The sequence below is a fragment of the Chitinophaga solisilvae genome (genome assembly GCF_009928525.1).
GTDB lineage: Bacteria > Bacteroidota > Bacteroidia > Chitinophagales > Chitinophagaceae > Chitinophaga > Chitinophaga solisilvae.
Genome location: NZ_JAABOK010000010.1, coordinates 57,672 through 115,342 on the forward strand (window position 1 = coordinate 57,672; position 57,671 = coordinate 115,342).

The following is a 57,671-nucleotide window of genomic DNA, read 5'->3' on the forward strand; positions in this document are numbered from 1 at the left end:
TAAAGAGAAATTTGTGGAGCAGGTCTGCCGCCTTTCCTTCCATTTTATTCTTCGCATTGATCATCTGCGAGAGAAGAATATAGGAGCCGGCTCCTATACAAGGAGGTTCGCCGTTGGTAAAATTCCAGCCTTCACTGGTAAAGGGCCAGTATACCAATTCATCACTCAGGTCTTCTACAATCCAGTCTACAAAAGCATCCCACTCGCTAAAAATGCCTTTGCTGATAACAGATCCTCTGATAATCAGCGCAACCAGTTTTTGCGTATCATTTTTTGCAACATAGAAGAAATTGGGATCGCTGGCATCTCCGTTGCGCCATATCATTTCCCACGGGCCATCCAGTTTTTTGATGTTACTTACAGGGTCCTGGCTGGATGCTATGTAGCATAACGGTAATACAAATGGCGCTAAATCCCCTAAAGCGATGTTGTTTTCGGAATTCATAGTGATGGTATTTTGAGGTTTAAAAATAAATTGAGGGACATCTGTCTGTATGACATCTATCTGTGTGACTGCTTGTTAGCATTGTTATTGTTAAAGTAAGAAAATAATTTGGATTCCATACAAAATAAAATACGGGAAAAATACGGTTGGATTTTCCGGGATATATGATGGTGCTATTCTTCCTGCGATTTTTTGAATACAGTCATGCGCAGATAAAAATGCGGTACCAGATACTTTAATTAATCTGCATTGCTTCCTGTTACAAACAGGATATTATCCGGAGCTGCCAACTATTTTTTTTGGAAGATGGATTGGATCTGATGGCAGTATTTCAGCCTGCATGGAGCTGATTTACCAGCGGGCTGCGAGGCGGGAGGAAGGTTGCCCTGTTACATGCTGTGGGTATTCCTGTGTTCCGGTGTCCGGAAGAGATATTCCCTGCAGGAAGATTTATTGAAACGGTTATGGCTGTTTGTCTTTTTTAGTATATTTATCCCAAGTTATCAACCTCAATTCCTATACTATATGAAATTACATGTACTCTCTTTCATTTTTGTCACATTATTTATTTCTTTAAACTGTTTTGCTCAGCTCGGTAACTATGATCCTGTCACGAAAGCATACAGGAAAAAAGTTACTGCAGGATCTTCGCAGACTGTCACTGAAAAAAACACTTTAAGCAGCAATCTGATTGCTACAGGATTATCTAAATCCACGGAAGTGGATAAATTCAGGTACCTGGATTCATTAATTAACCTGGATAGTACTTCGGTAAAGAATCTGGAGGCAATCTATAAGGTGGTTGTTGCCACCAATGATATAACAGTCTTATCTGCAGCGGAACGGGATATGCTCTTGAAAAAGGTATACCATCTGACTTTAAAAGCGAAACAGCAACCGGTTCAGCTGAATTATACCTCGCTGAATATTGTCAATATTGAGTTAAAGCGAAATCAGCTATTACTGCAAAGGGAAATAGACATCATAGAAACAAACAAAAAGTATATTGAAGCGCTGGACGATTTAAAAGATAAAGATATTTTAAATGGTAAGGCAGATAGTCTTATTAAAATAATTAACGAGGCAGATCAGCGAAAAGCTGCTTACGAGGATAGAATTAATAATCTGCAGGATGAAATCAAAGCATTCAACAGATACGCCATTACTCTATGCAACCGCAATGCCAGCCTTTCAAACAGAGAAATCTGGAATGATATCCTGGGTAAAGGCGGTGAATTTTTCCGGAGCATCGGCGTTCAGGGGAATCTTGACAGAGGCGTGGTGTACTCTGAGCTGGCCTCCGGCGCAGTAGGGGATCTGTTGAGACTGAGCTTCGGTACAGCCATGGCCACCGCAAATGATGATTCTACCGGTGTTGAAAAGAGCCAGGCAAAACTACTGGCCGGTGGCGGTAATGCGATTGTAGATGCAATTATGCCGTTGATTTATACCAAATCGCCTTCGGTTACTTTTTTCAGTAATCTCGGTTTGAAAGGAACCGGAGATCTGCCGGTAGCTACCAATAAAACCGGCATAGAGGCGGCAGGAAGCGGGAGTCTGCACCTGGATTTATATGCAGACGTATCTACTTCCAATAAGAAAATAAAGGCGTTCCTTTTCAGTACTACCGGTTATTATGCCGGTTCCGGCGGATTCTATGATAATCTTAAACTGGAGCATAAAGCATTTTTACATAGCCAGGTAACAGCTGGTTTTGTAATTAACCAGTCGTTTATTATCTCTGCGCTGATACCGACTTTCGGAACGTATGGTTCTCTGTTGAGGAATCCGATTATGGTGGGGATACAACTGGTGAATTTGTGATGAGGATGGTGTAAGAATTTTTCAGAATTCTTGTCACAGAAAATCACGAGGAATAGCATATCAAAATAAAAAGGAGAATACGCATCAGCGTTATTCTCCTTTTTATTTTAAGTATATATCGGGTTTGGTTCAAAGTATTATAGGCGTCTGAAAGCAGCCGGGAATAGGTAATTAATCTAGTTGTAAGTTTTACTTTGTTTATTTTAAATATTAATTACCTTAGTTGAGAGCGGTTACAAGCCGTAATATATTAACCCGAACAGACTGGTATGGCTACTACAGCACCATACCCTCCCTTGGTCATATAGAACATACACGCGCCGGAAGTTTAACCTGAAAAATAAAGCCTTATGCAAAAAAGAGTTCAATCCTTCTTCATCAGTGATCTGAAAGAGAACAACGATGGTACAATCAGTGGCGGATTTGCTGCCATAGCTACCAGCGTAAAGCAAATGGAATCCTTTAACAACAACCTTTGCCAGAACGGTTTCTGCAATGGTACGGTGAATGGAAGCTGCACAAATACCATCTCCTGCGCAGGCTCCACTAACTTTGGTTTCTGTCGCTAGTTTGTTTTTCTTTTCACACAGTTAAATGATGCCTTACCCCCGGTTGGCAGCGGATCTGCCATGTAGGTAATAACCCTGTCCAACCGGGCAGGTAATGCATGTTGATTGCCTGAAATGCAGATCCCGTAATGGATTGCCGTCTTCTGCAAAAATGCTTTGTTGACACACTTAAAAACGAATTTATGAAAGCCAGTCGCTATAACATTTTCTTCGACCGTGAAGGACAAAGAATTGGATTTAACAGTTACAGTAAGGAGTATATTGTGCTGGATCAGATGCTGTATCTGATGTATGAAACAGCTGAGAGGCAATCCGATTTCAATGAACTACATAAGGTACATCCGGCATTCTTTCAGTTTCTGACTGAAAAGAATTTTTTAGTACCGGAAGACAGAGATGAAGTAGCGCTGGTAAAAGAGCTGGTGAATAGTATAGATAATGATGACTCCCGCTTTGAACTGCATATTAATCCTACCATGAACTGCAATTTCAAATGCTGGTACTGCTATGAAACACACATAAAGGATTCTAAAATGGATGAACGGACAACCGCGAATACCATGAAATTTATGCAGTCGCTGTTTGAGCAACGTACCTCCATTCGGGAGTTTAAGCTTTCCTGGTTTGGTGGAGAACCATTGCTGTATTATAAAAAATTAATACGGCCGATGATGGCGAAGGCGTACCAGCTGTGCGAAGCAAATAATATTCAATTCTCTTCGTCAATCACAACAAACGGATTACTGATTGATCAGGACGTGATAGACAGCGCGAAACAGTTCAATTTATCATTCTTCCAGATCACGCTGGACGGCGACCGGGAACAGCATAATAAAGTGCGTTTTATCTCTGAAGGCCGGGGATCATACGACCAGATCGTTACAAATATTAAACAGCTGGTAAAACACCAACTGTTTGTACTTGTCAGGATTAATTGCTCCGGAGATACATTACCCGGTGTGAAAAATATTATCAGTGATTTTGAAGACCTGACAGCAGCAGATAAACCTTATATCTCTTTTGATATCCATAAAGTATGGCAGGAACATTATAACATTGATAATGATACACTCACCGCATTGCGCTGGTATTACCGGGAGAAAGGATTTGATGTGGCCACCGGCTACTACGATACCGTTGCTACTTCCTGTTATGCAGACCGCCGGAATCAGGCGCTTATCAATTACAACGGTGAAATATTTAAATGCACCGCCAGAGATTTTACCACCGCCAATAGTGAAGGTGTCTTATCTGATGACGGCGCCATTGTCTGGAATGCGGGGTATGAAAAGCGTATGAACAGTAAGTTCAATAATAAGCCTTGTCTGGAGTGCGCCATTATGCCCATGTGCAATGGCGGCTGCTCACAACAGGCTATTGAACATGAAGGAAAAGATTATTGCGTGTATGATTTTGATGAAGGAAAGAAAAGACAGGCAGTTATGGAGAAGTTTAATGAATTTCTGCTGGCACAGTAGCAGCTTTAAACTGCTGAAAATTTTTTGAGCTGTGATTAGCAGGATGTATTGAAAGGCATATAGTGGCCTGTTGGGAAGTTTTTCTTGGCTGTCTATGATTGCATGACAGATAACCTATCGCTGGACAAAGGCCAGAAGCAATTCCTGAAGTTCAATACTTTCTTCGGCAATGAAATTGTAGCAAGTACCCGATGCCTCGCATTAATGAACCTGTTTCTTCATAATATCGGTGATATTGACAGCGATCAGGTAATGGTATCTCCAAATGATTCATTGATATCTGCACCGGATACCCGTTATGAAGGCTTTGCTGCGGTGGTATTACCAGATAACGTTTCATTTTAAGGTGGTGCGGGGGAAACGATCAGAAAAAAATTATTGGAGACAACTGACCTGCATACCATACTGCGATTACCAACAGGTATTTTTTATGCTAATGGCGTAAAAGCAAATGTATTGTTCTTTGATGGAAAGACCGCCAGTAAAGATCCATGGACTAAAGAAGGTTGGGTGTATGATTATAGAACAAATGTGCATCACACATTAAAAAAGAATCCGCTTAAACTGGAGGATTTAAATGATTTTATCACCTGTTACAATCCTTTGAACCGCGACAAACGAAAAGAAACATTCAGTGAAACAAATCCTGAGGGTAAATGGCGGAAATTTTCTTATGATGAAATTATAGCAAGAGATAAAACCAGTTTGGATAACATATTTGTACTCCAAATGGCAATGCAAACTATTCAAAAATTAGCCTGGAACCGCCATCAATTAACCCTTTACTCAGCATTTCCAAAAAAGGCAATGCTTTGCTGTAATCTAATTCATCATACTCAAGCCCCAGGAGCCTGATATTCCGGTAATATTCCTGATGATGCATGTAATAGTACTTCTCAGATTGAAGAAACCAGGCCTTAGGGCCCAGGTGTTGTGCCAGAAACCATTTTTCCAGCAGTCTGCCACTTCTTCCATTTCCATCGTTCCAGGGATGGATTTTTACAAATACCAGGTGAATCATACTGGCAAAAAAGAAAGCTGATGTAGTATCAAGCTTTCTTTGCAAGAGCGTAGAAATATCGTTGTATAGTTTATCCATTTCCTCATTTACAACAAATGGAGATGCGGCTACGTATTCGATCCTGCCGTCGTCAGTCGTGACGAACATATTCTGATTTCTAAAGCGCCCCTGCCAGTTTTTAGAAACAATGTGTTTGGCCAATATGCCATGCACTTTTGGAATGTTTTCCTTATCAGGAATATGATCTTTTGCAAATTGATAGGCAAGATATAGGTCGTCTATTTTCCTGGTGTAATCTGGTAGAAATTCAACACCAAACCTTTTATGCTTAATATAGGAGTCTAATTCAATATGCTCTCCTTCAATTTTACTTGAATAAACCGAGGCAACGGAAGTATAAAAGCTAAAATCAGCGGTTGATAATTCGGCATCTGTCAACTGTGAAAAAGCTTCTGAAAGGATCTTTGCATCAACTTTATCCCTGAAGCTCTCTAATAAGTTATCTTTCACTATTTGAAGCTGATAAGTATTCATACGATGCAAGAAAGGTTAAGTAAACTAAGACCTACGTTAATAGAAATATAGTAATTCTATCACAAACAAAAAAGGCACCGCTTCCGCGATGCCTTTTAGCTTTTTAAGGACGCCAGTCCCATATGTACCCCGGAACGGAGTTGAACCGTCACTCGCATTGCTGCGAACGGGATTTTAAGTCCCGCGTGTCTACCAATTCCACCACCAGGGTATCAAGGTGTAAAACCTGGAGCGGAAGACCGGGCTCGAACCGGCCACCCCGACCTTGGCAAGGTCGTGCTCTACCAAATGAGCTACTTCCGCTTGTGTAAGAACTTCAACGCCTTTTTTCGTTGGGATTGCAAAGATAGGAATCTTTTTGAAGCTGCAAAATTTTTTTCGCCCTGAATTAAAATATTTTATGCATCGCATAAATTTTAACTGCAAGGAAACTGCCGTGAAACTACGCTTTCTGCCCGCTCCTGATTACCAGATCCCCTGCCAGCAAGCTTTTCAGAGCTATGGATTTAATTCATACCCGTAGCGTACCATCCCCAGCAACTCCTTTCCCTTACCATAACACGTTTCTTTAGCAGGCAGCCCGTTCGGCTGGTACTCATACTGCCAGATCGTATAAGTCGATGTCTGGGCATTTACGGTAGTCATCTTCGTCAATTGACCCTTATCATTATACTCAAAGATATAATCCGGTAGCATCCGCTTTTTGGATACCTGATAACGATATACATCTGTCAGCCGGCCTGCCTTGTCATAGTTGTAATACGTACGCCGCGCCGGTACCCCTTTGCGCTGCTCCATTTCCTCCGTCACATGCCCGCTGCTGTCCGTCTTAAACACTACCACGGCGGAATCCCCGTTCTTCAGCTGTAACAGCCGCTGCAGCCGCCCCAGCGTATCATAACTGTAGGTACGCGTTTCTTCAAAACGCATACGGCTGTCACGCGCAGTGGAATTACTGCTGACAGACTGTAGCCGCCCCGCCCCGTCATACCGGTAAAACGTTACGGTAATACTCGCCCCCGAACTATCGGTGGTCTTCGTCAGCAACCCCTTCGATGAAAAAGAAGAGGTCATTGCGGAATAACCGGTGGAACTGGATTGCGTCTGCGCACGCATCTGATGATACGTCGGACTGAGATTCCGCTCACACCTGAAATCCCTGTCCAGCTCCATATTGGCGTCCAGCGTCTGTACCATCTGCGTCTTCACCCTGTTCTCTTTCAGCAGCGCCATATTGGCTATGGCCTGCTGCGTATTGTAAATATCCTGGAAGTAATATTGACTGAATACCTTTCCCGTAAACGCCATCAGGCTTAGTGACAGTATGATCGCTTTCTTCATGAATGTAAAAATCGCTGATTTTATAACAGTTGTGTAAATGTAAAACGTAAAATTCAATTTAAAATTTTTCAGATGTATGTTTTTGCCGGACAGTTTTTTATCTTAGCTCCGCCTTAACCTTTGCACTTGGAAAAACATTCACTCCGTTCAGAAAAAAACTGTCTCAACTGCGGCGCCGAAGTACCAGAAAGATTCTGTTCTCACTGCGGCCAGGAAAATAAAGTCCCGCACGAAACTTTTAGTCACCTTTTCAAACATTTTGTCGCGGACATTTTTCACTACGACTCACAGTTCTTCAATACGCTGAAATACCTGGTATTCAGACCCGGATTCCTTTCACGCGAATACTCCGCCGGCAAAAGGGTAAAATACGTGAATCCCATAAAACTCTACGTATTTATATCTTTTGTCTGCTTCTTCGGCATCTTTGCCCTGCAGCCGCATGCTAAACACGACGGCCATAAGAACACCATAACAATAGGGCAGGATACAACTGAACAGCATGCTGTTGCGGAAGAGGAGGAGCTAAAGGAGATGGTCGTTACAGATACGCTCTCCGGCGATACCACCAGCCGTTACAGATATCATCCTGCCATCGCTGCGACAGACACGGCACATACTGATACTGCCGCCGTGAAAAGGAAACACGCCACCGGCAATGAATCCGGTGTATCCATCAGGGAAGCACTGGACTCTGTAGATGTTATCTCCAATCCGGCAAAGTTCGGCAAGGATGTCTATAAGGAAATTGTCAGCAACCCGAAATCGGCAAAATCAAAACAGATTGTTTCTGTAGATAAAGCCGTGTCCACCTACAGTACAGTGGAGGAATATGAGGAAGCACAGGCTAAACTTCCTGATTCCCTCCGCGATGAAGCCGGTACCCGCCTGTTTTCACGCAGGATACTGGAACTGAAGGAAAAATATGGCAAGGATGGGGCAGATATACAGGAATCATTCCTGGAAGTATTCAAACATAACATCCCGAAATTCATGTTCGTGATGCTGCCACTGTTTGCCATGTTCATGACCTGGCTGTACCGCCGCGGACAATGGCTTTACAGCGATCACGCCATCTTTACCATTCACTTCCATGCGTTCGTGTATATCCTGTCATTGCTGGTGGTGGCGCTGCAACGGATATTCCATTCGGATAACCTGATAGGATGGGGCCTGCTGCTCTCGTTTATCTACCTCGTACTGGCCCTGAAAAACAACTATAAGCAGTCTGTCAGGAAAACCATTTTTAAATCTTTCCTGCTGATGACCACCTACACGGTGGCCATGTTTACCATGTTCGTGATTGTATGTATGTTGCTGGTCGCCGTATTTATATAAAATTATTTCCCGCATGATCCAAAGGTCATGCGGGAATTTTTCCCGCTTGCATATAGCCGGAATTCTTTGCTATCTTTAGCCCCGTTAATACATATCAATTGAAAACCTGATTACTACGCTCCCCAAAGTATGGTCTGCACTATACCTGTGCGCGGGCAGGAATCGGTTTTATTTTTATGGCAGATATGACTTTGTTTTAATTCTGTAACTTTAATGATGCAACCGGAATTCATTATCATACACCAGCAGGTGGCGCCCTATGTAGCCCACATCCAGTTAAACAGACCTAAAGAATTGAATGCCCTGAACCTGCAACTGATGGGGGAGTTGCGCGATGCGCTTAAACTCCTTGATGCGGACGATCAGGTGCGCGCAATTGTGCTGAGCGGCAACGATAAAGCCTTTGCCGCCGGTGCTGATATTAAGCAGATGGCGGAGAAATCAGCTATCGATATGTTCAACACCGACCAGTTCAGTACCTGGGATGCCATCAAAAAAACAAAGAAGCCCATCATCGCTGCTGTCAGCGGTTTCGCGCTCGGCGGTGGCTGCGAACTTTCCATGCTCTGTGATATGATTGTAGCGAGTGAAACAGCCCGTTTCGGACAACCGGAAATTAAACTGGGCGTAATGCCCGGCGCCGGCGGTACCCAACGCCTCACCCGCGCGGTAGGTAAAGCCCGCGCAATGGAAATGGTACTTACCGGCCGCTTCATCACCGCGGAAGAAGCAATGCAGGCTGGCCTCATCAATCGTGTGGTGCCTGTAGATCTTTTCCTGCAGGAAGCCGTTAAGCTGGCCTCAGAAGTGGCTGCTATGGCCCCGCTGGCGGTTAAAATGGCGAAAGAAGCAGTATTGAAGGCTTTCGACAGCACCCTGGAAGAAGGACTGCAATTTGAACGTAAAAACTTTTACCTGCTCTTCGCCTCCGAAGATCAGAAAGAAGGCATGAAAGCCTTTACGGAAAAAAGAACACCGGACTTCACCGGAAGATAATGCTGAAAAACCATTAAACATTTCTGTTATTTGATTTGTTAACCCACTAAAGGAAATAAAAACATGCTTAACGCTGTTCAGCAGGCTAGTGGTACCTGTCAGCGCAGGAAACCCTTTTCTATGAAAACAAAAAATTTAACCATGACCGTGAAGTGGCTGCCTGTCACCTCTTTCCTCATCGGCTTTTACAGCATGGCCTGTAATGGCCCGGCTCAGGAAGTAAGAGCTATTGTGCTGGCAGATGAGGTACGCCTGCCTCCAACAGACACCATGATTGCCGGCGGAGATACCATCCATACGGACCTGGTAGCCTCCTGGAACGCATTTACGGCCTTCGATGGCCGCTATGCCATGGAGGCAAATCTCCTCGACGCAGAGCCGCTGAAATCACGCTTTAACAGCCTGCTGGGAAAAGCCAGACGCACTTTCATGGAAAGATTCGATGTAACACCCCCCATCGAAGTAGAAAACCAGATCCTCTTCAACGAAGGGTACATGCCCGGAAAATCAGGCTTCGACGAAGCCGCCATCGCCATAGATATGGACCGGGACATCCTCTACATCGGCTGCACCATCAACGGTAACCTCATGCTCTTCAGCGAAAAGGGAGATACGGACTACCCGGAGAAATTCCTGCTGTGGATGCAGAAATTCGATAAGTGATTTTGGAATTTTGAGATGTTGGAATTTTGAGATTTAAAAAAAATGCAGCGGAAATCATTATAGATCTCCGCTGCATTTTTTTTAAATCTCAAAATTCCAAAATTCCAAAATCCGAAAATTATTTATCGAATTTATTCTTTAATGCTGCCAGCTTCGCCTGGAAATCATTCATAGGCGCTTCTTTGGCAGGTTTATCTTTTTTGTCTTTGCGCGGGCCGGATGACTGCTGCTGACCACCGCCGCCGCCTTTCGGAGCATGCTCTTTCATGGACAGTGATATACGCTTGCGCGCCGCATCTACTTCCAGTACCGTTACCTGTACCTTCTGGTTCAGCTTCACCGCTTCATTCGGATTGCTGATGAATTTGTTGGACATATGAGAGATATGCACCAGGCCGTCCTGTTTTACGCCTATATCCACAAAGGCGCCGAATGCGGTGATGTTGGTAACTACGCCAGGAAGTACCATGCCGGGTTTCACGTCTTCTATCTTGTGAATGCCTTCTGCATATTCAAAGATGGAGATCTCATCGCGCGGATCGCGGCTCGGCTTCGCCAGCTCCTTCAGGATGTCTTCAATGGTCAGCAGACCGGCATCTTCGCGGGTAAACTCTTTCGCGTTGATTTTCTTACGCAGGTCTTCCTGGCCCATCAGCTCCTGAATAGAACAGTTTTGTTTGCCGGCAATTTCTTCCACAATGGCGTAACGCTCCGGATGCACGGCAGAATTGTCCAGCGGATTGTCGCCGTTTTCTATGCGGAGGAAGCCTGCGCACTGCTCAAATGCTTTTTCACCCAGACGATGTACTTTCTTCAGCTGCATACGGTTGCTGAAAGCACCGTTTTCCTTGCGGTATTTTACTATATTTTCCGCCAGGGCAGGGCCTAAGCCGGAGATATATGCCAGCAGGTGCTTGGAGGCTGTATTGAGGTTCACCCCCACGTTGTTCACGCAGCTTACCACTACGCGGTCCAGGCTCTGCTTCAGGGACGACTGGTTTACATCGTGCTGGTACTGCCCTACACCGATGGATTTAGGATCTATCTTCACCAGCTCGGCCAGCGGATCTATCAGCCTGCGGCCGATGGATACGGCGCCGCGCACGGTCACATCCTGGTCAGGGAACTCTTCACGCGCTACTTCTGATGCGGAATATACGGAAGCGCCGCTTTCGTTCACCATGAATACGTTGATCTTTTTGCCGAAGTCAATTTTCTTCACAAATTCTTCTGTCTCACGGCCTGCCGTACCGTTACCCACGGCAATGGCAGCAGTATCGTAGCGGTCTGCCCACTTCTTCAGCAAGGCTTCTGCATCATCTCTCTTATAATTTTTTTCCAGCGGGAAAATAACATCATTATCCAGCATGTTGCCCTGGTTATCCAGTGCTACTATTTTACAACCTGTTCTGTAACCCGGATCTATCGCAATCACTGCTTTAGGCCCCAGCGGAGCCGCCAGCAGCAGCTGACGCAGATTTTCTGCAAATACATCGATCGCTTCTGTATCAGCTTTATCCTTCGCTACCGCCCTGAATTCATTTTCGAGGGACGGACGCAGCAGGCGCTTGTAGGAGTCTGCTGCCGCTTTTCCTACCTGTTCTGCCGCAGCGCCTCTGCCGGTGACGAACTGTTTGCTGATTACCTCCATGGCATCTTCTTCCAGCGGTGCAATGGTGCTGAACAGAATACCTTCGGTTTCTGCCCGCAGAATCGCCAGCACGCGGTGTGAGGGTACTTCGCGCAGGTCTTCTGAAAAATCAAAGTAATCCTTGTATTTATTGCCTTCTTCTTCTTTTCCTTCTGCTACTTTGGATGTCATTTTACCGGTGTTGGTAAACAGCTTGCGCAGTTTATCACGGCACTCGGCATTTTCATTGATCCATTCCGCAATGATATCGCGCGCGCCTTTCAGGGCTTCCTCTGAAGAGGCTACCTGCTCATTGAGGAATGTTTCAGCAGCGGAAATATCCCCGTCCTGCGCATCAAACAGCAGCCTGGCAAGCGGTTCCAGCCCTTTCTCGATAGCCACGGTAGCACGGGTTTTGCGCTTGGGCTTGTAAGGCAGATACATGTCTTCCAGCTCAGCCAGCACCCACGTAGCTTCCAGCTTTTCCAGCAGCTCAGGCGTCATTTTTTCCTGCTCCGTAATGGTTTTGATGATAAACTCTCGACGTTCATCCACCTCCTTGTAACGCTTCTGCAGGTCTTCAATACGACCAATCTGTACTTCATCCAGACTACCCGTCACCTCTTTACGGTAACGGCTGATAAAAGGTACCGTTGATCCTTCAGACAACAGGTTCATGGTATTCTCTGCCTGCCTGGCGGAAATACCTAATTCCGATGAAATAAGCGTAATGTGTTTCGGATTCATATCAATACATTTTGGGATTTTTCACCCGGATGGCTGAAAAGCCTGTCATTAATCAGCCTGCAGCTATCCGGATCATTAAATCGCTACTTTTTTACAGCTCGCAAATGTAATTAAAAAGCCATTTAAATAAGGGGTAATTTTTTTGGCAGAAAGGTTCCCCCGATGCAGGCGGATGAAGATGCGGAACATTGCGCAAATTGACAAAATCTCTCGTATTTTTACGGCTATGGAAAATACAGCTACTTTCGACAGATTACTGAAGATAATGGACGATTTGAGGGAAAAATGCCCCTGGGACCGCAAGCAGTCCATCCAAACACTGCGGCAGCTGACCATCGAGGAAACCTACGAACTGGCAGACGCCATTACGGAGGAAGACTGGAAATCCATCAGGGAAGAACTGGGTGATATACTGCTGCACATCGTTTTCTATGCGAAAATAGGATCTGAACAACAGCAGTTTGATATCAATGATGTCATCAACGGCGTATGCGATAAACTCATCGCCCGCCATCCGCATATCTACAGCGATGTTATTGCGGAAGATGAGGAAACCGTGAAACTCAACTGGGAAAAACTGAAACTGAAAGAAGGCAAAAAATCAGTACTCAGCGGCGTCCCCGTTTCCCTGCCCGCCCTCGTAAAAGCCATGCGCCTGCAGGAAAAAGCTAAACAAACCGGTTTTGAATGGGATAACACGGAACAGGTGTGGGATAAAGTACAGGAAGAAATGAAAGAACTGCAGGAAGCCACCCATACCGCTAGCCAGGATGAAATAGAAGCGGAATTCGGAGATGTCATGTTCTCCCTGGTAAACTATTCCCGCTTCCTCAATATAGATGCGGAAAATGCACTGGAACGCACCAACAAAAAATTCCAGCGCCGCTTCCAGCAAATGGAAGCACTCGCCCTCGAAGAAGGCCGCCGCCTCAATGACATGAGCTTAACGGAAATGGATATACTCTGGAATAAAGTAAAGGAAACTGAACATTGATTGATATCAAAGAAATACGGCTCTTCTTTCTGCGTCACGGGTATTTACTGATCATTGCGGCATGGCTCTTCACCTTCGCCTTCCTGTTCAGTAACTACTGGTCGTACTACTCTTCCCCCCAGGGCGTGAAACGCAGCCTGGAGAAAAGCCTTCATCAACGCGAACAGTCTTTCAGCAAGCTCGTGAAAGATACGGCTGCCCTCTACAGCCTCTTTCAGCGCAGCTATTCGGAACAGACACTGAAACGCCTCATTAAACGCGACTACTTCGTATTTGCCTACGACTCCGGCAGCGCCGGCACCTGGCTGACCTTCTGGAGCACCAGCCAGGTACAGCCGGATGAACTGGACAATACCCTGCAGGAAGGCGCTAAATTCATGAAGCTGAAAAACGGCTACTATGAAGTAATCACCCGCAAGGTGAAACCCTCCGCAGGCCATCAGCGCTTTGTGGTGGCAGCCCTGCCGGTGCATATGGAATATGCCATCAACAACAGCTTCCTCATTAATCACTTTTTTGATAAAAAAGAACTCGGACAGGAATACTCCGTTCACATGGATCTGCCGGCACTCATCATGCCGGATCATACCATCCTGCCGGTAAAAAACGGGGAAGACAAAACCCTCTTTTATCTTGATTATAACCGCAGCATTCACGCGCATATCCCCAACACCCTCAGCGTTGTACTGCGGGTACTGGGATGTATCTGCGTACTGATATTCTTCAACCTCTTTGCCACCCTGCTGGCTAAAACCACGAATCCGCTGTACGGCTTCCTGTTCCTGTTCCTGGTGGTGGCAGGGCTGCGTGTGCTCAGCTACGTATACCCGTTCCCGTTCAACCTGCGCGCGCTGAATATCTTTGACCCGGCCATCTATGCCAGGGATGAAATATTCTACTCGCTTGGCGACCTGCTGCTCAACGTGCTCCTCGCTTTCTGGATGATCCTGTTTTTCCGGGAACACGTGAAAACCATCAACCTGCCCGTTCTCCGTAAAAACTGGCTGCAGAGCATCGTTATTATCTTCGCCAGCCTGTTGCTATACATGGTGGAACAGTTTCTCGCTGATCTCATCCAGAGCCTCGTAATAGACTCTAAAATATCCTTCGATGTAACCAACCCTTTCAGTCTCACCGAATACAGCGTGATCGGCTTTGTAGTGCTTGGTTTCATCTCATTCAGCTTCCTCTTCTTCTCCCAGATCATCAACTACCTGCTCAACGAACTGACTAACTTCCAGTACAGAACCAAATACATCTGGCTCGCAGCGGTAGGCATCATCTGGCTGCTGTTCCGGATCCATAACCCGGACCTGCCTTTCTCCATCACCATGGTAATCTGGCTGCTGCTCTATATCGTGCTGCTGGACTTCCTGGCAGACCGCTTCGAGAGCAGCGTGGCCACCGTCCCGTTCCTCTTCTGGCTGTTCCTGCTCACCATCACCACTTCCGGCGCACTGGTGTATTACAACGATCAGAAGGAATTGTCCGCCAGGGAAAAACTGGCCGCAGACCTGTCCAAACAAAAGGACCCATACCTCGAAATGCTGCTGAATGATATCGGGAGAAAAATAGAACATGATGAATACATGCAGTACTTCTTCCTGGACAAAGGCAGCAAGCAATCCAGGGCGAAAATGGAGGAAGTGCTCATGCAGAACTACTTCCAGGGATACCTGAGCCGCTTCGACGTGCAGTTCTATCCGTTCGATGAAAACGGTAAACCTATCTACGCCGATGATACCACGAGCCTGATATCTTTTAACCGCCGCATGTTCTTCGACTCGGAAGCCTCCCCCACAGATGTAAGCGGCAACGATCTTTATTACTATGAACGGAGCTTCAACGATTACAGCTATATCGGCAAAAAGGAATTTCATAACCCGGCGGACCACAGCGGTACCGGCTGGCTGGTATATGAACTGAAACCAAAAACATTCAGCACCGAACGGCTCTATCCTGAACTGCTGGTGGAAGGAGATCTGTACGACCGTAGCCGCGAAATATCTGCCAACTACTCGTATGCCATCTATGATAAAGGCATGCTGGTAAGCCACTACAGCGATTATCCGTTCCCGATAAGAATTTATCAGCATGATATTCCGCAGGGAGAAGTAACGGTAAGAAATATAGACGGCTTATCACAGATGATCTACCGCGCCTCGGCAGACAAAGTAGTTTTTGTCGTGAAACACAGCCGCACTTTTGTGGAGTTCATCACGCTCTTCGCGTATATGTTCTGTCTCTTCCTGCTGATTATAGTCGTATATAAACTGTTTGACCTGCTGATCAAAGCGCGCATGCGCCTGAGCAACCTGCGTTCGCTGATTAATATCAGCATCCGCAGGAAAGTGCATGGCACCATCATCTTTGTGGTCGTATTTTCCTTTGTCATCCTGGGTATCACTACCATCACCTTCTTCTACTGGCGCTCGGAAGCCCAGAACAGGGAAAGGCTGAGCAAGACAATGGGGGAGGTGGCCAACGATGTGGAGAAGATATTTCTGATGCAGCGGGAGATGGATGAAATTGAAAACATGTACGATCCCATGTTCAAGGAGAAGCTCTCCGGCGCCCTGGGAGATATTGCCAATGAACGTGGCCTGGATATCAACGTATATGACGGCGACGGTAACCTGCAGCTTACCACGCAGCCCCTCATGACGGAGAAAGGACTTACCTCCGGCAAAATGGATCCGCAGGCCTACTACGCCCTTTACCGGGAACAGCATATTCAGTTCATACAAACTGAACGGATAGGGAAGATGCCTTTCCTGTCAGGCTATATGCCACTCCGCAACCGCACCGGCGAAGTGATGGCCTATCTCAACGTTCCCTACTTTGCTACGCAGACAGAGCTGAACCAGCAGATCTCCAACTTCCTGCTGGCCCTCATCAACTTCAACGCTTTCATCTTCCTCATAGCAGGGATGGTAGCGTTGCTGATTACCAATTCCATCACCCGTTCCTTCTCCCTTGTGACAGAAAAGCTGCGCCATGTGAACCTCGGACAGCGCAACGATGAAATTGAGTGGGATAAGGATGATGAAATCGGGGCGCTGGTGAAAGAATACAATAAAATGGTGCGCAAGCTGGAAGTAAGTGCTGCCCGTCTGGCCAAAAGCGAGCGTGAAGGGGCGTGGCGTGAAATGGCCCGTCAGGTGGCCCATGAAATCAAGAATCCGCTGACGCCGATGAAGCTCAGCATACAATACCTGCAGCGCGCCATTGCCGGCGACTCCCCGAATGTAAAGGAGCTATCCCGTAATGTTGCCGGCACTCTGGTAGAACAGATAGAGCATTTATCCAATATAGCATCAGACTTCTCCGCCTTTGCCCGCATCGGTGAGCCGAACAACGAGGTCGTATTGCTGAATGAACTGGTGCACTCGCTGGTAGGCCTCTATCAGGGCCATGAAAACGTGATCCTCTCCTACGTGGACCCGGTACGCCGTTATTTTGTGTATGCCGACAAAACCCAGATGAACCGTCTCTTTACCAACCTGTTGCTCAACGCCATACAGGCTATCCCGGAAGGGAAGGAGGGACGTATCTCCGTACAGATGCAGGCTACCACCGACAACTACGTTATCATCAGCGTAGCCGATAATGGCAGTGGTATCTCCCCGGAAGTACAATCCAGGATTTTCGTACCCAACTTCACCACCAAATCCTCCGGTACGGGCCTGGGCCTCGCCATGTGTAAAAACATCGCCGAACAGACCCGTGGAGAAATCTGGTTCGAAACCAAACTCAATGAAGGAACGACGTTTTATGTGAAGCTGCCGATTTATATGGAATAATTACGAATTACGAATTGCGAATTACGAATGTAGAAGCGAAGAGCTAAACGTAGATTAAAGGTGATAACTATTGTATATCACCTTTAATCTACGTTTAGCTCTTCGCTTCTACATTCGTAATTCGCAATTCGTAATTCGTAATTAAAATAAAAGAAAGCTTTGTAAAAGCATAAAAAAAGCCGCTCTTCAAGAGCGGCTTTTTTTATGCTTTTACAAAGCTTTCTTTTATTTTCTCAAGTAGTTTACTGTCGATCATTTGTTTCGCCAGCACGATCATATTTTTAAAGGCTGTTCCCTTGGATATTCCATGTCCGATGATAACCGGTTTGGAAACGCCGAGTACGGGAGTACCGCCATATGATTCGAAATCGAATTTCTGCATATAATCATCCTTGATATTGCGTCTGAGGGCGATATCGTGGAATGATTCTGCCATTTTCAGGATTACGTTGCCGGTGAAGCCTTCACAAACGATAACATCGGCTTTTTCGCTGAAGATGTCTCTTCCTTCGATGTTGCCAATGAAATTGATTTGTTTGTTTTCTTTCAGCAGCGGATAGGTCGCCTGAGCAAGCAGATTGCCTTTACCTTCTTCTTCGCCGATATTGAGCAAGCCTACTTTCGGATCGTCGATCTTTAAGATATGCTTGGAATAAAGGGAGCCGAGGATGGCAAATTGCGACAGGTTTTCAGGTTTACAGTCAGCGTTGATACCAACATCCAGTAGCAGTCCGTACGTACCGTTTTCACGGGGAACGAGAGTAGAAATAGTTGGGCGTTGCACTCCCTCAATGGCCTTAATGGAATAATAGGTGCCTACCATCATGGCGCCGGTGTTACCTGCACTGATGAAAGCATCTATTTTTTCATTTTTCAGTAAATAAAAGCCGGTAGAGATGGAAGATTCCGGCTTTTCTTTCAGTGCCTTGGTAGGATGTTCATTCATCCCGATTACCTGGGATGAATGAACAACTGAATATTTTGATTGGTCCAGCTGAGCATCTGCAAGTAAAGGGGCCAACTGTTGTTCGTCCCCTATCAGTACCAGATGCGCATCAGATGCAACGGTATCAAAAAATAATTTTACTCCTTTTACTGCTTCTGCGGGGGCAAAGTCGCCGCCCATCATATCAAGCCCGATTCTCATGTAACTCAAGTTTGTTCTTGTTAGCTCGGGTAAAATTAGTAAAATAAATTATTTGGCGCTACTCTGTTTTTCCAATACTACTTTTCCTTTGTAGTACAGTTTGTTTTCTACCCAATGAGCACGATGTCTCAGGTGCACTTCTCCGGTTGCGCTGTCTGTGCTTAATGTATCCGCTACCGCCTTATAATGCGTTCTTCTCTTTGCTGATCTTTGCTGAGAATGTCTGCGTTTAGGATTTGGCATTTTATTTAATTTTTAATTGTCCTTAAATTTATCCAATCCTTTCCAGATTGGGTTATCGTTTTCTTTTGCCTGCCGGTTCATTTGTTCCAGCATTTCAATCACCTTTGGATTACATCCGCTCTTGCCATCGGCAGTGTCCGGATGAATGTGCTGCATCGGAATGCTCAGCTGAATGAATTCATATATCCAGTCTGCTACGTTCAGGTGGCTTTCTGTTTTAGAGATATATGCTACATCCGGATCTTCCTCGTCGCGTGCCAGTTCTTCCGGATTGTCCACTAACTTGACAATCGGGTTGAACTCATCCCACAACTGCATCTCGAAGGGCTCTCCGCAACGGTCGCAGGTAACGGTTACCGTACCTCCGATCTCAAATTTCAGCAGAAAGAAGTTACTCTTTTTGTCCAGGCTCAGGTTTACCGTCGCCTTACAGTTGCTGAAATCCTTCGGCTCTTCGTAGTTTTCAAAGAAACTATCTCCGATCTCATACTGAAATGAATGCACCCCTGGTTTTAATCCAACAAAGGCTATATCAAATTCGCGGAGTGGTTTCATATCAATGTCCTCACTTTTAGAGGGATGCAAAGGTAATTAAATATTTGCAATTGCAAAAATTTCCTAAATTTGTTCACTATCGATATTCAAATTATATATATTTATATAATAAAATATCATCCGTATTGCTGTTGTTCCGGCAACAGGCGTGAATCGCAAAGGTAGTTCATTTTACCCTTATCTCATACCTGTTTTTTGCCATGCAACTGAAAATTGAAAACCTGTGTCCCCTGGCCATCAAAATAACGAATGACATCCATAGGAAAGAATGCTAGGAAAGCCCTGTCTCCTGCTGTAAACGGCAAGCTCCCCAAAAGCAGGCCGGATATACTCTCATTGCCTATCACTGCCTGGCTGAACAATACCAGCGCCGGCGTACTGGTTATGGATGAAAAATACCGCTGCCGCTGGGTAAATGAAGTATTTCTCCGGAATCTGGCCCTCCCGTTCCCCATAGGCATGTCTTTCCGGGATATTATCAGCTATTTCAAACCACTGGTAACAGAGCCGGAAGCTTTTGAAGCTACCCTGAAAAAACTCCGGAAGGAAAAAAAGCCCCGTTTCGGCTGGGAAGTGGCCTTCAACGGAGGCAGCATCCGCGAGGTGACCTATCAGCCCGTATTTGCCGGAAATGAGTTCACAGGCAGCATCTGGCATATGGTGGATATTACCCGCCGTTACAATGTGCAGGAGGAAATCAAAAGAAACGAAGAAAAATTCCGCGTCATCCTCAATAACCTGAACGCGGCCATGTGCGAAACCGATACCAAAGGCAATATCACCTGTGTGTATGAGAGCTTCTGCCGCCTCTCCGGCTACGCGGAAGAAGAGCTGCTGGGCAGGAATATCACGGAAGTATTTGTGCCGGAAGAAAACCGCAAATATGCCCATGCACTGCGTAAACACCGCATGGAAGATAATGTGCCCCTCGTGTACGATATGGAAATCATGCTGAAAGACGGTACCCGGAGATGGGTGCTCGCCAGCTCGGCCAACGTATTCGACCGCAACGGCAAAATCATTGGCGGCGCCGGTATTCATATGGACATTACCGGGCAGAAACGCCTGCAGCAGGAGCTGGAAGAGGCCCGCCGCCTGGCAGAGGAAGCCCGCCACGCCCAAAAGGATTTCCTCGCCAGCATGAGCCACGAAATCCGGACGCCCCTCAATGCCATCATCGGTATGGCACACCTGCTGGAAGAAACCCAGCTGGACCAGCAGCAGCGGGAGTATGTCAATATCCTCAAACACTCATCCGGCATCCTGCTGGGCATCGTCAGCGATATCCTCGATATTTCCCGCATCGAAGCAGGAGAACTGCAGGTCAACCAGCGGGAGTTTAACCTGCGGGAACTGATCCAGTCCCTGCGGCAGACCTTTGAACTGAAACTGGGCCGCCGCCCGGTGAAAATCACGGCTGAACTGGATGCTAACCTGAACACCTGGCTTATCGGCGACGACCGGCTGCTAAACCAAATACTGCTGAATTTGTTAGGTAATGCGGAAAAGTTCACGAAAGAAGGGGAGATAGCCATCCGCGCAACTCAGGAAAGCTGGCTGGACAATAAAGTCTGGATCAGCTTCCGTATCTGCGATACCGGCATCGGTATAAAAAAAGATAAACTGGAACTCATTTTCCATAACTATAAACAGGCAGAGGGCGATATCCGTGAAAACTATGGTGGCAGCGGCCTGGGACTGGCCATCGTCAAACAGCTCGTAGAACTCCTGGGGGGTACTGTAGCAGTGGATGACTGCCCCGGATTTACGACCTGCTTCACCCTCCAGCTGCCATTCATGGACAGCCGGAAGCCATTGTCTGCCACCGGAAGTAAACCTTCCCGCAAATTAAAACAACGTACTTTTGATGAAGCCAGGGTACTCGTAGTGGAAGATAATCCGATGAATCTCCGCTATATGATGAGCCTGCTGGAAAAGTACCGGATTGACTATCAGCTCGCTACCAACGGCCCTGACGCCAACTGGTTCCTCAATGCCCGCCAATACGATCTTATCCTGATGGATATCCGTATTCCCGGCATGAACGGACTGGAACTGGCACAAAAAATAAGAGCAGACGAAAACCAGCCCAACGCGGCAACGCCTATCATTGCTACCACCGCCGTAGCCATGGAAAGCACCGCTGCCACCGTCAGGGCTGCCGGCATTACCGACATTCTGATTAAACCATATACGCCCGATCAGCTTTTACAAATCTTTAATAAATATCTCAACGAAGAAGAAACAGAACTAATAATGGAAGAAGTGCAGAATATCAGTGGATTTGAGTTTCATGAAGAGTTGGATGTAAAATACCTTACAGCGCTCTACGAGAATAATATCTCCTATGCGGCGGACCTGTTTGAAATTTTTATCAAAACAATCAAAGACGAACTGGAAAAATTAAGGGTAATGGTGGAAGAGGAAGACTGGGAAAAGGTGAAATTCCAGGTGCATAAACTCAAGCCCAACTTCGCCATGGTTGGTCTTACCTGGATCACCAGTAAAATGCAGCGCCTGGAAAACGACCTGCGCACCGGTGATCCCGGCCAGTGGGAGGGCGCTTCGGCCCTCTTCGATGAAATAAAGGAAGATGTAAGTAAATTTTATCCGATAGTAGACGATGAATATAAAAAGATGCGGGAATTTGTAGATGCCGGCAATCACTAATAAGACTGCAATATCTCTTTCACATTGTTATAATAATTTCCTCCGAACAATACCAGGTGCACCAGCAGCGGATATAACTGACAGACGCCTATACGCTGCTGCCAGCCCGGTAACAGCGGCCAGGCGGCCTGGTAGGCATAGTAAAACTTAGTGTCGAAACCGCCGAAAAGCCTGGTCATCGCCAGGTCCATCTCCCGGTTACCATAATAAACTGCAGGATCAAACACACAGGCCCTTCCCTGCGCACCTACCATAAAATTGCCCGACCACAGATCGCCATGCAGCAATGCCGGCGCCTCCTGGGGAAATATCTGCGGTAACAGCCTGCATAAACGCTCTACCTGCTGCACCATATCCTTGTCTATAATATGCTGGTCGTAAGCCATCCTGGCCAGCGGCATCAGCCTGTTGAAAGCATAGAAAACAGACCAGCTGCTGTAAGGCGTATTAAACTGGCGGATGCTGCCCAGGTAATTGGCCGCCGGAAAACCAAAATGCGGCTGCGTTTTACGATGCTGCCGCGCCAGCCCGGTAGCAAAATCCTCCCAGAAATCATGTACGGCGCTGCCTTTAATGACCAGCTCTGTTATCAGGTAAGACTTTCCGCTCACGATGCCGTGCGCCAGCGGCTGCGGCACATGCAGCGCCTGCGCGCCACGCAGGGTTTCCAGCCCGGCAAATTCCCTGGCAAACATATCCGGATACTTTTTCGCATCATTCATCTTCAGAAAAAAATATCCTTCGTTGGTGGCTATACGGAATGTTTCGTTAATATCTCCGCCATGCACACTTTTTGCCTCATTAATATGTATTTTCACTTTTAGTTGTTCCGAAAGTGCCGCGCTCAGTTGTTTTTGTAAAATTTCATCTATCATGTTTTGCCGCTTATATGGAAATAAAGGACAGAATTAAAAGGAAGATTATCCGTATTGTACTAACACTTACGGCTATACTGTTGTTAAAAGGATTATTCACATGGAGTCACCGCTTTAGCGATTTCTACTTCCACAGGTGGTATGATTGGGTGAGTGGAACGTTCCGTCAGGTAACAGGTATAGTGCCATTCAGTGTTGGCGACGTAATATATACTGCCTGGATTGTAACAGGTATATTTTTTCTGTTAAAACTATGTTATAAACTGATCCGCCTGCTGTGGGCAGAAGCAGGATTACTGTTTCTCAGAGGCATTCACACCCTGCTGAAGCTGTATCTCGCCTTCCTCATACTCTGGGGATTAAATTATGACCGCAATACCCTTTTGCGCGATACCGGTATTGTTACCGGTAAATACGATACGCAGCAGCTTTATCAGCTTTCCGATACCCTGCTGCGGCTGGTAAACAGAGAGAAGGCCAACCTCGGCGATACCCTGCATGCTGCCGCTGTCAATATCTCCGGTCCGGCTGTTTTTAAAATGTCGCTCCGTGCCTATGATTCCGCCGCCGTAAAGTGGCCGGCCCTCCGCTACCGCCATCCCAGCGTGAAGCCCGCCCTGTTCGGCGAATGGCTCAACTACCCCGGCGTTACGGGCTACCTGAACCCCTTTACGGCAGAGGCCCAGGTAAATACGACGGTGCCAGCTGTGGTACAGCCTTTCGTGACATGTCACGAAATAGCCCACCAGATTGGCTATGCGCCGGAGGAAGATGCCAATTTCGTAGGATACCTCGCCGCTACCAGCATTCCCGATAGCCGTTTCCGTTATGCGGCCAATTTCGATATGCTGCTGTACAGCGTACGGCAGCTGGGCCGCCGCGATACCACCCTCGCAAAGGAAATCTGGCACAGAACCGTGCCCGGTGTGAAAGCGGATTACGAGGTAATCATGAACTTCTACGAAAAGTATACAGGCAAAATAGAGGATTATTCCACTGTTCTGTACGATCAGTACCTCAAAGCCAATAAGCAGGATAAAGGCATCCGCAGCTACAGCGAAGTAACCGGCTGGCTGATCGCCTACTTTCAGATACGCTAGTTCATCATCAGCACGTTCACGCTGCGCTGCAGTATGTTGAAGGCTATCTCCGCCATCAGGTTCTCGCGGTCCAGTGTAGGATTCACTTCCGTGATTTCAAAACAGCAGATCTTACGGTGCTGCATGAACTTGGCGATCAGATCTTCCGCCTCGCGCTCCCGAAGGCCGTTGCTGACCGGTGTGCCGGTGCCTCTGGAGATAGAGGCATCCAGGCTGTCCACATCAAAGGAAACATAAATATAGTCGCAGTCACTGAGATAACGGAAAACGGAACGGGAAATGTTCTCCGGTCCCTTGCGCCGTACTTCATTGGTGGTAATTACCTTCATACCATATTGCTTGATCAGGTAATCTTCTTCCTTTTCATAATCTCTCAGGGAGATGAACACAATATCTTCCGGTAATACCTTCGGAGAAATTTTTCCGATATTTTTCAGGGCATTCCAAAGGCCAGCGGTATTTTCATCCAGGTCATGCACCTTACAGTCCAGATTGTCTTCCGCAATGGCTGTTGCCAGCGGCATACCATGCATATTGCCGGAAGGGGTGGTGTAAGGGGTATGCAGGTCGGCATGGGCATCTATCCATATAACTCCCAGTTTGGCTTTGGGATGCGCCATTTTCAGCCCGGCGATAGTGGCGCCGGCAGTGCTGTGGTCGCCGGACAGCAGTACCGGAAACCAGTTGGCTTTAACCGTTTCACATACGCTTTTACTGATGCGCTCATACATATTCACGGTGCCTTTGATCCGCTTGGCGTAAGGCGATTCAATCGGTTCAAACAGCAGCTTGTTCTCCGTCTCAATTGCTTCGGTGGGGAAGTGCACAAAAAAGTTGCTCATAAAGTCCAGCGCTGCAATCTTGATGGCGTCTACACCCAGACTTGCACCCCTGGTACCGGCTCCTATTTCTGATTTAACTTCAATTATCTTAATATTCTTCATAAAGTTCTCATTACAGGCAAGCTACAGGATTTTATGAGAACGCCCAAAAGCGTCGTGCCCGGAAAACAGTAAAAAGTGCGGGGAAACACATAAACCAAATCGAATACAGTAGCCTAATTGTAACATTTTATTCAATAATTTCCCGGTAATGGTTGACAACGTTGAATTTTAGGACAGTCATTTTTTTACGTCCCTATTTATAAATAATTTGGGTTTACAACTTAAAACACAAAAAACAACTTTAACCATGGATTTTCAACTTACGGAAGAGCATCTGATGATTCAGAAGGCAGCGCGGGATTTTGCTGTAACAGAATTATTGCCAGGAGTGATTGAACGCGACGAACACCAGAAGTTTCCTGCGGAACAGATCAAGAAACTGGGAGAACTGGGTTTCCTGGGAATGATGGTAAGCCCTGAATACGGTGGCGCCGGCCTGGACACTATTTCGTATGTACTGGCCATGGAAGAAATATCCAAGGTAGATGCTTCTGCCTCCGTGGTGATGAGCGTGAATAACTCCCTGGTTTGCTGGGGGCTCGAAACCTTTGGTACGGAAGAACAGAAAAGAAAATACCTGGTGCCGCTGGCAAAAGGAGAGATCATCGGCGCCTTCCTGCTCAGCGAGCCGGAAGCCGGATCCGACGCCACCTCCCAGCGCACTACTGCTGAAGATAAAGGCGATCATTACCTTGTAAACGGTACCAAAAACTGGATCACCAACGGTAATTCCGCCAGCGTATACCTCGTGATCTGCCAGACGCACCCGGAAAAAGGCAGCAAAGGCATCAACGCCCTGATTATAGAGAAAAACAGCCCCGGCGTTACCGTGGGCGCCAAAGAAAATAAACTCGGCATCCGCGGCAGCGATACCCACAGTATCATGTTCCAGGATGTGAAAGTGCCTATGGAAAACAGGATCGGCGAAGATGGCTTCGGCTTTAAATTCGCTATGAAAACACTGGCCGGCGGCCGTATCGGCATCGCGTCCCAGGCACTGGGTATTGCCAGCGGCGCCTATGAACTGGCACTCAAATACTCTAAGGAAAGAAAAGCTTTCGGTAAGGAAATCTGCCAGCACCAGGCCATCCAGTTCAAACTGGCAGACATGGCCACCCGCATCGAAGCCTCCCGCCTCCTCTGCCTCAAGGCAGCCTGGGAAAAAGACAACCATCTCGACTACACCCTCAGCGGCTCTATGGCGAAAGTATTCTCTTCCGAAACCGCCATGTGGGTAACCACCGAAGCCGTACAGGTACACGGCGGCTACGGCTTCGTAAAGGAATACCACGTAGAACGCCTCATGCGCGACGCTAAAATTACCCAGATATACGAAGGCACGAGTGAAGTACAGCGGATAGTTATTAGCAGATCGATATTAGGGAAATAATTACGAATTACGAATTGCGAATTACGAATGAGGAGCGAAGACATAAGCGAAAAAGCAAATTTCTTTATCCGCTTATGTCTTCGCTCCTCATTCGTAATTCGCAATTCGTAATTCGTAATTAATAATTCGTAATTATCTTTGCCCCTATGGCTATCAACATCACCGCCCACAAAGCGGTCCTGTCGCAGTTGGCGCCTTATAATGCCAGACTGGTGGCGGTTTCTAAAACCAAACCGGTTGAAGATATAAAGGCGTTCTATGAAGCAGGACAAAGAATATTTGGCGAAAATTACGTACAGGAATTAGTAGAAAAACAGGCTCAGTTGCCTGCTGATATTGAATGGCATTTTATTGGCCACCTCCAGTCCAATAAGGTGAAGTACATGGCTCCCTTTGTACATACCATTCATGCGGTAGACACCCTGAAGCTACTGCAGGAAATCAGCAAACAGGCCGCTAAACATCAGCGGACCATCCATTGTCTGCTGCAGGTACATATTGCGGCAGAAGAAACCAAATTCGGTATGAACCGGCAGGAGTTACAGCAATTGCTGGAATATTGGGCTGCCAACGCCCCGCAGTTTTCACATGTACGCATTGCCGGCATGATGGGAATGGCCACCAACACCACCAATGAAACTCAGATCCGTGAAGAGTTCCACCAGCTCCACCAATTATTCGGGTCTGTAAAATCAACATTTTTTAACAACCACGATTATTTCAGGGAACTATCCATCGGCATGAGCGCTGACTACACCATCGCACTGGAGGAGGGAAGTACTATGGTACGTATAGGCAGCCTGCTGTTCGGAGAAAGGAACTATAACGGTAAATAGTATACGAAAATACTGTTTGCCCTCACCGCTTAAAATGAGCTTATGAAGAAACTATGGATCTGCTGCCTCGCAGGTATGGCACTGGCTGCCTGCAATGCCGGCAATACTAAGAAAGAACTGGTAAATGGTGTCTGGCAGGCAAAACTGCACCGGGCCGACGGTGCAGATATTGTCTTCAACTTTGATGTGAAAGATAGCCTCGGTAAAAAAGTACTCTATGTCATCAACTCATCCGACCGGCTGCTGGTAGACGATATCACCGTAACCGGCGATTCCGTATTCATTAAAATGCCCTTCTTCGATTCTGAATTTAAAGCACAGCTTACCGGCGACGGCAAACTGGAAGGCCAGTGGATCCGGCACCTGGCCGATAAAGATGCCAGCATTCCGTTTACCGCCGTACCCAATACCGCAGAAAGGTTTAAACCCGGCAAACCAGCAACCACACAGGTTACCGGCCGCTGGGTAACACAGTTCCTCGATAAGGATAAATCTTCCGATGCCATCGGGGAATTCAAACAAACCGGTGAGGTGGTACATGGTACGTTCCTGACCTCTACCGGCGACTACCGCTTCCTGGACGGTATCATGGACGGAGATACCCTGCGCCTCTCCACTTTCGACGGCTCTCATGCCTATTACTTTACAGCAGTAGTGGGAAAAGACAGTATCACCAACGGCCGCTTCTATGCCGGTATAGGCGACCATCAGGAAACGTGGACCGCCGTGAGAAATGACAGCGCGAAACTGCCCGATGAAAGGACCCTGGCTACTGTAAAACCCGGTCAATCCCGACTGAACTTCACCTTCCCCGATCTGAACGGTAATAAAGTGAGCATTAATGACGACCGCTTCAAAAATAAAGTGGTGGTGATTACCCTCATGGGCTCCTGGTGCCCCAACTGTATGGATGAAACAGGTTTCCTCAGCAACTGGTATAAAAAGAATAAGGACAGGGGAGTGGAAGTAATCGGACTGGCCTACGAACGTACCACCGATTTCGAAAAATCCAAAAAGAGCCTCACCGGCTTCCTCACCCGGTTTGATGTGACCTATCCGGTACTCATCACCGGCGTAACACCCGCAGATCCGGAAAAAGGAGAAAAAACACTGCCGCAGCTCACCGGTATCAAAGGATTTCCGACCACTATCTTCATCGATAAAAAAGGTAATGTGAAAGAAGTACATACCGGTTTCTCCGGACCCGGTACCGGCGAACATTTTGAACAGTTTAAAGCGGACTTTGACCGGCTGATCAGCAGCCTCCTGGCTGAGAGTTAGTAACGGACAAAAAACGCAGAAAATAATGCAGATCCTTCCTGGTACATGGTTTCCGGGAAGGATCTGACTTTTTAAGAAAATTTATTTTTTCATCTCTTTCAAAAAGTATTGAAAAATTGAAAATCTTAACTATTTTACTGCTCCGTTTGACTTTATGAATTCCATTATCTAACACGCTTGTCTCATCCACACCGGAACAATGTCAATCCTGGTATTGTTCCGGATAGCTTTCTTTAACTGCAGAATGCAGGTTCCACGATTTACTCTCCCGTTGTTTAATAGCATCTTAACATTTCCTGTGCCCGTTCTGGCCTGATATTTGAAAATTTGCTTTTCTGTGCAGGGCACTAAACCTCGCACTGGAATCATTTGTTAAACCATAAAACACTTCACATTATGTCTACTACCAAATTTTTAGCAGGTGCAATAGCCGGGTTAACCACAGGGATTGTCATTGGTATGTTAACAGCTCCTGACCGTGGAGATGAGATCAGAAAGAAAATCAAGAATAAGGCAGATGGCTGGCGCAGTAAAATTAATGGTTTGGTTGACCGCGGAGCAGAGGACCTTTCAGACCTTAAACATGTCTTCGAAAACGAAATCGACGGTCTGCAGGACGATGTGCGCGAACGTGTACTGAAACTGATCAATAAAAGCCAGAAGAAATATAATAGATTTAAGAGCGAAGCGCTTTCTTAGAATAAATAATTACGAATTACGAATTGCGAATTACGAATGTAGAAGCGAAGATTAAACCGAAGATTATTAGGGATAACTATTAAATATCTCCTTAAATCTTCGGTTTAATCTTCGCTTCTACATTCGTAATTCGCAATTCGCAATTTAAATCAATTAATAATCTCCCCTGTTTCCATATAATTCTTGAATCGCTTAATATCATTCACCACCATGTTCTCAAAGGCGGGATTGAGCAGCCAGGCCAGTCCGGTGCCCATGTAGCCGGCAGGAGGGCGGTAGGTAATCATCACATCTATTTCAGTTCCGCCGTTAAGAGTGTCCCGGAAGGTGACACGCCCAGCAGTAGCGATAGAAGAGCCGGGTAAGGAGCGCCAGCCCAGCATTTCGCCAGGAATTTCCTTCACTATTTCAGCATCCCATTCTAAAGTGCCGATACCGCCTGGTCCCTTTGCTTTCCAGTGAGAGCGCATCGGATCAATTTCTTCTACCGACAGCAGATGTTTCATAAATACCGGCAGATTGCCCAGCTGCCGCCAGAAATAATATACTTCCTCCTTCGGATTTTCAATAATAAGCGAAGTGCGAATGTTCACAGAAGACGTGTGCCTGTCCGGCTTCCGCTTGCCCAGCAGGCCGTTAATCAGGTCGTTGCCGGAAATACCGCGGTACAACAGGTAGCCTGCGCCCAGCAATTTGAAAAGACTGCCCAGCGGGTGTTTGTCTACCTTGCTGATAGCGCTTCCCAGCAGCCAGGCGCCCGTAAAAATGGATACTATTCTGCCTTCCGGCGTAACGTTGATAATGTTGGAGCCATCGTATAAAGAACCGGCCTTTGGTTGCTCCTGAGTAGTTGTCTGGTTTATCATGGAATTCATATTACATTTTGGGGAATACCCGCTAAAACCCTGCTGTTTTACAGGAATTTCATATTTGATTGATATTTATTTATATAGATATTAAAGAATAATACCCATTTATGTGGCGCGATAGATACGGTGCGTATTTTATTACACACTATTTATAGGAAGCCTGCAGCACCTCATAAATATTTTTTCCCCAGGCAGGAGAGAATTCATCAGCAGGTGTAAAAGCAGCGAATTTAGCGCCGGTTTCCTCTACCACGGCCCTGGCCCGCTTCTTACCACCACCGAAAATAGCCGGTGTATAATAGATATTCAGCGCTTTGATAAGAAAGGCGCGGGGGTTGGACGAGTCTGCGGAAATAGCCTTCTGGGCATAATCGCGGCTTTCAGCGCCTAATGCAGCGCCACGGGATGGCACCGCATTAATGCGGGCAGATAGCCAGTAGCCCATCAGCGTCAGCGTTTCTGTATTCCCCGGCTGTAAAGCCAAAGCATTTCTCACAAAGGGTTCTGCCTGATTGCACAACACCTCGGACATTTTTTTGGGCGTCTTGAATGACAACTGCGTATAAGCCCATCCGGCGTAATATTGCAACAGCCATATGTCCGGATATTGCCCGGCCAGCTTCGCCAGTGTATCCACATGAGGAGCCCAGGCAGAAGGCGTCGCTTTTTCCAGCGCCTGCAGCTGCGCTTTCAGCAACGGCTGCCACGGCTCTTCTGTAGCGGCTGCCACCGGCCGATAAGTCAGTAAAAAGGATAGAAAGAGTAAGGATATGACTTTCATAAACATGGTATTACTATAGCTGTCCGTCACTAATTATATGCCAGCATAAAGGCAGATGTATTGTATTTTTCTTCCTGATAACCTATCTTAACCGGCCAAACATGCACACAATGAAAAAACTCTTTACCACGTTACTGGTACTCGCCGGATTGCACGCCGCGGCGCAGACAACAAAGGATATTGCCCCCAACAAATGGCTGAAACTCTTTAACGGAAAGGATCTGAAAGACTGGGATGTGAAAATTAAAGGCTATGACCTGAATGATAATTTCGGTAATACCTTCCGTGTAGAAAATGGTATGATGACCGTCAGCTATGATAAATACGATGCCTTCAATGAACGCTACGGGCATATCTTCTACAAAAAAGATTTCTCCGCCTACCTGGTAGTGGTGGAATACCGCTTCACCGGCGATCAGGTGAAAGGCGGCCCCGGATGGGCTTTCCGTAACAGCGGCATCATGCTGCACGGGCAGCCGGCTAATACCATGACCAAAGACCAGGATTTCCCGATTTCCCTGGAAGACCAGCTGCTGGGAGGCAACGGAAAAGATGACCGCTCTACCGGCAACCTTTGCACCCCAGGCACCAACGTGGTGATGAACGGGAAATTAATCACCGACCATTGTATCAGCTCCGTTTCCAAAACCTATCACGGCGACCGCTGGGTACGCGCGGAAGCACTGGTGCTGCGCGACTCCGTGATTAAACATATCATTGAAGGAGATACGGTAATTGTTTACAACAAGCCTCAGATTGGCGGTGGTAACGTGTCCGGCGCCACTCCTGCCGTTAAGCAGGATGGCAAACTATTGACGGCTGGCTCCATCTCCCTGCAGAGTGAAAGCCATCCGGTACAATTCCGCAAAGTGGAATTATTTGATTTATCCCCTTACGTCCATGATCCGGTGAAACTGAACGCCATCATCCGGCTGTTGCAGCACAGGAACGGAAAAAAATAGCAGGGCATGCGGCCGGGGCGGACGCGGCGGTCTGGATGGCCGCCTCGGCGGTACGCAACTGGCCGCTGCTACAGCCAATCCGACAAACACGAGCGAAAACAGATGAGTACGCTTCATGGATTTTTTTTATTGATATAAGACAACTTTCATTCCTGTTTCAAGGCAAAAATTTAAAACTTCCAAAAAAGATTTTCCAATGCGTGGGCTAAATTTGCCCCCTCGAATTCAAATAGCATGGAAAATTGTACCCTCTATACACACGAGGTAGATATGGGAAAAGTGCTGAAGCGGATGCAGGCTCATTTTGATACAGCAGCGCTCAGTATATCAGGACAGGAAAATAACTGGGATAGTATTACCGCTGTTTCAGGAAAGAAATTATTACGCAAGGGGCATACCCTTACCATCACCCACAGACAACGTACTGTGCCCGGTTATACCCTGGACCACAGCGATGAGCCGATTATAGCCAATCTGCGCGGTATGCACGCTTTTGTGGAACAGATCTCCGCTGATAACGAAGATCTCAAATCCTTACTGCTGGCTAAAATACCTACTATCAATACAGAAGTGGTAGTAAAAGCCGAACCCGCCTTTAATGGTGATCTCCGCGCTGCCGTCATGGAAATGGCGCACGAACTGGATGCCATCTTTTTCTCCGAAGGTAACGTCATCTTCAAAACAGATGTACAGGGGTTCTGGGACAAAACCGGCGCCCTCCTCCTCGATGTAAACGGCCACTCTACCGCTACTAATCTTACCGTCAGCATAGACGCAAAATATTTCGACAGCCCTGTAACGCCCGCTGCAGACGCCCTCATGAGAAAAACGCGCAGCCTGCAACAGCTCCGGGAAATGGGAATACGCTCCAGCGCCATGCTGCCGCCGGTTCCCGGTGAAGCAGATGTCACCATCCGATCCGCCGCTGAAATAGCCACCCGCGTAGCTGTACTTGCCGCTGTAAACACTGTAGCCTTCGGCTACCTGGACGGCCCGGCCGTCACCGCTTACCTGCAGCAACACCAGCTGTGGGAACACACCACACCCGGAGAAAAAGCTTTCCTGCAGGATCCGCAGGAAGACAGCAAAACGAGGGAAACCTGGAAATGTGAAGCTATCTGGGTGCTCTTATGGGCCTTAAATAAAGTACCTTCCCTGGGGTATATGAATGACCTCTGCAACCTGGATATGGTACCCGCAGAAGATTTTCCGTTCCGCGGACCAGACTCCGACCCGGCTGCCTTCCTGACCGCCGCTACCACTGTGCGCCAGGCCGCTGCCATCCTGGATGCCAATGACCTCTACTACCGCGCCAACTGGGCCTGCGTAGATGCCCGCCTGAAAAGCGAAAAAGAACCCGTACATCCGGGCATCGTATACGAAAGACACTACGCCCTCAACTGGCTGATCTGCTACAGAAACCAGGAGTGGGATGAGGTGACGTGTGATACGTGATGCTGAAATAATTGCGAATTACGAATTGCGAATTACGAATGTAACTCGAAGATAAAAGCGAAGACCGAAGCGGATACTTAATAGTATGATCGCTTCGGTCTTCGCTTTTATCTTCGAGTTACATTCGTAATTCGTAATTCGCAATTCGTAATTATTTCAACATCAGCTGCCTTATGTATTTAACCGGCGAATTCCCGTAGCTCAGGAATTTCTCGTTAAATGCCTTCAGGTTATATTCTTTACCCATTTTGGTTTTATAGGCTTCGCGGAGATCAATGATTTCCTTGTAACCGGTGAAGTAGCTGGTGAGCTGTACACTGGTTACGCTGACGCGTTTCCATTTACCTTCGGCTTCAGCCTGTTGCTGGAAGGCTTCTTTGGTTAAAAGGTGGATAGCGTCTTCGCGGCTCATGTTGTTGACGTGTACGTTGTAATCCAGGATGGTATTGCATACAGCGCGGAGGTTCCATTTGTACCACATCAGCCACATTTCCGGTTCGTTGTTGCCGTAACCGTTTTCCAGCATCATCTGTTCGGTATATACGGCCCATCCTTCAATCATAGCGCCATTGCTCAGCAGGGATTTGATGAGGCTGGGTGATTGGTTGGCGTATACCAGCTGAGTGTAGTGGCCGGGGATAGCTTCGTGAATATCCAGTATCTGCAGGATGTAGTGGTTGTATTCGCGCAGGTAGCTTTCAGCTTTGTCTTTTGGCCATCCTTCCAGGCTGCCCACGTTGTAATAGGTGTTACCGCCTTTGTCATATGGGCCGGGGGCACTGATGGAAGCGCCGGCCACGCCAGCCATATAAGCAGGCTCCTTGCGTACTACCAGTGGTTTGGAAGGGTCAATGTACAGCAGGTCTTTTTCCTTGATGAAGGCAATCAGCTCAGGGATCTGTTTTTCGATGGCTGACTGGAATTCTTCTGGTTTCACATGTTTAACGGAAAGCGTATCGATCATGCGGCTGATCAGTATCAGAGAATCTGTTGGCATCGTCGCATTACCGAAATATTTTGGCCACAGCTGGCGGCTGATTTTTGTCATTTCGCTGTGTACAAAAGCTTTGCGGGCCACAGCGGAATCATAGATCTGTTCAGCGCTGAAGGTGGATTGAATATCGAAGTTGAATTTCTGGCTGTACAATTGTTTGCCCAGGCGGAAACTGCGTGGTTGTGCGGGTTTCAGCGTTTTCAGCCAGGCGGCATAGTCGCGGATGGCGGCAGCGGCAGTTTTAGCGCGCGCAATCATCGCGGCTTTTTCGGCAGCCGGAATAGTTGTTTTCTGCAGGGAGTCTGCAAAATCTTTTTCTATCACGCCAAGTCCGCCATTATTCTGATCAATAGCCAGAGATGTTAATTCCGGCACCGGATTGCTGATCTGTTTTTTAGCGGCGGCATAATAGGCCGGCACATGTTGCAATCTGCTGTATATGCTGCGCAGCCTGGATTCCAGGGGAGCGTAGTTTTCATTCAGGATAAAGGCGAAGGTATTGCTGACGTTAAAGGAAGAAGGGTCCCATTCGTTGCTTTTGAGTTCGTTGATACTCCAGATGGTGGATTGCAGTGCATTTTCAATCAGCTGCAGGTCAATCTGGTTGGCATCTGTCAGTTTATCCTTGTCAAATGTTTTCAGTGAATCCAGCTGTTGTCTGGCAAAGGCGAGTCTGGCCTGTGCGGCAGCGCTGTCCGGGATAGGCAGCAGGGAGTCGTATTTGTGATAGCCTACAGTGGTGGCCCATTCCGGGTTTTCTTTCCAGAGCTGTTCAATAAACCTGTCCTGATAGGCCTGAAATGCAGCATTCAGCGAGCTGTCTGCCTTGCTGCCCTGTGTGCCGCCGCCGTTGTTGCAGGCCATAAAGGCCGCCGCAGCGGTAGCGCATAGAAATAATTTTCTCATTGCAGTATTGTTGTTGTGAATTTCTAAAAAAGCAGACCCAATATAAATAAATTAAGGAGGATGAGCAGATAAATGGGATGAGGGGTTATTTTGAGGCGGAAGCCGGCGTCAGTTCATGCTGAAGGAGGCATAATTACGCTGCAGCGCTTCGGGGTCCTGGCTGTCATCGCCGTTATTGATTTCACGGACAATGTTATGGTAGACTTCTTCCGCTGCGCGGCGGTAACGTTTCGGCAGTTCCTGGCAGGCTGCCATGGATTTGATTACCCTCAGCCTTTCCAGCGGCGGTAATTCCAGTGCTATATGCATGATAAAGCATTCGGCATTTGTTTTCAGCGTAAGTTTCGTTTTGAAATAGATGCGGTGGCTGAGCAGCAAAATAACGGTACCGGAGGTGACGCAGCCAAGTATCTGATCGAAAGTACGGAAATGACTGTTCCACATGCTGAATGCTGAGAGGGCAATAACAACTGAAAGTCCGGCTACATCAGATTTAATAGCATTCCAGACCATATTCATGGGGCGATAAATTTTATCAGAAATTACTCCGAAGAAAGTTCTCAATTGTTAACAACGTGTAAACGTGAGCGTATTAAGAAAAAAAAGCGGCCGGAGATATTACAGCATTTTATTACCTTTGCGCCTGTTGTTAAAAACGATCCAAACTTTGCGCCATGTAATGTCACAGGTATAACACTTATTCCTTTAGCCGTTCCAGCTCCGGAACAGGCCTGTGATTTTATTGTTTCATCCTGATTACTTCTGCAGTACATACATGAATGCTGTATGGTAATCTGTAATTGATTTATATGGCGGTTTCTGAAAAATATGGCCGTACGTACCACTATCCGTTTTCGCCCGGCACAACGAGCGACGACCGTATACAGTATGATTACTGGGAGCAGCTGCAACGCATTCCGTTGCTGGTGCATACGGAAAAACTGGATGGGGAGAATAACTGTCTTTCCCGGCATGGGGTATTTGCCCGCTCGCATGTAGCGCCCACGGTTTCTCCATGGACGGAGACTATCCGCCGTTACTGGCAGAGCATCCGGAACGACCTGGGGAACCTGGAAATATTCCTGGAGAACCTGTACGCGGTACATTCTATTGAGTATAAAAACCTGGACCATCACTTTTATGTGTTTGGCATCCGGGAGAACGGGTACTGGCTCAGCTGGGAAGAAACCCGCTTTTATGCGGCCCTGCTGGATCTGCCGGTAGTACCTGAGATCAGGATACTAACGCCACCGGCTACACGACAGGAGTTTGAGAAAGAGGCTTTGTCGCTCGTAACCGGCCGTGGCGCCTTTGATCCGCACAACGCGCACGACGGCGGCGCTACCATCATGGAAGGCATTGTATCCCGCAATGCGGCAGGATACCCTGTCAGCAGTTTTGCAAATAATGTATTTAAATATGTCCGCAAGGGGCATGTAAAAACCGATCAGCATTGGACCCGTCACTGGCGGCGTGCACGGTTGAATTATGAAGGAGGTAATTATGTGGCAGATAACAGATAACAGAAACTGGAAACACCTGGAAGATACTTTTGAATGGGTACGCGTCATGCAGGAGGTGCCGCAGGATGTGCGCCACCATGCGGAAGGTAACGTGGCTGTACATACGCAGATGGTGCTGGCAGCGCTGGAACAGCTGCCGGCATACCAGGCGCTCCCGCCGCAGGAACAGGCCATCCTGTGGGCCGCTGCGCTGCTCCATGATGTGGAGAAATACAGCACCACGGCCATACATCCAGACGGCAGCATCACTGCTGCGGGTCATGCCCGCAAAGGGGAGATGCGTGTCCGGCAGATACTCTACCGCGATATCCCCACGCCATTCGCTATCCGGGAACAGATCGCGGCATTGGTGAAATACCACGGCCTGCCGCTGTGGATCTTTGAAAAGCCGGATCCGCAGCGGGCACTGATTACTGCCAGCCTGAACGCAGATACACGGCTGCTGGCTCTGCTGGCGCGTGCAGACATACTGGGCCGCATCTGTGCAGACCAGGCAGACCTGCTCTACCGGCTGGACTGCTTCGAGGAGCTGTGCCGTGAAAATGAATGCTGGGGCCAGTCCCGGCCCTTTGCCTCCGCCCATGCACGCAGCCATTACCTGTTGCATGAACATGCTGCAGCTGACTACGTGCCTTACGGACAGCCCGCCGCACAGGTCATCCTGATGAGCGGATTGCCCGGCGCGGGTAAAGACACGTACATACAGCGCCACTACAAACAATGGCCCCTCATCTCCCTGGACAATATCCGCAGGGAAATGAAAATCAGCCCGGACGATAAAAGTGGTAACGGCATCGTTATCCAGGCAGCCAAAGCCCTTGCCCGCGAACATCTCCGGGCAGGCAGGTCATTCGTCTGGAATGCCACCAACATCACCCGTCAGCTGCGCGCACAGCTCATCAGCCTGTTCACGCAATACCATGCTGCTGTCACCATAATATATGTAGAAGTGCCGGCCAGCATATTGCTGCAACAAAACCGGCAACGGGAAGAAATAGTCCCTCACGCTGTTATGCAGCGCCTGATCAGTAAACTGGAAGTTCCGGGACGGGAAGAAGGAGGGGAGGTGGTGTATGTAGTATGAAATTACGAATTACGAATGGCGAATTACGAATGAGGAGCGAAGATTTAAGCGAATAAGTAAATGCTTTATTCGCTTATGTCTTCGCTCCTCATTCGTAATTCGCCATTCGTAATTCGTAATTAACTCCGCAGGAGTTTAAAATTCGTTTCTCCACATCATACTTTCCACCGGTTTCACGGTGCGGCCGTTATATTTAGCGTTGCCTTTCTTGTTGTAGAATGTTTCTACTTCGCCTTCAACGACGAAATAGATGAGTTGCCCGATGGGCATTCCTGCGTATATGCGTACAGGTTGTGCGCAGGAGATTTCCAGGGTCCAGGTATTGCAGAAACCTACGTCGCCTTTACCAGCGGTAGCGTGAATGTCAATACCGAGGCGGCCGGTGCTGGATTTACCTTCCAGGAAAGGCACATGTGCATGTGTTTCGGTGTATTCTTCAGTTACGCCCAGGTACAGGGTTCCCGGTTGTAGTACATACCCTTCTTCAGGTATCTCGAAGTGCTCAATTTCATTGTGTTTACGCGCATCGAGGATACGGTCCTTGTACGTAGCCAGGTGTTTGCCTAGGTGTACATCATAAGAGTTGGTTCCCAGATACTTCCGGTCGTAAGGCGAAATCACGATAGTGCCTTTTTCAATTTCTTCCAGTATCCGTTTGTCTGACAGAATCATGTTAAATTTTAGTTTTAGCTGTTAGCTTCTGGCTTTCAGAGGGTGACTTTCAGCCCGTGCATAAAAAATGAGGGCGGCGAAAAGCTAAAAGCTTTTGAGTTATTGCTGCTTTTTGCTTTAATTTGGCAAGATATGCCATTAATACGTACCATACAAATTGAACCGGAAACAAGACTGGGTGTCTGGCGGATAGAAGAAGAAGAGGATTTTTTCCGTCAGCGTGTAAATATCAGCCCGGAAATACATCATCCGCATAAGCGGTTACAGCACTTTGCCGGAAGATATATGCTGGTGACGCTCTTCCCGGAATTCCCCATCGAAAAGATAAAAGTGACCAATTCCCGTAAGCCGGTACTGATGTGCGACAGCTACCATTTTTCCATATCGCACTGCGGCGATTATGTGGCGGCCATCGTCAGCACCAGGGCTGCGGTAGGCATAGATATAGAACAGGTGAAGGAGAAAATCGAAAAGGTATCCCGCAAGTTCCTGTCCGCCGAAGAGCGGATGTTTATAGACCCGCAGCATGCGCTGCCGCATAAAACCATCTGCTGGAGCGCCAAGGAAGCAATGTTTAAATGGTATGGCCTGGGAAGTGTTGATTTTAAGGAGAATATGCGGCTGCACCCCTTTAATTACCAGACCGCCGGCTTTATTACAGCCGATTTTGTGAAGCAGGATTCAAATACCCGGTTATATTTGCAATATATAATGGAAAATGAGCTATGCCTGGCATGGACCCATCCGGCGTGAGGAACGGAATTATTAACTAACTGTTGCGTTTTTTGATTTATGAAAATATTCTTGCTCGGCTTCATGGGAGCCGGAAAATCCTATTGGGGAAAACAACTGGCAGACCACTGGCAGTTACCCTTCTATGACCTGGACGACGTGATTGTGGCAGCAGAGGAAATGGCCATCAGTGATATCTTCGCCACCAAAGGGGAAGACTATTTCCGCGAAAAGGAAAGTATGCTGCTGCGCGAATTATCCCGGCAGGAGCATTTCCTGATCTCCTGCGGGGGTGGTACGCCCTGCTTCCAGGATAACATGGACTTCATGAACGAAAAAGGCATTACCATCTGGCTTAATCCTTCTCTGGAAACCATGGTGGAAAGATTGCAGCGGAAAAAATCCAAACGGCCGCTGATCCAGGACCTCGATGACGAGGATCTGCTGGACTTCGTGGAAAAGAAACTGGCGGAACGCCGGCCTTTTTATGAACAATCCCGCCACATAATTTCATCCGATAATATTTCATTGGATACCTTTACACAAAATATCGAGCATGCATAAAAGTTTTTTAGTCTGGGCAGCGGCTTTAGGCGCATTGGCAGTAGTTTTGGGCGCATTCGGCGCGCATAAGCTGAAAGAGCTGGTGCCACCGGAAACAGTATCCACTTTTCAGACAGGCGTTACGTATCAGTTCTATCATGTTTTTGCTTTGCTGGCTACCGGCATCCTCTTTGCTAATGCAGGAGGTAGTCAACTGGAATGGGCCGGCAGATGTTTTATTATCGGTATCTTCCTGTTCTCCGGATCGCTCTACGCACTCACCATGCTGAAAGCTACCGGCAACGTAGGACTCAGAGGTATCGGCATCATTACGCCTATCGGTGGCGTATTCTTCATCATAGGCTGGATATGCCTGCTGATGGGAATCTTAAAGATCAAAGCGTAAAGTATATGCATAAATTTTTTTGGGCGTTGTTATGTGGTGTCATGCTGGGAATAGCAGTACAGGCACAGGATACGAAGAATATTACCGGCAGATGGTATGGCGTATCCAGTTCCTACTACGGTGAAAAACAACGCCTGATCGTTGTGCTGGAGAAAAACGGCGACGGCTATACGGGCCGGCTGTCCAGCCCGGAACAGTCAGCGGAAAGCCTTCCTTTCGATAACGTAGTATATAGAAAAGATACCCTGCTGTTACGGATAGACGAAATCAACTTTGCATATGCAGGAGTGTGGAATGCCGCCGCCAGACAGTTTCAGGGCATATTCACCTGGAACGGACAACAGCATAAATTTGATCTGTCGAGGAAGGAGATAAAAAGGGAAGACCTGTATAAACGGCCACAGGAGCCACAGCCGCCTTATCCGTATGCTACCGAGGAAGTGACCTTTCCCGGCAAAGATGGTAAAGTAATGCTGGCAGGCACTTTTACACGCCCTGCTGCCCTGGGAAGGTATCCCGTAGTGGTAATGCTCAGCGGTTCCGGTCCGCAGGACCGCAACGCGGAGATGGCAGGACATAAAACATTCCTGGTGCTGGCGGACTATTTTGCACGCAACGGTATCGCCTCCCTGCGCTTCGACGACCGCGGTACAGGCAGATCTTCGGGCACTTACAGCCAGGCAGGAATATACGATTTTGCCAATGATGCCCGCGGTGCTGTAGCATACCTGAAAACACGCAGAGATATTGACCCTTACAGTATTGGCCTGCTGGGCCACAGCGAAGGCGCCATTGTAGCGCAGATTGCTGCGGCAGACAATAAATCGGTCGGTTTTGTAGTTTGCATGGCAGGCGTAGGGCTACCCGGCCGCGAACTCGTAGATCAGCGGCTGGTGCTGGAAGGCAAACTGGCCGGTGAATCAGACAGCCTGGTGCGGGATAGACTGATACGCCTGAAGCCTTACTGGGACGCGCTGGCAGGCGACACCAATATTGTGGCTGCTACTGCAAAAGCCAGAGAAGCACTGCAGGAAATATACCGCAGTTCCCCGAAAGAACTGCAGGCACAGGTGTCTGAACAGGAATTCGTAAATAACATACATTTTGATAAAGAACTGTCATCCGTTTTACTGTACAAACCGCTCGATTACCTGAAGCAGATCAAATGTCCCTTCATGGCTGTCAACGGTTCCAACGATGTACAGGTAGATGCCACTTCCAACCTGGAAGCCATTGAACGCGGTCTGCGTGAAAATGGGAATATGCTTGTCACCATCCGGAAGTTCGACGGATTAAACCACCTGTTTCAGCGATGCAAAACCTGTACAGTGGCTGAATACGGCGACCTGGAACAAACCATTGACCCCCTTGTGCCGGAATTTATTGTGCACTGGATTTTACAGCTGCCACCTACAGCGAGGTAGTTGCACTTTTGAAGTTATATTATGTCCAAGAATAAACTGAAAACCGAAAAACCGGAAAACAAGAAACCAAAAGGCGCCGCCCCCAATCCTGATGTGTTGAAGAAAGACAAGGAGCCTGAGGTAAAAGTGAAAGAGCTGGTAAAAGATGAACGTACCCATAAAGTAATGGGTGTGTTCTTCCTGTTGCTGTCTGTATACTGCTTTATTGCATTCACCTCGTACCTGTTTACCTGGGAAGAAGACCAGGATAAGGTCTTCCGCTATTCCACCAGGGAACTGCTGATCGGCGATGTGAAGGTAGACAACCTGCTGGGTCGCCTGGGCGCTTATGTTTCCCATAACTTCTTTTACAGCGGTGTAGGTATTGCCGCCTATCTGTTCTGCTATTTCTTCTTTATCATCGGTGTTAATTTTATCGTTGGCCGCCGCGTGTTCCGCGTCTGGCGGAATATAAAATACATTCTCTTCGGCCTGCTGTTCATCAGTATGTCGATGGCATTTCTGACCTATGGCGCTGACTTCCCCTGGGGCGGTGCGCTGGGCAATGCCCTGGAAAAATGGACTTCCGGTTTCATCGGGAAAACGGGCACCGCTCTATTACTGCTGGTAGCTGGTTTCTCCTGGCTGATCTGGAAGTTTAATTTCAACTTTAAATGGCCGGAGAAAAAAGAAAAACCGCCCAAACCTGCACCGGTGGGGCCTGTGCCAATGGCGGCGCCGGCTGCCACTGCAGCAGCTGCCTCCGTTCCTGTAAATCCTGTTGCAGACAACAGAAAGAACAGCCTGAAAGAAGATAACGGTGTGGTAGTTATTCCGCCGCATGAAGAGGAAGAAGAAGAACTGCTGCCCATGCAGCTGATTGAGAAAGAAGAGATGGATATCACCGTAATCCCTTCCCATACGCCGTATATGCCGCCGGCAGCACCGCCTGTGCCGGAAGAAATGCCGGAAATGATGGAGCATACATTGGAAGAAGAAGAGGAACCGGAAGAAGATCCGGGCCCGCTGCTATATGTGGAGGATATACCGGAAGAGCCTGCCCCACCGGTTTCCCGGAAGAAACCGCAGCCGGAAGAAGTAACTTTTGAGATCAAGGAAACCTTCAGGGACGAAGAAGAAGATGTGGAAGAAGCAGTGGCTGTGCGGCCCGTAGTGCCCGTAGATCCCTATGATCCGTCACTGGACCTGCGGGATTATAAGTTCCCCGGGCTGGATCTCCTGGAAAATCATAATGCAGACAAAGTAATTGTACAGGATACCGGGGAGCTGGAAAAGAACAAGAACCAGATCATTGATACGCTGAAGAACTACGATATTTCCATTCAGAAGATCAGCGCCACGGTAGGCCCTACTGTTACATTGTATGAGATTGTGCCGGCGGCTGGAGTACGCATCTCCCGTATCAAAAACCTGGAAGATGATATTGCGCTGAGTCTGTCTGCATTGGGTATACGTATCATTGCTCCTATACCGGGCAAGGGTACTATCGGTATCGAGGTGCCCAATGTGAAGAAAAGTATCGTTTCCCTGAAAAATATGCTGGCATCGGAGAAGTTCCAGTCCAGCACCATGGATCTTCCGATAGCTATCGGTAAAAAGATCGACAACGAAAACTTCATTGCCGACCTGGCCAAGATGCCTCACCTGCTGATGGCGGGGGCTACCGGTCAGGGTAAATCCGTTGGTATCAACACCTTGCTGGTATCGTTATTGTACAAGAAGCATCCGTCACAGTTAAAGTTTGTACTGGTAGATCCCAAGAAAGTGGAATTATCGCTGTATAAGCTGATTGAAAAGCATTTCCTGGCCAAGCTGCCGGGAGAGGACGATGCCATCATTACCGATACCAAGAAGGTGATCCATACGCTGAATGCGCTGTGTATTGAGATGGACCTGCGTTATGACCTGCTGAAAGAAGCGGGAACGCGCAATATCCGCGAGTACAATGCGAAATTCACCCAACGCCGGCTGAATCCGCAGAAAGGCCATCGTTATCTGCCATTCATTGTGCTGGTGGTGGACGAGTTTGCCGATCTTATCATGACGGCCGGTAAAGAGGTGGAAATGCCGATTGCACGTCTGGCCCAGCTGGCGCGTGCCGTTGGTATACATCTGATTATAGCCACGCAGCGTCCGTCCGTAAATATCATTACCGGTACCATCAAGGCCAACTTCCCGGCCCGCGTGGCCTTTAAGGTGTCTTCCAAAATAGATTCCCGTACCATCCTGGATATTGGCGGTGCAGAGCAGCTGATTGGCCAGGGGGATATGCTGGTATCATTTAACGGAGAACTTGTGCGGTTGCAGTGCGCCTTTGTGGATACGCCGGAAGTGGAAAATGTGGCCGAGTTCATCGGTAACCAGAAAGGATATCCTGATGCCTTCCTGTTGCCGGAATATGTTGATGACAAGGATTCCGAAGGCAAGGAGCTGTCGCTGGCAGACAGGGATCCGCTGTTTGAAGAAGCCGCCCAGGTGATCGTGCAAACCCAGCAGGGCTCCACGTCCCTGTTACAGCGGCGCATGAAGCTGGGCTATAACCGCGCCGGCCGCCTCATGGATCAGCTGGAAGCTGCCGGTATTGTAGGGCCTAACATGGGCAGCAAGGCCAGGGATGTACTGGTAAAAACGGATGCAGAATTACAGGAAATTCTTAACGATTTGTTATAGTATTTTACCATATATAAGAATTCGTCATACATTTTAACAAAATATACGAATTTTGCAGTCCATTAAAGACTGGGATCACAGTATACCGGCATGGCATTTGACATGCCAGGGTAGCACAAACTAAAAAAAACTACAATGAAGAAATTTGTATTAACAGGATTGTTACTGAGTGGTATCGTTTTCAGCGGTATGGCGCAAACCAAAGGGGGGGGCGTCAACGATGCAAAGGCCAAAACTATCCTGGACGGTGTCAGCAATAAATTCAAATCATTGAAGTCCGTAGTGGCTAATTTTATACTCAAAGTGGAAAGTGCCAAAAATGTAAATGATTCCAGGAAAGGAACCGTTTACCTGAAAGGGGCCAAGTATAAAGTGACGCTTCCCGGACAGGAGATTATCAGCGATAATAAAACATCCTGGACATATGCTAAAGATGTAAACGAGGTAACCATCAATAACGTAGACCAGAGCAGCGGGGCCATGACGCCTGCCAAACTGTTCACCAACTTCTACGATAAAGACTACCTGTACCGTCTGGACGGAGAAACCAACGAAAAAGGCAAAGTATTACAGAACATAGAACTGACCCCGACGGATAAGTCCAAGAACGTATTCAAAGTGGTTGTTTCTGTGGATAAGAAAAACCAGAACATCGCAAGGATGAAGGTTTTCGAGAAAAATGGTAACCATTACACCTACGAAATCACCAGTTTCACACCGAACGCCAATGTAGCGGATGCAGTATTCACTTTCGATGCCAAAAAGTATCCGGGAGTGGAAGTGGTGGACCTGCGGTAATTCGTAATTAATGTTTTACCTTTGGCAAGTTTCAAATAAAATTAAACATTATGGCATACGACGTTATCGTAATTGGTAGTGGCCCGGGTGGTTATGTAGCTGCTATCCGTGCTTCTCAGCTGGGATTTAAAACCGCGGTAGTGGAAAGAGAAAACCTGGGTGGTATCTGTTTAAACTGGGGCTGTATTCCAACCAAAGCTTTATTAAAAACCGCACAGGTATTTGAATATACTAAGCATTCAAAAGACTACGGTATTACTGTGTCTGATGCACAGGTAGATTTTGAAGCTGTTATCAAACGTTCTCGTGGCGTTGCTGATAAAATGAGCAGGGGCGTTCAGTTCCTGATGAAGAAAAACAAGATTGATGTACTGATGGGCAATGGTAAAGTAAAAGCCAAAGGCCAGGTAGAAGTAACGGACAAAGACGGTAAAGCTACCGTTCACGACGCGAAACACATCATTCTGGCTACCGGCGCCCGTGCCCGTGAGCTGCCAAACCTGAAAATCGACGGTAAAAGCGTAATCGGCTACCGTGAGGCAATGGTACTGCCTAAACAACCTAAATCCATGATCGTGGTTGGTTCCGGCGCTATCGGCGTTGAGTTTGCATATTTCTATGCTACACTCGGCACCAAAGTAACCATCGTTGAATTCATGCCGCGTATCGTTCCGGTAGAAGATGAAGACATCTCCAAAGAACTGGAAAAAATATACAAGAAGAAAGGTATTGAAATCATGACCAACGCTTCTGTTGAAGCAGTGGAAGCTACCGGTAACGGCGTTAAGGCAAAAGTAAAAACACAGACCGGCGAAATCACCCTGGAAGCAGACGTGGTACTGAGCGCGGTAGGTATTGCTGCCAATATCGAAAACATCGGTCTGGAAACACTGGGTATCAAAACCGACAAAGGCCGTGTTGTAGTTGATAAATACTACCAGACCAACATCCCTGGCGTTTACGCTATCGGTGATATGGTTCCTGGTCAGGCGCTGGCGCACGTTGCCTCCAAAGAAGGTATCATCTGCGTGGAAGCTATTGCCTACAACGAAAAGAAATACGCACACAAACCAGAAACAATCGACTACATGAACATTCCGGGCTGTACTTACTGCGCGCCTGAAATTGCTTCTGTAGGCTATACCGAAAAAGCTGCGAAAGAAGCCGGTTACGAAGTGAAAGTGGGTAAATTCCCATTCTCCGCTTCCGGTAAAGCTTCTGCTGCCGGTGCTACTGAAGGTTTCGTAAAAGTAATCTTCGACGCCAAATACGGTGAGTGGTTAGGTACCCACATGATCGGCGCCAACGTTACAGAAATCATTGCTGAAACAGTGGTAGCCCGTAAACTGGAAACAACCTACCAGGAAGTGCTGGATTCCATCCACCCGCACCCAACCATGAGCGAATCCGTAAAAGACGCCATCGAAGTGGCTTACGGCGAAGCCATCCACCTGTAATTATTTTATTATTTGGTTATTTGAGATTTTGAATAAATAGAGAAGCCTTTCTGATTTTCAGAAAGGCTTCTCTATTGTATTAAAGAAAGCCTCTCTGATTTTCAGAAAGGCTTCTTTTTTTGTATTAAAGAAAGCCTCTCTGATTTTCAGAAAGGCTTCTTTTTTTGTATTAAAGAAAGCCTCTCTGAAAATCAGAAAGGCTTCTCGATTTATTCAAAATCTCAAATAACCAAATAATAAAATAACTACTGTTTCACCATCTGCCGGGAGAAGATTTTTTGTCCGTTGAGGTAGATGCTGCAGTTGTAGATGCCTGCGGGAAGCCAGGATACAGGGATGGTTTCCTGCATATCTGAAATGGTGCGGATCATTAAGGTACGGCCGCCCATATCGGTTATCCGCAGTTGTCTGGTACGTAATTCCTTATCCAGGATGTACAGCTGGCTGGTGACCGGGTTGGGGAACATCAGGATATCGTTTTCCAGGAGGATGCTGACAGATACATAATCTGAATAGAAATTCCTGCCATCGCCGGTTTCCAGGCGTACCCGGTATAATACGATACCTTCATAGGGTTGCGTATCCGTGAAGTTGAAACTGAGGTTGCCATTTACGGCCTGTGTGCCTATTGTTGTCCATCCGTTCAGACTTTTTCTTTCCCAGTAGATATTTTTCAGCAGATAGGTGCTGCCCAGCGTCAGGGATAACAGTACCTGGTTATTGCCGGAAGGGTCTGCGAGCAGGGTTTCTACGTAACAGGCAACACCTTGCAGGCTATAGTCGGTAGTATAGCTCCGTGCGCCTTCCCATCCGGCCGGGGCAACGGGTGCTATGGAAAAGTAAGGTGTAGATATGGTTTTCTTTGGAATGAAGAGGAACGTGTCGCGTACCTGTTTGTATAATGCCATTTTTCCGGCATTCATGTAATAGATGTTATAGGCTGCCGCCGCCGGTATCCGGGCCCAGGAAATGAGGGCGGTATCTGCACAGTTAAAGCCGGTGCGTAGCCGCAGTTTGGGTGATACATGCGCAGCAGGACTGATAAATGACGTATCCGGCAATGTCAGCTTCAGCCATACTTTACTGAAAAGGGTATCCGGAATTTCCCACAACACGGGATAGTTAAGCAGTATCTGTTGTGTCAGCGGGCGCCAGTTAAGGCTGTCGGTGCTGTAGTAGAGATCGCCGTTGCTGGTGTAGGATGTTTCCCACTGCAGCTGTGTTTGTTCGCCTGCTGCGAAGGAGCTGCCCTGCAGCGGATTTTGCCAGGCAAAATAAGGTTCCCGGCTGAGGGACCATGCCAGTGCAAAGGCCTGGCTGGCAGTGCCCAGCTGCTTGGCGCGCACGATGATACGGAGATTGCCGGCAGGAGGATTGTCTATGCTGATCTGTTCATTGTTATTAAGCGTGTCTACTGCGCGGATGGCGGGTTTCCGGATGCTGTCTGCCGCCGGGAAACCGTTCAGTACCCAGGGAAGCCAGGTCTTGTTATCTGCTGTTACAGCTGAAATATCCAGGTCGTTGATGAGCGCTTTCACGGCTTCGGCTGCGGCAGGCGGGTCATTCCAGCTGATCGTTACTTTCACCTGCGTGGTGCCTGCAGGCACGTTAATATCAAAGAAGGTCTGGTTGTTACTGGTCAGTGTTCCTTCGCGGTAACGGTTGTCTGTCAGCGTTGTGAGTACATTTTCTGCATGTATGCTGCCAAAGCCGCGGTCGTAGCCGGGCGTAATGCCTTTCGGGCGTATGGCGCTGTTGATAATCACTGCCTTTACCAAAGCGGAATGGGGGGCAACGCCTTTCTGCTGACGGTAAGCATCCTGCATCAGGGCCACCACGCCGGAAGTGAGGGCGGAGGCGCCGGAGGTGCCATCCTGGCCATAGGCTACTATTTCCGGTTTGATGCGGCCATCGTATGCAGGTCCTTTGGATGCCAGCATAATCACGGTACCGCCGCCATCGGTACCACCGGCTATCAGCACATTTTTGGCGTGTTTGTAATTGCCGGTCATATTAGCATAGCCGTTGATGCCTTTATAGCGGCCGGTTCCGGCAGTTTCAGCACCGGAGTTGCCGGAAGAAAAAACATGTACCAGCGTATCTGCCGCCGCTATCTGCTGATCAAAGGCTGCCGCCTCTGACCCGTATCTGTTGTCATTGCCGCTGCCATAGGAATGATTCTGCACGGTAATGCCGTAACGTTGATAGTAGGCATTATCATCCGGGAAGATAGAATTGTAGTTCATGGAGCTGAGGTGTGCTTCGGGAACAACGCCCAGGCCGAAATTGCCGGTGTTGCCACCGCCGGCAATCAGCGTAGCCATAGTGGTGGCGTGTGTGGTAAGTATATTGGACGTAAGCGGATTAGGTATGATCCGGTCCTTCAGATCAATATCCATTGTATCAAAGCGGTCTTCCTTAACGGAAACGGTTATACTTTTTCCGCGCACCGCAGGGTATTTATATTGTGCGGTATTGATACGGTTGACAAACGGATTGATGGTATTGATAATAATTTCTGTGGAAGGTTTGCGGAAAGCATCTGCAATGATAATAGCAGGTGTGGCTATAAATGCAGGCCAGTCCTGCTTCTTCAGCTTCACCACGGCAGCGTGATAGGTGGAAATATCCTGTATTACCCGCGCCAGCGGAGAAGGTGTATAGGTAGCATCGTAAGTTATCTGCAGGGTAATAGAATCACGGTTACTGATCTTTTCCAGCTGTTGCAATAACAACGTAGTGGCTTTACTGTTAGGGCCGGCCAGATAAGCGTATTTTATACTACTATCCGGCGGCAGCTGCCGCAGTATATAGTGATGGCTGCTCAAAGGCTTTACCAGCCCGTATCTTCCCAGTGTTTTATCATCAGGAATATCTTTGAATCTGACAAGTACCTGCGAAGCGCTGCGCTTATCACGAAGGGTATCGGTAGCGTACCGGATAATCATGGAGTCGGCAGACGGCTTCTTCTGGGCAGCGCCCAGTTGGCAGTGGAGTAGGGCGAAAGCAGCTACTGTTAAGCTTTTGGAGGTAATTGTTTTCATGAATTACGGGCAACGGCAAATAAAAAGATCCTGGTTTGCGATGATAATTAAATCTACTGCAATAAATTGTTCGGCGCAATTTTTTATACAACCCGGAAAATATTTTTTTTAAATTCAATGAAAGTTGTAATATTGATACTACGAATGTTAATCGACAACGAACAACGAAATCTAAGCAAACCATACAGAAAACCGATCACCATTGGTTAATCTGAAGAGCAAATCTGAACCGCCGGAGACGCGGTATTTTTCTAAATCACAGCCAATCATTTTAAACTGCAGGAAGATGTTGTAATACATCCGCCGGCTGACTTTATGTGACCAAAAATGAAGAGCACCTTTAGCAGACATTTTTTGGACATCTGAAAACTGCACACGCATGCTGTGTTGTATTTGTAATACCTGTTACAGATACGCAGACTGCTTTCTATGTTGCTGACACCCGGTTATCACTGTGTATAACCGGCAGGGAATGTTTTTTCTTTTTTCTAAATACCAAAATCTGAACTCCATGAAAAAACAAAAATTCGCCGTAATTGCCTGTCTGGCCGCAGGTTTCCTGTTTGCTTCCTGTAACAAAAATGACAAACAACAGGAAGCGGCAACACCTGACCAGGTATCTGCTGATGTATTGGCACAAATCAAAGCCAATGGTTTCAGCACAGACAATGTTCGCAAAACGGACGAAGGTTACCTGGTAGAAGGAGATATTCTCCTTTCTGCTGAACAGTTACAGGAGAAAGTTGGCAGTCCTAAACTTCGTATTGCCAATGATGAACAGTATCGTACCAACAACCTGGTACGCGCTTTACCCCGTGTGATTAAAGTAAAAGTAACAGGCCTGGGCTCCGCCTTTATTGCCGGTACTGATACTGCTATCGCCCGCTATAACAGACTGGGACTGCGTATTACCTTCCAGCGCATTACCAGCGGCACCGCCAACATCACACTGCAGGGCTTCAACGAAGGCCCCAGCGGCGGTTATATCACATTGGGATCTTCCGGTTTCCCTACCAGCAGCGGTAACCCGTATTCAACTATCAAAATGAATACAAATTCAGCTGCGTATGGTTCCAATCCTGATGTACTGTATGTAGGTTCCGTTATCCAGCATGAAATCGGTCACTGTATCGGTATGCGTCATACCGACTATTACAACCGCGCCTACAGCTGCGGTGGCTCTGCCATCAATGAAGGCGATGGTGGCGTAGGTGCAGTACTGATCCCAGGAACCCCCAGCACCGCCAACGCCAACTCCTGGATGCTTGCCTGCTCCAATGGCGGCAACCGCACGTTCAATGCTAATGACATCATTGCACTGAACTACCTGTATAAATAATACGGGGATAGTGAGGTTTTTTTATTTATTTATTTGAGATTTGTTTCACATCGTGGTGTCTTCCGGGTTGTACGGAGACACCACGATTTATTTTTTCAGTTAGTCATTTGAGATTTGATTGGAGGATATTGGATTTTAAATACAGATCTCCAGCCTGACTGTATATTCGCTGTTTTTGTTGCTGATGATCAGCTGATATTTATCCGGATAAAGTTGTTGCAGCCGTTGCCTGGTGAGCAGGAGTGCGTCGGTAGTGCTCTCGTCTTCAGGATGGCTGAACAGCCGGTTGCTGCAGTAGAAACGGATGTGGTCTGTAGTGGTGCTGAGATGGATATGTATGGCAGTAGTCTGCATCGCGCTGACGCCGTGCCTGAAAGCATTTTCGAGGAAAGGGAGCAATAAAAGCGGAGCGATGTATTTGAATCCGGGATTACCACTGACGGAAAAGTGAACCTGGGTACTGCCTGGCAGGCGTAACTGCTGGAGATCTATGTAGTCGTGCAGGCAGGCAATTTCCTGCTGCAGCAGCACAAAATCGTGATGCGTATCAGTCGCATACCGCATCATGTTGGATAACTTGAGAATATGCCGGGCGGTGTGCTCATGGCCGCTGACAGCCAGCGAATAAATGTTGTTGAGTGTATTGAAAAAAAAGTGCGGATGCAGCTGCGATTTCAGGAAAGATAACTCTGCCCTGGTTTTGCTGGCTTTCGCATGTAACGCATTATTGCTGGCTTCCCAGCGATGATGTATGATTTCAATCAGCACGCTGAGCACTATACATAACGCAAATGCCAGCAGCTGACTGTTCCCGGTATGTCCGTTAAATAACCAGGGTAAGCTGATACATATCAGCCATCCGAGGATATGTGTAGAAATAACAATAAATCTTGACCGGAGCATATCGGACATCTGTTTCAGATACTGCTGTGAATGTGCAGTATTCCGGCGGTAAAATGTGTACCATCTCTGTAAAAAGCAGCATTCTATCGATGAATGACAGAAAAGCTGGTTTTTTATCCTTTAATCCCTCCCCGAATTGTATTAAATTGCCACCTTTATAAAAAGAATATCAGATATGTTGCAACGAATCGTGAAGCCGCTGTTGGTGTTAGCCCTTGTAGTGCTTACTCAGCGGACTTATGCTACGGAAGGTATGTGGCTCCCTCAGCTGCTTTCCGGCCTGAATGAAAAGGAGATGAAAGCCATGGGCATGAAAATCAATGCCTCAGATATTTACAATATCAATAAAGGTAGCCTGAAAGATGCCATCGTGAGCTTTGGCGGCTTCTGCACGGCAGAGGTGATCTCTTCCCAGGGACTGCTGCTGACCAACCACCATTGCGGATATGACGCTATCCAGAAGCATTCTTCTGTACAGAATAACCTGCTGGAAAATGGATTCTGGGCAAAAACAGCTGCGGAAGAACTCCCCAACCCCGGCTTGTTCGCAACCTTCATTGTACGTATTGACGACATCACAAAAGCCGCCCTGCAGGACGTAAAACCCGGTATGAGCGAGCGTGAACGCCAGTCGGCCATCGATAAGCGCCTGCATGAAATCAGACAGGCTGTGAAAAAAGAAGCCTGGCAGGAAACCATGGTGAAACCATTTTTTGAAGGTAACCAGTATTTCCTGTTCGTAACAGAAACATACAGAGATGTACGCCTGGTGGGTGCTCCTCCTTCTTCCATCGGTAAATTCGGTTCTGATACGGATAACTGGGTATGGCCACGCCATACCGGCGATTTTTCCATGTTCCGCATCTATGCCGGTAAAGATGGTAAACCTGCTCCCTATTCAAAGGATAACGTGCCTTTACAACCCAAATATTTTCTGCCCGTTTCCATGAAAGGCGTGAAGCAGCAGGATTTCACCATGGTTCTCGGATTTCCGGGCCGTACCACCGAATACCTGCCATCTGAAGCAGTAAAGCTGACCGTGGAAACAGTAGATGCCTCCAAAGTGGAAATGCGCGATGCCGCCCTCAAAATCATGGACGGATACATGCGTAAAGACGAACAGATCAAAATTCAGTACGCTGCCAAATATGCTTCCACCGCCAACTACTGGAAAAAATGGATGGGCGAGATGAAGGGCGTGAAACAAACCAACGGCATCGGTAAAAAACAACAGTATGAAGCAGAATACCGCCAGCTGTTAGCTTCCAACCCGTTGTGGAGACAAAAATACGATGGCGTGCTCGATACCCTGAATGATCTCTACCGCCAGATCACGCCATATGCACAGACCCGCGATTACTACAGCGAGCTGGTGAAAAACGTAGAACTGTTCACTGCCGGAGACAGGCTCATCAACTTCCTCAGCGACGTGCATGAAAAAGGCGAAGGCCAGTATGAAACGCTGCGCAAGGAGTTCCTGGAATCAATGCAGGCGTTCTACCAGAACTATAATGCCCGCGTAGACCGCGACATCTGCGCCAGTCTGATGGAACTGTATGCCAAAGGCGTTCCCAAACAGTTTAACGGCACCGAATACCTGCAGATATGGAATGAAAGTAACAAAGACAGCCGCCTGCTGGCAGATAAAATCTATAACCTGTCCGGACTAACGTCTATGGATAAACTGAAAGCTTTCGTTCAGCAGCCCTACAACACCGTTGTGGCACAGATGTGGAAAGACCCCGCTACCCGCCTGGTAATGGCTATGCGCAAGGGATATGTAGATAACGTCAGCAAACCGGTTACCGATCTGCAAAATAATATCAACAATCTGCAGCGTACCTATATGCAGGCACAGATGGATATTATGGGCAGTAAAAAACGTTTCTACCCGGATGCCAACAGCACCCTGCGTGTGACCTACGGTAAGGTAGACGGCTACAATCCCCGTGATGCTATCCATTACGATTTCTATACTTACCTCGACGGTGTTATGGAGAAGTATATTCCCGGCGACTACGAATTCAATGTACCTGCCCGGCTGATCGAGCTCTATAAGAAAAAGGACTATGGCCGCTACGGTGTAAACGGCAGAATGCCGGTATGTTTCATCGCCAGCAACCACACTACCGGCGGTAACTCCGGCAGCCCTGTACTGGACGCTAACGGCCGTCTGATCGGTCTTAACTTCGACCGTACCTGGGAAGGCACCATGAGCGATATCAACTACGACCCATCCATCTGCCGCAACATCATGGTGGATATCAGATATGTATTGTTCATCGTGGATAAATTTGCCGGCTGCACAAGACTCGTGGATGAGATGAAGCTGGTGAATTAATTACGAATTACGAATTGCGAATTACGAATGTAACCCGAAGATAAAAGCGAAGACCGAAGCGATTATACTTTAAGTATCCGCTTCGGTCTTCGCTTTTATCTTCGGGTTACATTCGTAATTCGTAATTCGCAATTCGTAATTCTAGCCCAATTTGCATTCATACACAATAGAACTACACCTATCTACATCTTTCAGTCCTTTTCTGTAGGAATGGAAGCCGTTGAAGAATCCTTGCAGGAGGCGGCTTTTGCCGGTTTTATATTTTTCGCTGAGAAGGCTTACGTAGAAGCCATCGAACACCATGGGGTGTTTTTTTACCAGGCGGATATGATGTGATGATAATAATTTTTCCATAGAGGAAGGGGAAAAGTGGTAGAGGTGCCGGGGCACATCGTAGGCAGCCCAGTACTGACCGTAGTGTTCCGCATCCGGGGAGGTGTAGTTGGGCACAGCGATGAGCAGGGTGCCTCCTGGTTTGAGCAGGGTACGGATGTGATCCAGGTAACGGTGCAGTTCGTGCACATGTTCCAGCACATGCCACATGGTAATGGCGTCGTATTGTCCGGCCGGTAGGGTGAAGAGCTGCTCTATGGGCAACGGTTCGAGGCCGTACAGTGTCTTCGCATTGTGGCGTGCGTTTTCATCCGGCTCCAGTCCGGTGACAGTCCAGCCACTGGTTTGCATATAATGAAGGAATGCGCCGGTGCCACAGCCAATATCCAGGAGACTACCAGTTTTGATACCGGAGCCGTTGCGTACCCAGTTTTGTTTGGAACGCAGCGTGATCTTGCGTACGCTGTGATACAACCTGTTAATCAGCCCTTCTTTTGTTTCTGAATGGGAAATATATTCCTGTGATTGATAGTAACGGCCAATATTTTCACTGTCGGGAACATGCTGTGTAAAACGGCCGCTGCAGCCGCCGCAATGAATGATGGAGAATGTTTCCTTTGATACTGTATAGTCTTTAGCAGTGAGTGCTTCATGTAATTGCGATGATCCACAAAGCGGACAGCTATTATAATAAATCAAGTTCAGATCGTTTTTAAAAACCAAAGATAGATGATCATTTGAGATTTTTTTATTTGAGATTTTATCGGTGCGGAGACTGTATAGGCGTATCCGCACCGATAAAATCTCAAATAAAAAAATCTCAGATAATTATTTGTATTCACCCCAGACATTTCTCAGGGTGTCTGCGATTTCTCCGAGGGTGCAGTATTTTTCTACAGCTTCCACCACCAGTGGCATTATGTTTTCTGTGGTGCCGGCAGCGGCCGAGATACGTTGCAGGATATCCTGAACGGCGGTGTTGTCGCGGCGTGCGCGCAGTGCTTTCAGTTTATCGGATTGTATCTGCCGGATACTGTCATCAATGCGGAAAACTTCCGGTGGCTGTGTATCTGTGGTGGTGAATTTATTGACGCCTACAATGATTTTTTCATTGTTTTCTACATCCTGCTGGTATTTATAGGCGCTGCGGGCTATTTCATCCTGCACGAAGCCCTGTTCAATAGCGCTTACGGCGCCGCCCATGGCGTCTATCTTATGTATGAGATCCCAGGCTTTTTGTTCTACTTCGTTGGTCAGCGCTTCTACATAGTAGGAGCCTGCCAGCGGGTCAACGGTATCGGCAACCCCGCTTTCGTAGCCGATGATTTGCTGCGTGCGGAGTGCGATGCGGGCTGCTTCTTCCGTGGGGAGTGACAGTGCTTCATCGTAGCCGTTGGTGTGGAGTGATTGGGTACCGCCCATAGTCGCGGCAAGTGTCTGAACGGCCACCCGTACAATATTGTTGTGTGGCTGCTGGGCAGTGAGCGTACTGCCGCCGGTTTGTGTATGGAAACGGAGCATCTGTGCCTTGGGGTCAGTAGCGCCCAGTTCTTTGGTAATGTTGGCCCACATGCGTCTTGCGGCGCGGAATTTCGCTACTTCTTCAAACAGGTGATTGTGCGCGTTGAAGAAGAAGGAAAGTCTTTTGGCGAATACATTGATATCCAGTCCCTTTTCGATGGCAGCTTTCAGATAGGCTTTACCGTTAGACAGGGTGAAAGCCAGCTCCTGTACTGCGTTAGCGCCTGCTTCACGGATGTGGTATCCGGAAATGGAGATGGTGTTCCATTTGGGCACTTCCCGGCTGCAATAGTCAAAGATATCGGTAATGATCCGCATGGAAGGTTGGGGCGGATAAATGAAAGTACCTCTGGCAGCGTATTCTTTCAGAATATCATTCTGGATAGTACCGGAAATTTTTTTGATGTCGGCGCCCTGTTTTTTGGCGAGGGCGATGTAAAGCGCCAGCAGTATAAATCCTGTGGCGTTGATAGTCATGGAAGTAGAAATCTGTTCCAGAGAGATGTCTTTGAAAAGAACTTCCATATCATCGAGGGAGTCAATAGCTACGCCTACTTTCCCCACTTCGCCTTCAGACATGGGATGGTCCGAATCATAGCCGATCTGGGTAGGCAGGTCGAATGCCACGCTGAGGCCCATCACTCCCTGACTGAGCAGGTAATGGTAACGTTTGTTGGATTCTTCTGCGGTGCTGAATCCGGCGTATTGCCGCATCGTCCACAGCTTATCGCGGTACATGGTGGCGTGTATGCCACGGGTAAACGGGAATATACCGGGCAGCTCGTCCATTGCCACGGGTTGCGTATACAACGGCGCTATCGTGATGCCTGAATCGGTTTGAAAGGTTTTTTCCATGAGTCTTAAAACTAGCGTTGCAATGTTACATAATTATTACGGTACTTCGCCGCTGAGAAAAATATTGATATTTTGCGGTAAAGTTTGGCTCCATACTATGATTATCTGGTTGTTATCAGGGCTCACAGTCATACTGGCATTGTATAGTCTATGGCTTATCCGTAAAGGCGGCCGCCGGCCCTTTCCTCAGGCGTGGCCCGTGCTGCTGGGCGGTTTTTCGCTGGGTCTTTTCATTTATCTATTCGGCAGCTGGGTATATTTATCTGTTTACCTGAAATATGTTTTTGGTATTTGCTGGCTGTTGTTCCTGACAGGATTATTTTTCGGAAGAAGACAACGCCCTGCTGCGCCTGCACCACGCTGGAAGCGAGGGGCATATATCAGCTGTTCGGCATTATTACTCCTGGCCTGCGTATTATATTTTACAGGCACCACCGGCCGGCCGGATACCGTGGAACTGGCTTTCCCGCTGAAATCAGGCCGCTACTTTGTCTTACAGGGAGGAAAGGGACTCCCGTCCAATGTATTTCATTTCAGCCTGCGCGGCGCTGTGTATGCGATGGACATTGTAAAGCTCAACCGCTATGGTGGCCGTGCGCGCAAAGTATTTTCCCGGCGCCTGGAGGATTATGATATCTTCAACGACACCGTATATGCGCCCTGCGATGGTATTGTAAGGCGCGCCTACAGCGATAATCCGGATAATATTCCTCCTGCCATGGACCGCGGTCCCAGGAATACCAACCAGGTATTGCTGGAAGGTGCTGACTGCTATTTTTTTGCAGCGCACCTTAAAATGGGCAGCGTGATAGTGCGCGAAGGACAGCAGGTAAAACAGGGACAGGCGCTGGGATGCGTGGGTAATTCCGGCTTCAGTACGGAGCCGCATTTACATATACAGGCGCACATGAAGCAGGCCGACGTGCCCTGGTACAA

48 protein-coding genes, 2 tRNA genes and 1 pseudogene (2 of these 51 cut by a window edge) are annotated in these 57,671 nt (G+C 47.6%); 30 read left to right on the forward strand and 21 right to left on the reverse strand.

Features of this window, described 5'->3' with window-relative positions:
* Nucleotides 1-445, reverse strand: partial view of a lipase family protein gene (locus GWG06_RS20490; RefSeq protein ID WP_160715608.1) — the start only. It extends 629 nt beyond the left edge of the window; the window shows 445 of its 1,074 coding nt (coding positions 1-445); the start codon lies at nucleotides 443-445; its stop codon lies off the left edge, out of view.
* Nucleotides 446-1,165: 720 nt separating this feature from the next.
* On the opposite strand from GWG06_RS20490, the gene GWG06_RS20495 reads away from it, so the two are divergent.
* The 5 genes and pseudogenes from GWG06_RS20495 to GWG06_RS30865 all read left to right on the forward strand — a co-directional run.
* Nucleotides 1,166-2,269 carry a hypothetical protein gene (locus GWG06_RS20495; RefSeq protein ID WP_160715610.1) on the forward strand — a complete coding sequence of 368 codons (1,104 nt, stop codon included), beginning with the start codon at nucleotides 1,166-1,168 and terminating at the stop codon, nucleotides 2,267-2,269.
* A gap of 350 nt (nucleotides 2,270-2,619) precedes the next feature.
* Nucleotides 2,620-2,838 (forward strand): hypothetical protein, encoded by a 219-nt coding sequence (locus GWG06_RS20500; RefSeq protein ID WP_127043964.1) that lies wholly within the window; start codon nucleotides 2,620-2,622, stop codon nucleotides 2,836-2,838.
* Between the two features lie 182 nt (nucleotides 2,839-3,020).
* Nucleotides 3,021-4,316 (forward strand): radical SAM/SPASM domain-containing protein, encoded by a 1,296-nt coding sequence (locus GWG06_RS20505; RefSeq protein ID WP_160715612.1) that lies wholly within the window; start codon nucleotides 3,021-3,023, stop codon nucleotides 4,314-4,316.
* Nucleotides 4,317-4,400: 84 nt separating this feature from the next.
* Nucleotides 4,401-4,661, forward strand: a complete 261-nt coding sequence (locus tag GWG06_RS30755) for an N-6 DNA methylase (RefSeq protein ID WP_276529321.1) — start codon at nucleotides 4,401-4,403, stop codon at nucleotides 4,659-4,661.
* A gap of 12 nt (nucleotides 4,662-4,673) precedes the next feature.
* Nucleotides 4,674-5,171, forward strand: a pseudogene (locus tag GWG06_RS30865) (N-6 DNA methylase); the annotation flags it as partial.
* Here the strand turns inward: GWG06_RS30865 and GWG06_RS20515 are convergent.
* From GWG06_RS20515 to GWG06_RS20530, 4 genes are all read right to left on the reverse strand, one after another.
* Nucleotides 5,059-5,871, reverse strand: coding sequence for a Fic family protein (locus GWG06_RS20515; RefSeq protein WP_160715614.1), 813 nt, complete (start codon nucleotides 5,869-5,871; stop codon nucleotides 5,059-5,061). The pseudogene GWG06_RS30865 and the gene GWG06_RS20515 sit on opposite strands and share 113 nt — an antisense overlap.
* Before the next feature lie 125 nt (nucleotides 5,872-5,996).
* Nucleotides 5,997-6,082: transfer RNA gene (locus GWG06_RS20520), tRNA-Leu, on the reverse strand.
* Between the two features lie 16 nt (nucleotides 6,083-6,098).
* Nucleotides 6,099-6,174: transfer RNA gene (locus GWG06_RS20525), tRNA-Gly, on the reverse strand.
* Between the two features lie 195 nt (nucleotides 6,175-6,369).
* Nucleotides 6,370-7,212, reverse strand: coding sequence for a hypothetical protein (locus tag GWG06_RS20530; RefSeq protein WP_160715616.1), 843 nt, complete (start codon nucleotides 7,210-7,212; stop codon nucleotides 6,370-6,372).
* A gap of 126 nt (nucleotides 7,213-7,338) precedes the next feature.
* Between GWG06_RS20530 and GWG06_RS20535 the strand changes: the two genes are divergently transcribed.
* From GWG06_RS20535 to GWG06_RS20545, 3 genes are all read left to right on the forward strand, one after another.
* On the forward strand, nucleotides 7,339-8,550 hold the full coding sequence (locus GWG06_RS20535) for a DUF3667 domain-containing protein (protein ID WP_160715618.1): 1,212 nt from the start codon (nucleotides 7,339-7,341) through the stop codon (nucleotides 8,548-8,550).
* A 213-nt stretch (nucleotides 8,551-8,763) separates the two neighbouring features.
* Nucleotides 8,764-9,546 (forward strand): enoyl-CoA hydratase-related protein, encoded by a 783-nt coding sequence (locus tag GWG06_RS20540; RefSeq protein ID WP_235938450.1) that lies wholly within the window; start codon nucleotides 8,764-8,766, stop codon nucleotides 9,544-9,546.
* Nucleotides 9,547-9,666: 120 nt separating this feature from the next.
* Entirely contained in the window at nucleotides 9,667-10,209 is a 543-nt protein-coding gene (locus GWG06_RS20545; protein WP_160715620.1) for a hypothetical protein, read from the forward strand.
* A 118-nt stretch (nucleotides 10,210-10,327) separates the two neighbouring features.
* On the opposite strand, the gene GWG06_RS20550 is transcribed toward GWG06_RS20545, so the two are convergent.
* A complete protein-coding gene (locus GWG06_RS20550; RefSeq protein WP_160715622.1) occupies nucleotides 10,328-12,586 on the reverse strand; it encodes a Tex family protein in 2,259 nt (752 codons plus the stop codon).
* Nucleotides 12,587-12,812: 226 nt separating this feature from the next.
* Here GWG06_RS20550 and mazG point away from each other — a divergent pair, with 226 nt between their 5' ends.
* Both mazG and GWG06_RS20560 read left to right on the forward strand, forming a co-directional pair.
* Nucleotides 12,813-13,580 carry a nucleoside triphosphate pyrophosphohydrolase gene (mazG, locus tag GWG06_RS20555; protein WP_160715624.1) on the forward strand — a complete coding sequence of 256 codons (768 nt, stop codon included), beginning with the start codon at nucleotides 12,813-12,815 and terminating at the stop codon, nucleotides 13,578-13,580.
* Nucleotides 13,577-17,383: a sensor histidine kinase gene (locus tag GWG06_RS20560; RefSeq protein ID WP_160715626.1), complete on the forward strand. Its 3,807-nt coding sequence runs from the start codon at nucleotides 13,577-13,579 to the stop codon at nucleotides 17,381-17,383. Before mazG ends, GWG06_RS20560 begins: the two co-directional genes overlap by 4 nt.
* 202 nt (nucleotides 17,384-17,585) lie before the next feature.
* Here the strand turns inward: GWG06_RS20560 and plsX are convergent, their stop codons facing one another.
* From plsX to GWG06_RS20575, 3 genes are read right to left on the reverse strand one after another with little or no spacing between them, the layout of a single operon-like run.
* Nucleotides 17,586-18,530, reverse strand: a complete 945-nt coding sequence (gene plsX, locus GWG06_RS20565; protein WP_127043713.1) for a phosphate acyltransferase PlsX — start codon at nucleotides 18,528-18,530, stop codon at nucleotides 17,586-17,588.
* A gap of 48 nt (nucleotides 18,531-18,578) precedes the next feature.
* Nucleotides 18,579-18,773, reverse strand: a complete 195-nt coding sequence (gene rpmF / locus GWG06_RS20570) for a 50S ribosomal protein L32 (RefSeq protein ID WP_106528459.1) — start codon at nucleotides 18,771-18,773, stop codon at nucleotides 18,579-18,581.
* A 12-nt stretch (nucleotides 18,774-18,785) separates the two neighbouring features.
* Nucleotides 18,786-19,328, reverse strand: a complete 543-nt coding sequence (locus GWG06_RS20575) for a YceD family protein (protein ID WP_127043714.1) — start codon at nucleotides 19,326-19,328, stop codon at nucleotides 18,786-18,788.
* Between the two features lie 249 nt (nucleotides 19,329-19,577).
* Here GWG06_RS20575 and GWG06_RS20580 point away from each other — a divergent pair, with 249 nt between their 5' ends.
* Nucleotides 19,578-21,998: a PAS domain-containing hybrid sensor histidine kinase/response regulator gene (locus tag GWG06_RS20580; protein WP_160715628.1), complete on the forward strand. Its 2,421-nt coding sequence runs from the start codon at nucleotides 19,578-19,580 to the stop codon at nucleotides 21,996-21,998.
* Here the strand turns inward: GWG06_RS20580 and GWG06_RS20585 are convergent.
* Complete coding sequence (locus GWG06_RS20585; protein ID WP_127043716.1) at nucleotides 21,995-22,873, reverse strand: fructosamine kinase family protein; 879 nt, start codon at nucleotides 22,871-22,873, stop codon at nucleotides 21,995-21,997. The genes GWG06_RS20580 and GWG06_RS20585 overlap by 4 nt on opposite strands.
* 14 nt (nucleotides 22,874-22,887) lie before the next feature.
* Between GWG06_RS20585 and GWG06_RS20590 the strand changes: the two genes are divergently transcribed.
* A complete protein-coding gene (locus tag GWG06_RS20590) occupies nucleotides 22,888-23,973 on the forward strand; it encodes a DUF3810 domain-containing protein (protein WP_160715630.1) in 1,086 nt (361 codons plus the stop codon).
* On the opposite strand, the gene GWG06_RS20595 is transcribed toward GWG06_RS20590, so the two are convergent.
* Nucleotides 23,970-24,917: an arginase gene (locus tag GWG06_RS20595; RefSeq protein WP_127043718.1), complete on the reverse strand. Its 948-nt coding sequence runs from the start codon at nucleotides 24,915-24,917 to the stop codon at nucleotides 23,970-23,972. The two genes, GWG06_RS20590 and GWG06_RS20595, sit on opposite strands and share 4 nt — an antisense overlap.
* Before the next feature lie 247 nt (nucleotides 24,918-25,164).
* On the opposite strand from GWG06_RS20595, the gene GWG06_RS20600 reads away from it, so the two are divergent.
* The 4 genes from GWG06_RS20600 (at nucleotide 25,165) to GWG06_RS20615 (ending at nucleotide 29,123) form a co-directional block, all read left to right on the forward strand.
* A complete protein-coding gene (locus GWG06_RS20600) occupies nucleotides 25,165-26,307 on the forward strand; it encodes an acyl-CoA dehydrogenase (protein ID WP_160715632.1) in 1,143 nt (380 codons plus the stop codon).
* Nucleotides 26,308-26,453: 146 nt separating this feature from the next.
* Entirely contained in the window at nucleotides 26,454-27,143 is a 690-nt protein-coding gene (locus GWG06_RS20605; RefSeq protein ID WP_160715634.1) for a YggS family pyridoxal phosphate-dependent enzyme, read from the forward strand.
* A 42-nt stretch (nucleotides 27,144-27,185) separates the two neighbouring features.
* Nucleotides 27,186-28,424: a peroxiredoxin family protein gene (locus GWG06_RS20610; protein WP_160715636.1), complete on the forward strand. Its 1,239-nt coding sequence runs from the start codon at nucleotides 27,186-27,188 to the stop codon at nucleotides 28,422-28,424.
* Between the two features lie 396 nt (nucleotides 28,425-28,820).
* Entirely contained in the window at nucleotides 28,821-29,123 is a 303-nt protein-coding gene (locus GWG06_RS20615; RefSeq protein ID WP_127043722.1) for a YtxH domain-containing protein, read from the forward strand.
* Between the two features lie 149 nt (nucleotides 29,124-29,272).
* On the opposite strand, the gene GWG06_RS20620 is transcribed toward GWG06_RS20615, so the two are convergent.
* Together GWG06_RS20620 and GWG06_RS20625 are read right to left on the reverse strand one after the other, a co-directional pair.
* Nucleotides 29,273-29,989 (reverse strand): SRPBCC family protein, encoded by a 717-nt coding sequence (locus GWG06_RS20620; RefSeq protein WP_158631664.1) that lies wholly within the window; start codon nucleotides 29,987-29,989, stop codon nucleotides 29,273-29,275.
* Nucleotides 29,990-30,137: 148 nt separating this feature from the next.
* The gene (locus GWG06_RS20625; RefSeq protein WP_160715638.1) at nucleotides 30,138-30,773 is read right to left on the reverse strand and encodes a hypothetical protein; all 636 of its coding nucleotides are present in this window, start codon (nucleotides 30,771-30,773) and stop codon (nucleotides 30,138-30,140) included.
* Between the two features lie 110 nt (nucleotides 30,774-30,883).
* Between GWG06_RS20625 and GWG06_RS20630 the strand changes: the two genes are divergently transcribed.
* Nucleotides 30,884-31,735 (forward strand): 3-keto-disaccharide hydrolase, encoded by an 852-nt coding sequence (locus tag GWG06_RS20630; RefSeq protein ID WP_127044085.1) that lies wholly within the window; start codon nucleotides 30,884-30,886, stop codon nucleotides 31,733-31,735.
* A gap of 234 nt (nucleotides 31,736-31,969) precedes the next feature.
* Nucleotides 31,970-33,190 carry a DUF4272 domain-containing protein gene (locus tag GWG06_RS20635; protein WP_160715640.1) on the forward strand — a complete coding sequence of 407 codons (1,221 nt, stop codon included), beginning with the start codon at nucleotides 31,970-31,972 and terminating at the stop codon, nucleotides 33,188-33,190.
* Nucleotides 33,191-33,341: 151 nt separating this feature from the next.
* Here GWG06_RS20635 and GWG06_RS20640 read toward each other — a convergent pair whose 3' ends face one another.
* Nucleotides 33,342-35,090 carry a DUF885 domain-containing protein gene (locus GWG06_RS20640; protein ID WP_127044083.1) on the reverse strand — a complete coding sequence of 583 codons (1,749 nt, stop codon included), beginning with the start codon at nucleotides 35,088-35,090 and terminating at the stop codon, nucleotides 33,342-33,344.
* 108 nt (nucleotides 35,091-35,198) lie between these two features.
* Complete coding sequence (locus GWG06_RS20645) at nucleotides 35,199-35,609, reverse strand: hypothetical protein (protein WP_127044082.1); 411 nt, start codon at nucleotides 35,607-35,609, stop codon at nucleotides 35,199-35,201.
* A 290-nt stretch (nucleotides 35,610-35,899) separates the two neighbouring features.
* Between GWG06_RS20645 and GWG06_RS20650 the strand changes: the two genes are divergently transcribed.
* Both GWG06_RS20650 and GWG06_RS20655 read left to right on the forward strand, forming a co-directional pair.
* The gene (locus GWG06_RS20650) at nucleotides 35,900-36,613 is read left to right on the forward strand and encodes an RNA ligase family protein (protein ID WP_127044081.1); all 714 of its coding nucleotides are present in this window, start codon (nucleotides 35,900-35,902) and stop codon (nucleotides 36,611-36,613) included.
* Nucleotides 36,579-37,697, forward strand: coding sequence for an AAA family ATPase (locus GWG06_RS20655; RefSeq protein ID WP_235938452.1), 1,119 nt, complete (start codon nucleotides 36,579-36,581; stop codon nucleotides 37,695-37,697). The genes GWG06_RS20650 and GWG06_RS20655 overlap by 35 nt, the downstream gene beginning before the upstream one ends.
* Before the next feature lie 135 nt (nucleotides 37,698-37,832).
* Here the strand turns inward: GWG06_RS20655 and dcd are convergent, their stop codons facing one another.
* On the reverse strand, nucleotides 37,833-38,369 hold the full coding sequence (dcd, locus tag GWG06_RS20660) for a dCTP deaminase (protein WP_160715641.1): 537 nt from the start codon (nucleotides 38,367-38,369) through the stop codon (nucleotides 37,833-37,835).
* A gap of 132 nt (nucleotides 38,370-38,501) precedes the next feature.
* Here dcd and GWG06_RS20665 point away from each other — a divergent pair, with 132 nt between their 5' ends.
* The 7 genes from GWG06_RS20665 (at nucleotide 38,502) to lpdA (ending at nucleotide 46,399) form a co-directional block, all read left to right on the forward strand.
* Nucleotides 38,502-39,122: a 4'-phosphopantetheinyl transferase family protein gene (locus tag GWG06_RS20665; RefSeq protein WP_160715643.1), complete on the forward strand. Its 621-nt coding sequence runs from the start codon at nucleotides 38,502-38,504 to the stop codon at nucleotides 39,120-39,122.
* Nucleotides 39,123-39,161: 39 nt separating this feature from the next.
* Nucleotides 39,162-39,665 (forward strand): shikimate kinase, encoded by a 504-nt coding sequence (locus GWG06_RS20670; RefSeq protein ID WP_160715645.1) that lies wholly within the window; start codon nucleotides 39,162-39,164, stop codon nucleotides 39,663-39,665.
* On the forward strand, nucleotides 39,658-40,050 hold the full coding sequence (locus tag GWG06_RS20675; RefSeq protein WP_127039315.1) for a DUF423 domain-containing protein: 393 nt from the start codon (nucleotides 39,658-39,660) through the stop codon (nucleotides 40,048-40,050). The genes GWG06_RS20670 and GWG06_RS20675 overlap by 8 nt, the downstream gene beginning before the upstream one ends.
* Nucleotides 40,051-40,055: 5 nt before the next feature.
* Nucleotides 40,056-41,474 (forward strand): alpha/beta hydrolase family protein, encoded by a 1,419-nt coding sequence (locus GWG06_RS20680; protein ID WP_160715647.1) that lies wholly within the window; start codon nucleotides 40,056-40,058, stop codon nucleotides 41,472-41,474.
* A gap of 21 nt (nucleotides 41,475-41,495) precedes the next feature.
* The gene (locus GWG06_RS20685; RefSeq protein ID WP_160715649.1) at nucleotides 41,496-44,144 is read left to right on the forward strand and encodes a DNA translocase FtsK; all 2,649 of its coding nucleotides are present in this window, start codon (nucleotides 41,496-41,498) and stop codon (nucleotides 44,142-44,144) included.
* Nucleotides 44,145-44,279: 135 nt separating this feature from the next.
* Nucleotides 44,280-44,942 carry an outer membrane lipoprotein periplasmic chaperone LolA1 gene (lolA1, locus tag GWG06_RS20690; protein ID WP_127039306.1) on the forward strand — a complete coding sequence of 221 codons (663 nt, stop codon included), beginning with the start codon at nucleotides 44,280-44,282 and terminating at the stop codon, nucleotides 44,940-44,942.
* A gap of 50 nt (nucleotides 44,943-44,992) precedes the next feature.
* On the forward strand, nucleotides 44,993-46,399 hold the full coding sequence (gene lpdA, locus GWG06_RS20695) for a dihydrolipoyl dehydrogenase (protein ID WP_127039303.1): 1,407 nt from the start codon (nucleotides 44,993-44,995) through the stop codon (nucleotides 46,397-46,399).
* Nucleotides 46,400-46,644: 245 nt separating this feature from the next.
* On the opposite strand, the gene GWG06_RS20700 is transcribed toward lpdA, so the two are convergent.
* Complete coding sequence (locus GWG06_RS20700; RefSeq protein ID WP_160715651.1) at nucleotides 46,645-49,443, reverse strand: S8 family serine peptidase; 2,799 nt, start codon at nucleotides 49,441-49,443, stop codon at nucleotides 46,645-46,647.
* A 171-nt stretch (nucleotides 49,444-49,614) separates the two neighbouring features.
* On the reverse strand, nucleotides 49,615-49,824 hold the full coding sequence (locus GWG06_RS20705) for a hypothetical protein (protein ID WP_160715653.1): 210 nt from the start codon (nucleotides 49,822-49,824) through the stop codon (nucleotides 49,615-49,617).
* 130 nt (nucleotides 49,825-49,954) lie between these two features.
* Here GWG06_RS20705 and GWG06_RS20710 point away from each other — a divergent pair, with 130 nt between their 5' ends.
* Nucleotides 49,955-50,782: a M57 family metalloprotease gene (locus GWG06_RS20710; RefSeq protein ID WP_160715655.1), complete on the forward strand. Its 828-nt coding sequence runs from the start codon at nucleotides 49,955-49,957 to the stop codon at nucleotides 50,780-50,782.
* Between the two features lie 135 nt (nucleotides 50,783-50,917).
* On the opposite strand, the gene GWG06_RS20715 is transcribed toward GWG06_RS20710, so the two are convergent.
* The gene (locus tag GWG06_RS20715) at nucleotides 50,918-51,685 is read right to left on the reverse strand and encodes a sensor histidine kinase (RefSeq protein ID WP_160715657.1); all 768 of its coding nucleotides are present in this window, start codon (nucleotides 51,683-51,685) and stop codon (nucleotides 50,918-50,920) included.
* A gap of 175 nt (nucleotides 51,686-51,860) precedes the next feature.
* Between GWG06_RS20715 and GWG06_RS20720 the strand changes: the two genes are divergently transcribed.
* Nucleotides 51,861-54,026: a S46 family peptidase gene (locus GWG06_RS20720; RefSeq protein ID WP_127039288.1), complete on the forward strand. Its 2,166-nt coding sequence runs from the start codon at nucleotides 51,861-51,863 to the stop codon at nucleotides 54,024-54,026.
* A gap of 141 nt (nucleotides 54,027-54,167) precedes the next feature.
* On the opposite strand, the gene GWG06_RS20725 is transcribed toward GWG06_RS20720, so the two are convergent.
* Entirely contained in the window at nucleotides 54,168-55,058 is an 891-nt protein-coding gene (locus tag GWG06_RS20725; RefSeq protein WP_235938454.1) for a class I SAM-dependent methyltransferase, read from the reverse strand.
* 129 nt (nucleotides 55,059-55,187) lie between these two features.
* Nucleotides 55,188-56,735 carry an acyl-CoA mutase large subunit family protein gene (locus GWG06_RS20730; protein ID WP_160715659.1) on the reverse strand — a complete coding sequence of 516 codons (1,548 nt, stop codon included), beginning with the start codon at nucleotides 56,733-56,735 and terminating at the stop codon, nucleotides 55,188-55,190.
* Between the two features lie 97 nt (nucleotides 56,736-56,832).
* Here GWG06_RS20730 and GWG06_RS20735 point away from each other — a divergent pair, with 97 nt between their 5' ends.
* On the forward strand, nucleotides 56,833-57,671 hold the 5' portion of the coding sequence (locus GWG06_RS20735; protein ID WP_235938456.1) for a M23 family metallopeptidase. The gene runs 70 nt beyond the window's last position; the window shows 839 of its 909 coding nt (coding positions 1-839); its start codon is at nucleotides 56,833-56,835; the stop codon falls past the right edge of the window.

What these genes read in the sequence shown, in the direction of transcription:
- GWG06_RS20610 (WP_160715636.1), top strand. Translation starts at nt 27,186, where the DNA reads ATGAAGAAACTATGGATCTGCTGCCTCGCAGGTATGGCACTGGCTGCC.
- GWG06_RS20515 (WP_160715614.1), bottom strand. Translation starts at nt 5,871, where the DNA reads ATGAATACTTATCAGCTTCAAATAGTGAAAGATAACTTATTAGAGAGC.
- lpdA (WP_127039303.1), top strand. Translation starts at nt 44,993, where the DNA reads ATGGCATACGACGTTATCGTAATTGGTAGTGGCCCGGGTGGTTATGTA.
- plsX (WP_127043713.1), bottom strand. Translation starts at nt 18,530, where the DNA reads ATGAGAATCGGGCTTGATATGATGGGCGGCGACTTTGCCCCCGCAGAA.
- GWG06_RS20645 (WP_127044082.1), bottom strand. Translation starts at nt 35,609, where the DNA reads ATGAATATGGTCTGGAATGCTATTAAATCTGATGTAGCCGGACTTTCA.
- GWG06_RS20685 (WP_160715649.1), top strand. Translation starts at nt 41,496, where the DNA reads ATGTCCAAGAATAAACTGAAAACCGAAAAACCGGAAAACAAGAAACCA.
- GWG06_RS20620 (WP_158631664.1), bottom strand. Translation starts at nt 29,989, where the DNA reads ATGATAAACCAGACAACTACTCAGGAGCAACCAAAGGCCGGTTCTTTA.
- GWG06_RS20585 (WP_127043716.1), bottom strand. Translation starts at nt 22,873, where the DNA reads ATGATAGATGAAATTTTACAAAAACAACTGAGCGCGGCACTTTCGGAA.
- GWG06_RS20650 (WP_127044081.1), top strand. Translation starts at nt 35,900, where the DNA reads ATGGCGGTTTCTGAAAAATATGGCCGTACGTACCACTATCCGTTTTCG.
- mazG (WP_160715624.1), top strand. Translation starts at nt 12,813, where the DNA reads ATGGAAAATACAGCTACTTTCGACAGATTACTGAAGATAATGGACGAT.
- GWG06_RS20605 (WP_160715634.1), top strand. Translation starts at nt 26,454, where the DNA reads ATGGCTATCAACATCACCGCCCACAAAGCGGTCCTGTCGCAGTTGGCG.
- GWG06_RS20550 (WP_160715622.1), bottom strand. Translation starts at nt 12,586, where the DNA reads ATGAATCCGAAACACATTACGCTTATTTCATCGGAATTAGGTATTTCC.
- GWG06_RS20505 (WP_160715612.1), top strand. Translation starts at nt 3,021, where the DNA reads ATGAAAGCCAGTCGCTATAACATTTTCTTCGACCGTGAAGGACAAAGA.
- GWG06_RS20500 (WP_127043964.1), top strand. Translation starts at nt 2,620, where the DNA reads ATGCAAAAAAGAGTTCAATCCTTCTTCATCAGTGATCTGAAAGAGAAC.
- GWG06_RS20680 (WP_160715647.1), top strand. Translation starts at nt 40,056, where the DNA reads ATGCATAAATTTTTTTGGGCGTTGTTATGTGGTGTCATGCTGGGAATA.
- GWG06_RS20615 (WP_127043722.1), top strand. Translation starts at nt 28,821, where the DNA reads ATGTCTACTACCAAATTTTTAGCAGGTGCAATAGCCGGGTTAACCACA.
- dcd (WP_160715641.1), bottom strand. Translation starts at nt 38,369, where the DNA reads ATGATTCTGTCAGACAAACGGATACTGGAAGAAATTGAAAAAGGCACT.
- GWG06_RS20715 (WP_160715657.1), bottom strand. Translation starts at nt 51,685, where the DNA reads ATGCTCCGGTCAAGATTTATTGTTATTTCTACACATATCCTCGGATGG.
- GWG06_RS20705 (WP_160715653.1), bottom strand. Translation starts at nt 49,824, where the DNA reads ATGCGTGTGCAGTTTTCAGATGTCCAAAAAATGTCTGCTAAAGGTGCT.
- GWG06_RS20700 (WP_160715651.1), bottom strand. Translation starts at nt 49,443, where the DNA reads ATGAAAACAATTACCTCCAAAAGCTTAACAGTAGCTGCTTTCGCCCTA.
- GWG06_RS20595 (WP_127043718.1), bottom strand. Translation starts at nt 24,917, where the DNA reads ATGAAGAATATTAAGATAATTGAAGTTAAATCAGAAATAGGAGCCGGT.
- GWG06_RS20675 (WP_127039315.1), top strand. Translation starts at nt 39,658, where the DNA reads ATGCATAAAAGTTTTTTAGTCTGGGCAGCGGCTTTAGGCGCATTGGCA.
- GWG06_RS20590 (WP_160715630.1), top strand. Translation starts at nt 22,888, where the DNA reads ATGGAAATAAAGGACAGAATTAAAAGGAAGATTATCCGTATTGTACTA.
- GWG06_RS20625 (WP_160715638.1), bottom strand. Translation starts at nt 30,773, where the DNA reads ATGAAAGTCATATCCTTACTCTTTCTATCCTTTTTACTGACTTATCGG.
- GWG06_RS20655 (WP_235938452.1), top strand. Translation starts at nt 36,579, where the DNA reads ATGAAGGAGGTAATTATGTGGCAGATAACAGATAACAGAAACTGGAAA.
- rpmF (WP_106528459.1), bottom strand. Translation starts at nt 18,773, where the DNA reads ATGCCAAATCCTAAACGCAGACATTCTCAGCAAAGATCAGCAAAGAGA.
- lolA1 (WP_127039306.1), top strand. Translation starts at nt 44,280, where the DNA reads ATGAAGAAATTTGTATTAACAGGATTGTTACTGAGTGGTATCGTTTTC.
- GWG06_RS20530 (WP_160715616.1), bottom strand. Translation starts at nt 7,212, where the DNA reads ATGAAGAAAGCGATCATACTGTCACTAAGCCTGATGGCGTTTACGGGA.
- GWG06_RS20545 (WP_160715620.1), top strand. Translation starts at nt 9,667, where the DNA reads ATGAAAACAAAAAATTTAACCATGACCGTGAAGTGGCTGCCTGTCACC.
- GWG06_RS20635 (WP_160715640.1), top strand. Translation starts at nt 31,970, where the DNA reads ATGGAAAATTGTACCCTCTATACACACGAGGTAGATATGGGAAAAGTG.
- GWG06_RS20720 (WP_127039288.1), top strand. Translation starts at nt 51,861, where the DNA reads ATGTTGCAACGAATCGTGAAGCCGCTGTTGGTGTTAGCCCTTGTAGTG.
- GWG06_RS20575 (WP_127043714.1), bottom strand. Translation starts at nt 19,328, where the DNA reads ATGAAACCACTCCGCGAATTTGATATAGCCTTTGTTGGATTAAAACCA.
- GWG06_RS20600 (WP_160715632.1), top strand. Translation starts at nt 25,165, where the DNA reads ATGGATTTTCAACTTACGGAAGAGCATCTGATGATTCAGAAGGCAGCG.
- GWG06_RS20710 (WP_160715655.1), top strand. Translation starts at nt 49,955, where the DNA reads ATGAAAAAACAAAAATTCGCCGTAATTGCCTGTCTGGCCGCAGGTTTC.
- GWG06_RS20630 (WP_127044085.1), top strand. Translation starts at nt 30,884, where the DNA reads ATGAAAAAACTCTTTACCACGTTACTGGTACTCGCCGGATTGCACGCC.
- GWG06_RS20730 (WP_160715659.1), bottom strand. Translation starts at nt 56,735, where the DNA reads ATGGAAAAAACCTTTCAAACCGATTCAGGCATCACGATAGCGCCGTTG.
- GWG06_RS20540 (WP_235938450.1), top strand. Translation starts at nt 8,764, where the DNA reads ATGATGCAACCGGAATTCATTATCATACACCAGCAGGTGGCGCCCTAT.
- GWG06_RS20670 (WP_160715645.1), top strand. Translation starts at nt 39,162, where the DNA reads ATGAAAATATTCTTGCTCGGCTTCATGGGAGCCGGAAAATCCTATTGG.
- GWG06_RS20640 (WP_127044083.1), bottom strand. Translation starts at nt 35,090, where the DNA reads ATGAGAAAATTATTTCTATGCGCTACCGCTGCGGCGGCCTTTATGGCC.
- GWG06_RS20665 (WP_160715643.1), top strand. Translation starts at nt 38,502, where the DNA reads ATGCCATTAATACGTACCATACAAATTGAACCGGAAACAAGACTGGGT.
- GWG06_RS20580 (WP_160715628.1), top strand. Translation starts at nt 19,578, where the DNA reads ATGACATCCATAGGAAAGAATGCTAGGAAAGCCCTGTCTCCTGCTGTA.